General features: G+C 63.6%; 45 protein-coding genes and 5 pseudogenes (2 of these 50 cut by a window edge). 33 read left to right on the top strand and 17 right to left on the bottom strand.

What is annotated here, in order from left to right:
- A pseudogene (locus ASG77_RS03435) lies at window positions 1–1997 on the top strand (ABC transporter ATP-binding protein) (it extends 39 nt beyond the left edge of the window).
- A 35-nt stretch (window positions 1998–2032) separates the two neighbouring features.
- Here the strand turns inward: ASG77_RS03435 and ASG77_RS03430 are convergent.
- Entirely contained in the window at window positions 2033–2989 is a 957-nt protein-coding gene (locus ASG77_RS03430; RefSeq protein ID WP_056341071.1) for a toll/interleukin-1 receptor domain-containing protein, read from the bottom strand.
- Between the two features lie 257 nt (window positions 2990–3246).
- Between ASG77_RS03430 and ASG77_RS22395 the strand changes: the two are divergent.
- From ASG77_RS22395 to metH, 5 genes and pseudogenes are all read left to right on the top strand, one after another.
- Window positions 3247–3670, top strand: a pseudogene (locus tag ASG77_RS22395) (ATP-binding cassette domain-containing protein); the annotation flags it as partial.
- A 223-nt stretch (window positions 3671–3893) separates the two neighbouring features.
- Window positions 3894–5108 carry an SIR2 family NAD-dependent protein deacylase gene (locus ASG77_RS03420; protein WP_082575804.1) on the top strand — a complete coding sequence of 405 codons (1215 nt, stop codon included), beginning with the start codon at window positions 3894–3896 and terminating at the stop codon, window positions 5106–5108.
- 223 nt (window positions 5109–5331) lie between these two features.
- Window positions 5332–6447, top strand: a complete 1116-nt coding sequence (locus ASG77_RS21050) for an AAA family ATPase (RefSeq protein WP_162254913.1) — start codon at window positions 5332–5334, stop codon at window positions 6445–6447.
- A gap of 177 nt (window positions 6448–6624) precedes the next feature.
- Entirely contained in the window at window positions 6625–8826 is a 2202-nt protein-coding gene (locus ASG77_RS21045) for a S8 family serine peptidase (RefSeq protein WP_082575802.1), read from the top strand.
- Between the two features lie 686 nt (window positions 8827–9512).
- Entirely contained in the window at window positions 9513–13163 is a 3651-nt protein-coding gene (metH, locus tag ASG77_RS03405; protein ID WP_056341061.1) for a methionine synthase, read from the top strand.
- Between the two features lie 193 nt (window positions 13164–13356).
- Here the strand turns inward: metH and ASG77_RS03400 are convergent, their stop codons facing one another.
- The 3 genes from ASG77_RS03400 to ASG77_RS03390 form a co-directional block, all read right to left on the bottom strand.
- A complete protein-coding gene (locus tag ASG77_RS03400; RefSeq protein WP_156380161.1) occupies window positions 13357–13893 on the bottom strand; it encodes a gluconokinase in 537 nt (178 codons plus the stop codon).
- The gene (locus ASG77_RS03395; protein WP_056341060.1) at window positions 13893–14204 is read right to left on the bottom strand and encodes a putative quinol monooxygenase; all 312 of its coding nucleotides are present in this window, start codon (window positions 14202–14204) and stop codon (window positions 13893–13895) included. The genes ASG77_RS03400 and ASG77_RS03395 overlap by 1 nt, the downstream gene beginning before the upstream one ends.
- Before the next feature lie 125 nt (window positions 14205–14329).
- Window positions 14330–15688, bottom strand: a complete 1359-nt coding sequence (locus ASG77_RS03390; protein WP_056341057.1) for an NAD(P)H-dependent oxidoreductase — start codon at window positions 15686–15688, stop codon at window positions 14330–14332.
- Window positions 15689–15943: 255 nt separating this feature from the next.
- Here ASG77_RS03390 and ASG77_RS03385 point away from each other — a divergent pair, with 255 nt between their 5' ends.
- The 6 genes and pseudogenes from ASG77_RS03385 to ASG77_RS03365 all read left to right on the top strand — a co-directional run bounded on the left by ASG77_RS03385 (window position 15944) and on the right by ASG77_RS03365 (window position 21192).
- Window positions 15944–16972 (top strand): substrate-binding domain-containing protein, encoded by a 1029-nt coding sequence (locus ASG77_RS03385; protein WP_056341056.1) that lies wholly within the window; start codon window positions 15944–15946, stop codon window positions 16970–16972.
- An 85-nt stretch (window positions 16973–17057) separates the two neighbouring features.
- Window positions 17058–17174 (top strand): annotated as a pseudogene (locus ASG77_RS22970) (hypothetical protein); the annotation flags it as partial.
- Window positions 17175–17246: 72 nt separating this feature from the next.
- Window positions 17247–18275 carry a DctP family TRAP transporter solute-binding subunit gene (locus tag ASG77_RS03380; RefSeq protein ID WP_056341054.1) on the top strand — a complete coding sequence of 343 codons (1029 nt, stop codon included), beginning with the start codon at window positions 17247–17249 and terminating at the stop codon, window positions 18273–18275.
- A gap of 31 nt (window positions 18276–18306) precedes the next feature.
- A complete protein-coding gene (locus tag ASG77_RS03375; RefSeq protein WP_056341052.1) occupies window positions 18307–18888 on the top strand; it encodes a TRAP transporter small permease in 582 nt (193 codons plus the stop codon).
- A complete protein-coding gene (locus ASG77_RS03370; protein WP_056341050.1) occupies window positions 18885–20162 on the top strand; it encodes a TRAP transporter large permease in 1278 nt (425 codons plus the stop codon). Before ASG77_RS03375 ends, ASG77_RS03370 begins: the two co-directional genes overlap by 4 nt.
- 124 nt (window positions 20163–20286) lie before the next feature.
- Window positions 20287–21192: an NAD(P)-dependent oxidoreductase gene (locus ASG77_RS03365; RefSeq protein WP_056341048.1), complete on the top strand. Its 906-nt coding sequence runs from the start codon at window positions 20287–20289 to the stop codon at window positions 21190–21192.
- 47 nt (window positions 21193–21239) lie between these two features.
- Here the strand turns inward: ASG77_RS03365 and ASG77_RS03360 are convergent, their stop codons facing one another.
- From ASG77_RS03360 to ASG77_RS03350, 3 genes are all read right to left on the bottom strand, one after another.
- Window positions 21240–22064 (bottom strand): alpha/beta fold hydrolase, encoded by an 825-nt coding sequence (locus tag ASG77_RS03360; RefSeq protein WP_082575801.1) that lies wholly within the window; start codon window positions 22062–22064, stop codon window positions 21240–21242.
- Between the two features lie 219 nt (window positions 22065–22283).
- Window positions 22284–25184 (bottom strand): ATP-binding cassette domain-containing protein, encoded by a 2901-nt coding sequence (locus ASG77_RS03355; RefSeq protein ID WP_056341046.1) that lies wholly within the window; start codon window positions 25182–25184, stop codon window positions 22284–22286.
- Window positions 25181–25735, bottom strand: a complete 555-nt coding sequence (locus tag ASG77_RS03350; RefSeq protein ID WP_056341044.1) for a hypothetical protein — start codon at window positions 25733–25735, stop codon at window positions 25181–25183. Before ASG77_RS03350 ends, ASG77_RS03355 begins: the two co-directional genes overlap by 4 nt.
- 175 nt (window positions 25736–25910) lie before the next feature.
- On the opposite strand from ASG77_RS03350, the gene ASG77_RS03345 reads away from it, so the two are divergent.
- The 4 genes from ASG77_RS03345 to ASG77_RS03330 all read left to right on the top strand — a co-directional run bounded on the left by ASG77_RS03345 (window position 25911) and on the right by ASG77_RS03330 (window position 29531).
- Window positions 25911–26639, top strand: a complete 729-nt coding sequence (locus tag ASG77_RS03345) for a hypothetical protein (RefSeq protein WP_056341042.1) — start codon at window positions 25911–25913, stop codon at window positions 26637–26639.
- Between the two features lie 125 nt (window positions 26640–26764).
- Window positions 26765–27754, top strand: a complete 990-nt coding sequence (locus tag ASG77_RS03340; protein ID WP_056341626.1) for a helix-turn-helix transcriptional regulator — start codon at window positions 26765–26767, stop codon at window positions 27752–27754.
- Window positions 27747–28625: an SDR family oxidoreductase gene (locus tag ASG77_RS03335; protein WP_056341040.1), complete on the top strand. Its 879-nt coding sequence runs from the start codon at window positions 27747–27749 to the stop codon at window positions 28623–28625. Before ASG77_RS03340 ends, ASG77_RS03335 begins: the two co-directional genes overlap by 8 nt.
- A gap of 141 nt (window positions 28626–28766) precedes the next feature.
- Window positions 28767–29531, top strand: a complete 765-nt coding sequence (locus tag ASG77_RS03330; RefSeq protein ID WP_056341038.1) for an SDR family NAD(P)-dependent oxidoreductase — start codon at window positions 28767–28769, stop codon at window positions 29529–29531.
- Window positions 29532–29602: 71 nt separating this feature from the next.
- On the opposite strand, the gene ASG77_RS03325 is transcribed toward ASG77_RS03330, so the two are convergent.
- Genes ASG77_RS03325 through speB form a run of 4 tightly spaced genes read right to left on the bottom strand, consistent with a single transcriptional unit; the run spans window position 29603 to window position 34909 of the window.
- Window positions 29603–30898: a D-arabinono-1,4-lactone oxidase gene (locus ASG77_RS03325; protein ID WP_056341037.1), complete on the bottom strand. Its 1296-nt coding sequence runs from the start codon at window positions 30896–30898 to the stop codon at window positions 29603–29605.
- Between the two features lie 28 nt (window positions 30899–30926).
- Window positions 30927–32444, bottom strand: a complete 1518-nt coding sequence (locus ASG77_RS03320; protein ID WP_235564263.1) for an aminobutyraldehyde dehydrogenase — start codon at window positions 32442–32444, stop codon at window positions 30927–30929.
- A gap of 12 nt (window positions 32445–32456) precedes the next feature.
- Window positions 32457–33908 carry a purine-cytosine permease family protein gene (locus tag ASG77_RS03315; RefSeq protein ID WP_056341035.1) on the bottom strand — a complete coding sequence of 484 codons (1452 nt, stop codon included), beginning with the start codon at window positions 33906–33908 and terminating at the stop codon, window positions 32457–32459.
- Entirely contained in the window at window positions 33905–34909 is a 1005-nt protein-coding gene (gene speB / locus ASG77_RS03310) for an agmatinase (protein WP_056341033.1), read from the bottom strand. Before speB ends, ASG77_RS03315 begins: the two co-directional genes overlap by 4 nt.
- A gap of 235 nt (window positions 34910–35144) precedes the next feature.
- Between speB and ASG77_RS03305 the strand changes: the two genes are divergently transcribed.
- Window positions 35145–36638: a PucR family transcriptional regulator gene (locus tag ASG77_RS03305; protein WP_056341032.1), complete on the top strand. Its 1494-nt coding sequence runs from the start codon at window positions 35145–35147 to the stop codon at window positions 36636–36638.
- 40 nt (window positions 36639–36678) lie between these two features.
- On the opposite strand, the gene ASG77_RS03300 is transcribed toward ASG77_RS03305, so the two are convergent.
- Entirely contained in the window at window positions 36679–37935 is a 1257-nt protein-coding gene (locus tag ASG77_RS03300) for a D-arabinono-1,4-lactone oxidase (protein WP_056341030.1), read from the bottom strand.
- A 179-nt stretch (window positions 37936–38114) separates the two neighbouring features.
- Between ASG77_RS03300 and ASG77_RS03295 the strand changes: the two genes are divergently transcribed.
- From ASG77_RS03295 to arfA, 5 genes are all read left to right on the top strand, one after another.
- Complete coding sequence (locus ASG77_RS03295; RefSeq protein WP_056341027.1) at window positions 38115–39116, top strand: LacI family DNA-binding transcriptional regulator; 1002 nt, start codon at window positions 38115–38117, stop codon at window positions 39114–39116.
- A gap of 181 nt (window positions 39117–39297) precedes the next feature.
- On the top strand, window positions 39298–40629 hold the full coding sequence (locus ASG77_RS03290) for an extracellular solute-binding protein (protein ID WP_056341025.1): 1332 nt from the start codon (window positions 39298–39300) through the stop codon (window positions 40627–40629).
- 27 nt (window positions 40630–40656) lie between these two features.
- On the top strand, window positions 40657–41613 hold the full coding sequence (locus tag ASG77_RS03285; RefSeq protein WP_056341023.1) for a carbohydrate ABC transporter permease: 957 nt from the start codon (window positions 40657–40659) through the stop codon (window positions 41611–41613).
- Window positions 41614–41615: 2 nt separating this feature from the next.
- Window positions 41616–42512 carry a carbohydrate ABC transporter permease gene (locus tag ASG77_RS03280; RefSeq protein WP_056341021.1) on the top strand — a complete coding sequence of 299 codons (897 nt, stop codon included), beginning with the start codon at window positions 41616–41618 and terminating at the stop codon, window positions 42510–42512.
- A 58-nt stretch (window positions 42513–42570) separates the two neighbouring features.
- Window positions 42571–44109, top strand: coding sequence for an arabinosylfuranosidase ArfA (arfA, locus tag ASG77_RS03275; protein ID WP_056341019.1), 1539 nt, complete (start codon window positions 42571–42573; stop codon window positions 44107–44109).
- Between the two features lie 92 nt (window positions 44110–44201).
- Here arfA and ASG77_RS03270 read toward each other — a convergent pair whose 3' ends face one another.
- The 3 genes from ASG77_RS03270 to ASG77_RS03260 all read right to left on the bottom strand — a co-directional run bounded on the left by ASG77_RS03270 (window position 44202) and on the right by ASG77_RS03260 (window position 47126).
- Window positions 44202–45344, bottom strand: a complete 1143-nt coding sequence (locus ASG77_RS03270) for an amidohydrolase family protein (RefSeq protein WP_056341017.1) — start codon at window positions 45342–45344, stop codon at window positions 44202–44204.
- On the bottom strand, window positions 45344–46708 hold the full coding sequence (locus ASG77_RS03265; protein WP_056341014.1) for a glutamine synthetase family protein: 1365 nt from the start codon (window positions 46706–46708) through the stop codon (window positions 45344–45346). Before ASG77_RS03265 ends, ASG77_RS03270 begins: the two co-directional genes overlap by 1 nt.
- A gap of 94 nt (window positions 46709–46802) precedes the next feature.
- Window positions 46803–47126, bottom strand: coding sequence for a hypothetical protein (locus tag ASG77_RS03260; protein ID WP_056341620.1), 324 nt, complete (start codon window positions 47124–47126; stop codon window positions 46803–46805).
- On the opposite strand from ASG77_RS03260, the gene ASG77_RS22390 reads away from it, so the two are divergent.
- The 3 genes and pseudogenes from ASG77_RS22390 to ASG77_RS03255 all read left to right on the top strand — a co-directional run bounded on the left by ASG77_RS22390 (window position 47119) and on the right by ASG77_RS03255 (window position 47925).
- The gene (locus ASG77_RS22390) at window positions 47119–47259 is read left to right on the top strand and encodes a hypothetical protein (RefSeq protein ID WP_235564261.1); all 141 of its coding nucleotides are present in this window, start codon (window positions 47119–47121) and stop codon (window positions 47257–47259) included. The genes ASG77_RS03260 and ASG77_RS22390 overlap by 8 nt on opposite strands.
- A 120-nt stretch (window positions 47260–47379) precedes the next feature.
- Window positions 47380–47496, top strand: a pseudogene (locus ASG77_RS21040) (short-chain dehydrogenase); the annotation flags it as partial.
- Window positions 47497–47619: 123 nt separating this feature from the next.
- Window positions 47620–47925 carry a hypothetical protein gene (locus tag ASG77_RS03255; protein ID WP_056341012.1) on the top strand — a complete coding sequence of 102 codons (306 nt, stop codon included), beginning with the start codon at window positions 47620–47622 and terminating at the stop codon, window positions 47923–47925.
- 177 nt (window positions 47926–48102) lie between these two features.
- Here ASG77_RS03255 and ASG77_RS03250 read toward each other — a convergent pair whose 3' ends face one another.
- Window positions 48103–49026: a LysR family transcriptional regulator gene (locus tag ASG77_RS03250; protein WP_056341010.1), complete on the bottom strand. Its 924-nt coding sequence runs from the start codon at window positions 49024–49026 to the stop codon at window positions 48103–48105.
- Window positions 49027–49209: 183 nt separating this feature from the next.
- Here ASG77_RS03250 and ASG77_RS03245 point away from each other — a divergent pair, with 183 nt between their 5' ends.
- The 6 genes from ASG77_RS03245 to ASG77_RS03215 all read left to right on the top strand — a co-directional run bounded on the left by ASG77_RS03245 (window position 49210) and on the right by ASG77_RS03215 (window position 54971).
- The gene (locus ASG77_RS03245; protein WP_056341008.1) at window positions 49210–49650 is read left to right on the top strand and encodes a CBU_0592 family membrane protein; all 441 of its coding nucleotides are present in this window, start codon (window positions 49210–49212) and stop codon (window positions 49648–49650) included.
- Window positions 49651–50239: 589 nt separating this feature from the next.
- A complete protein-coding gene (locus ASG77_RS03235) occupies window positions 50240–51088 on the top strand; it encodes a phosphatidylinositol-specific phospholipase C/glycerophosphodiester phosphodiesterase family protein (protein ID WP_056341004.1) in 849 nt (282 codons plus the stop codon).
- 35 nt (window positions 51089–51123) lie between these two features.
- A complete protein-coding gene (locus tag ASG77_RS03230; protein ID WP_056341002.1) occupies window positions 51124–52164 on the top strand; it encodes a metallophosphoesterase in 1041 nt (346 codons plus the stop codon).
- A 382-nt stretch (window positions 52165–52546) separates the two neighbouring features.
- Window positions 52547–53911: an MFS transporter gene (locus tag ASG77_RS03225; RefSeq protein ID WP_056340999.1), complete on the top strand. Its 1365-nt coding sequence runs from the start codon at window positions 52547–52549 to the stop codon at window positions 53909–53911.
- Window positions 53908–54711 carry a putative hydro-lyase gene (locus tag ASG77_RS03220; protein WP_200950617.1) on the top strand — a complete coding sequence of 268 codons (804 nt, stop codon included), beginning with the start codon at window positions 53908–53910 and terminating at the stop codon, window positions 54709–54711. Before ASG77_RS03225 ends, ASG77_RS03220 begins: the two co-directional genes overlap by 4 nt.
- Window positions 54708–54971 carry a hypothetical protein gene (locus tag ASG77_RS03215; protein ID WP_156380159.1) on the top strand — a complete coding sequence of 88 codons (264 nt, stop codon included), beginning with the start codon at window positions 54708–54710 and terminating at the stop codon, window positions 54969–54971. Before ASG77_RS03220 ends, ASG77_RS03215 begins: the two co-directional genes overlap by 4 nt.
- A gap of 109 nt (window positions 54972–55080) precedes the next feature.
- On the opposite strand, the gene ASG77_RS21030 is transcribed toward ASG77_RS03215, so the two are convergent.
- Window positions 55081–56301 (bottom strand): CBM96 family carbohydrate-binding protein, encoded by a 1221-nt coding sequence (locus ASG77_RS21030; protein WP_082575837.1) that lies wholly within the window; start codon window positions 56299–56301, stop codon window positions 55081–55083.
- Window positions 56302–56912: 611 nt separating this feature from the next.
- Here ASG77_RS21030 and ASG77_RS03205 point away from each other — a divergent pair.
- Window positions 56913–57113 carry a hypothetical protein gene (locus tag ASG77_RS03205; protein ID WP_056340994.1) on the top strand — a complete coding sequence of 67 codons (201 nt, stop codon included), beginning with the start codon at window positions 56913–56915 and terminating at the stop codon, window positions 57111–57113.
- Window positions 57114–57267: 154 nt separating this feature from the next.
- Window positions 57268–57671 (top strand): annotated as a pseudogene (locus tag ASG77_RS03200) (IS21 family transposase); its annotated part runs 179 nt beyond the window's last position; the annotation flags it as partial.

Below are 57671 nucleotides of genomic sequence, written 5' to 3'. Positions count from 1 at the left end.
AGTGCTTCCACCAACAGCGCCGCCCCCGGCGGAACCGCAGCAGCCTCGAAAACCGGGACTGCCGACGTCGTACGTATTCCCCGTCCGGCGGGCGGACCGGGACGCGGCGGGCCGTTCGCGGGGATGAACGTCCCGGCGGAGAAGGCGATGAACTTCGGGCCGTCGGCCAAGCGGCTGCTGGGGACACTGCGGCCGGAGCGGGCGTGGCTGCTGCTGGTGCTGGTCATGGGCGTGGCCAGCGTGACGCTCTCGGTGATCGGGCCGCGGTTGCTGGGGGAGGGCACCAACCTGATTTTTGCCGGCGTGGTGTCTAAGCAGCTGCCCGCCGGGGTGAGCAAGGCGGAGCTGATCGCGCAGTTGCGCGCCGCGGGGGAGAACCAGAAGGCGGACATGCTCACGCCGATGGCGCTGACGCCGGGGCAGCGGATCGACTTCGCGGCGCTGTCCAACGTGCTGATGTGGGCGCTGGTGCTGTACGTGCTGGCGTCGGCGTTTATGTGGGTGCAGGCGTATGTGCTGAACGGGGTGGTGCAGCGGACGGTGTTCGGGCTGCGCGAGGAGATCGAGGCGAAGATCCACCGGCTGCCGCTGCGGTATTTCGATTCGATCCAGCGCGGCGAGCTGCTGAGCCGGGTGACCAACGATGTGGACAACATCTCGCAGAGCCTGCAGCAGTCCATCAGCCAGGCGGTTACGTCGGTGCTGACCGTGGTGGGTGTGCTGGTGATGATGTTCATCCTTTCGCCCACGCTGGCGCTGATCGCGCTGGTGACCATCCCTTTGACCCTGGGGATCACCGCGCTGATTGCCAAGCGCTCGCAGAAGCTGTTTGTGGCGCAGTGGAAGCACACGGGGGAGCTGAACGGCCAGATCGAGGAGACGTACACCGGGCATGCGCTGGTGAAGGTGTTCGGCCGGCAGCGCGAGGTGGAGGAGCGGTTCCGGCAGAAGAACGTGGAGCTGTACGACGCGAGTTTCGGGGCGCAGTTCATTTCCGGGCTGATCATGCCGGCCATGACGTTCATCGGGAACCTGGTGTACGTGGGGATCGCGGTGGTGGGCGGCCTGCAGTGCAGCTGGGCGACGTGCAGGCGTTCATCCAGTACTCGCGGCAGTTCACCATGCCGCTGGCGCAGCTGGGGTCCATGGCCAACCTGCTGCAGTCCGGGGTGGCGTCCGCGGAGCGCGTATTCTCGTTGCTGGACGAGCCGGAGGAGTCTGCTGAGCCTCCTGGTTCTGGTCCTGATTTTGGGCGGGGCCGGCTGGTGTTTGAGGACGTCTCGTTCTCTTACTCGCCGGACAAGCCGCTGATCTCTTCCCTTAGCCTGGTGGCAGAGCCGGGGCAGACCGTGGCGATTGTGGGGCCGACCGGCGCCGGCAAGACCACCCTGGTGAACCTGATGATGCGGTTCTACGAGCTGGATGCCGGGCGGATAACGCTCGACGGCGTGGACGTCACCTCAGTCTCCCGGCGCGAGCTGCGCTCGCGGCTGGGCATGGTGCTGCAGGATACGTGGCTGTTCGGCGGGACTATCCGGGACAACATTGCGTACGGCCGGCCTACCGCTACGGAGGACGAAATCCTGGAGGCGGCGCGGGCGACGTATGTTGACCGGTTCGTGCACTCGCTGCCGGAGGGGTACGACACGGTTTTGGAGGATGAGGGTGGGAACGTGTCCGCGGGGGAGAAGCAGCTGCTGACGATCGCGCGGGCGTTCCTGGCCCGGCCTTCTGTTTTGATTTTGGATGAGGCGACTTCTTCCGTAGACACCCGGACCGAGGTGCTGGTGCAGAAGGCGATGAGCGCGCTGCGGTCCGATCGGACGAGCTTCGTAATTGCCCACCGACTGTCCACGATCCGCGACGCCGACCTCATCCTGGTGATGGAGGCCGGGCAGATCGTGGAGCAGGGGACGCACGCTTCACTGCTGGCTGCCGGCGGTGCTTACGCGCGGCTGTATGAGGCGCAGTTCGCGGCTCCTGTGGCGGAGGTTTAAGGACGCCGGGCTGCCAGATACTTCGAATAGAAAATTTATGAGGCCGGTGTCACGAACGCCGGCGCAGGAACCGCGGGGATGATGTAACGAAACGCGATCTTGGGCTTACCCGTGGGACTGCTTTCTCTCGTGAGAACCTCATCCACAAAAACGGCGGCCCAATAGTTGTTTTGGTTGCGTAGGATCGCCGCGTCCCCGACTTGAATCGTGCGGATGCGGGAGGACCCGTCGTATGCAGATGCGTCGTTTACCTCTCCCGGGCTCTTGACCCCCGGAGCCAGGGCAACTGTCAAAATATCTGACGGGTCGGTGTACACATAAATGGCACCGTGTCCTGCGGTGGAAAACGCGATGGTAAATGATCGTTCCCCGGTCCCGATCACGAAGCGTCCGTCGTTGTTGCTGTAGTCGAACGAGACTTTCCCTTCGAAAGCGGGCGCTACGTAGCGGCTAGGGTCGTGCCGCAACGCGACGGGCACTTCGTCCTCGGCGAGCAGTCGAAATGGGTTCTTCCCGAGTGGAGGCTTTGGCGTCGGCTGGAGACCATGGAGTTCTTGGAGTAGCGCGTAGTATCCGTCCTCGTGCAGTTCATCGTCACGCAAATCGACGTACTTGGCCGCACCGAGGAAACGCGGGAGTTCCCCTTCCGGGTTGTCCCGAATCACGGGGACCACTCGGTGTCCATGAAGATCCTTCATGAGACTGGGTGTAATCATCTTTCGTTCGTAACCAACTCCACCTTCCGCGGCGTCGGCCTTCCTCACGTAGGCCGACGTCACCACAGCGAGGATGCGGTATTCGCTGTCGGCTGCTCTTTCCATGAAGAGGCTCAGGTCGCTCCCAAGGCGGGTGTCCCAGCGGTCAAGGATCACGTTGACTCCGTCACTTCGGAGGCGAGTGGCCAAGGCGAGCACCCAATCCGAGTGAGCGGCACTGTCCCAAGAGTAAGAGACGAAGACCCAAGGTGCTTGCGTCTGATCGGTATTCGTCACGGAAACTTCCTCATATGGCCCATCCTTACAGGTTCCACTGGACCGAGACGCATTGCCCCTTGGTTTTGCTCGTTTAATGGCAAGCCGTCGATGTGTGAAAGGTCTGGCCTTACCGTCCCGCGGGCCAGGAGCCGACTCCCAAATACTTCAACCCGGACAGCTCTGCTACCAAAATCCCGGAGGCGGTCTCCTCACCGGACGAAGCCCAACCGAGCCAACTACGTTGTCAAACGTCCCCGTGGGGACCGCGGTGGTGGGCGGCCTGCATGCAGCTGGGCGACGTGCAGGCGTTCATCCAGTACTCGCGGCAGTTCACCATGCCGCTGGCGCAGCTGGGGTCCATGGCCAACCTGCTGCAGTCCGGGCTGGCGTCCGCGGAGCGGGTGTTCTCGTTGTTGGACGAGGAGGAGGAATCTGTTGAGCCTGCAGCTTCTGGTCCGGTGTTTGGGCGGGGGCGGCTGGTGTTTGAATCTGTTTCGTTCTCTTATTCGCCGGATAAGCCGCTGATTTCCTCGCTTTCCCTCGTGGCGGAGCCGGGGCAGACGGTCGCAATTGTGGGCCCGACCGGGGCCGGCAAAAACCACGCTGGTGAACCTGATGATGCGGTTCTACGAGCTGGATGCGGGGCGGATAACGCTCGACGGCGTGGACGTCACCTCAGTCTCCAGCCGCGATCTGCGGCGCTTACGCGCGGCTGTACGAGGCGCAGTTCGCGGCTCCAGTGGCGGAGGTTTAGGTACACCGCCTCATTGGTGACAACACCTTTATGTGCTGACGACCATTCGCCCATCATTCGTCGCAACTGCGAGGAGTTCCCCGCTGTCGTCCGAAGCTTCGGATAGCGACACGGAATCACCCTGAGTGGTTTCACGGCTAGCCAGTGTGCCCGTGCCAAACTGGTTAGATGCCCGCCGCCATAATCCTTCCTGCAAACGCAGCCTCGGCCATGAGCCATGCCCTTGGGCGCCAACAACTAGTTATCATCTGCGGTACAGGCGTGACTGCGTCCGCCACCGGTGGCGTGAAGACATCTAGCTGGAAAGGCCTTATCGAGGATGGCATCCGACGGGCCGAGGCAGAAGGTCTACGGAACGCGGATTGGGTTGCTCGGGCGATGGGCGACGTCGACAGCAACATACTGACCGACATGATCGTCGCGGCGGAAAAGGTCACTGCCGCCCTCCAAGAACAACCCGGACTATTTGAAAAGTGGTTAGAGGAAAGCGTCGGTTCCTTGAAATGCAAGGATCCCGCCTTGCCCAACGAGTTGGCGCGGCTCGCCCGCGACGGCGCATTGCTTGTCACTACAAACTATGACGACATCCTTGCTGACGCTGGGGCCCTCAAAATCGTTACCGAGTCCGACGGAGGAGCGGAGCTCAGAAAAGCTGCGAAAAGACTTTCAGCGGCCATCGTTCATTTGCACGGACACTGGAAATTTCCTAACTCGGTTGTCTTTGGAACCAGTTCGTATACGCGGATTGCTTCGAGTGAATCCGCTAAAGCTTTCATGACAACCCTCCTCTACGCAGAAACTATTGTCTTCGTGGGCGTAGGAGAAGGCCTGTGCGATCCCAACTTTGAAGGACTACGCAAGTGGTGTGCAGCAATTTTGGGTAATACAGGCGATCCGCATTACCGCCTAGCTAGGGAAGGCGAACTGGCGGCCATAGCCGCTCAGCACGAAGCTGGTGAGAACATCAAGGTAGTTTCCTACGGGGCGGACTACAAGGATTTGCAGCCGTTCCTGGCATCTGTCTCGCCATCAGTCCCGACGCGATCAGCGGGTGTCGCAGGAGGCCAGGCTCTGCAGTCACGTGCGGCACCTACACCCACACCTCTATCCTTCGCGACACGTGCCAAAGAGACCGAGGACAGGGTGCGGCTGCGGGCTCATATCGAGGCTCTTGCGCCCGTGCTTACTTCGTTGAACGCTGCGTCGTCAGACGATCAAGAACGATTTTCAGATGCCGCTGTCTTTGAGGACGTATTGCGTCAACCACTGGAAGAAATCACCCGCGCTGATCCGAGTGAGCTCGCTGGCACGGATTTGTCCAGTGCAGTGGCCTTTGCTCAGCGACTTCGCAACCTCGTCAGCTTGGTAGACATCGGGACCTGACTTTCCTGGTAAAACTGCAAACCTTTGCTGTCGTTCTTACCAGCATGCTTGTCGCTGGCCAGTATCAGGCTAGGATTTGCATGTGCCAGACATGGAAAAAAGCCCTCGCCCAGATGCTCGTTCCCGTCCGGGTGGGACCAGCGCCGCTCGAAAATCTGCGGGTGATCCACTAGTGATATTTGGTGGAGCCTTGCGTTCAGGCATTGAGGGTAACGGAGCGGGGATGCTGCAACTCCTCCGCAAGCTTTTGCGAAATCCACCGGCAAGCTTATCGGAAAGCCCAGATCTGCTGGCTATCATCTCCGCTGTGACGAACGAGGCTGTGCCCCCTTCCATGCCGCTGCGAGCGGTCCGTGAAGCCGGTGTAGGGCGAGCACAAGCTAGGGAAGTCAATACGTCCCCCCTTGTTGCCCCTACGAAGCAGCTTATGCGGGAGTATGCCCGAGTTGATCGTCCACGTATCGATCTCCCTGACTCCCTTACCCGTGAAGACTTGGAGGACATTGAAAAGCCAATTCTTTCTGCTCCGGCAGATACCGTTGTGGACGACGTTATTCAAGAGCACGTCGGAAAATTACTTGCGGAAATGGGGGTCCCCCCAACGCGCACTCTATTGCTGACCGGGGAACCAGGTACGGGCAAAACAATGACCGCGAAGTGGATCGCGGCTTCACTCCAACGTGAGCTTTACACCATTGATCTTGGTGCCCTAATGAGTCACGAACTCGGCCAAAGCGCCGCAAACTTGCAGCTAGCTATGCGAACAGCTGCACGCCATTCTGCCGTTCTCTTCATCGATGAGCTTGACGCCGTTGCAAAGTCACGAGGCGACTCGTCGGATGTCGGTGAGGCGCGAAGATTGGTAAACGTATTTCTCCTAGAGTTGGATCAGTGGCCTGAGGGCCACTTACTAATAGGAGCCACCAATCATCCCGAGCTCTTAGACCGAGCAGTAGGCCGTAGATTCGAACGCAGAGTCAATCTTTCGCCACCAGATAATAAGGTTCGCGCTGAAATCATCATGCGTATGTTCCCGTATTGGGAGACGCATGATGCTGTACTTTTGGCGGAGCTTACGCCAAATGCTACAGGGAGTGATTTACGTTCGTTGGCTCTGGCTGCCCGACGACGTGCAGCGGCCAAAGGCTCGCGTGATGTGGGCCTAGCAGATGCAATTATTTGTCTTCATCCAAACCCCAGTGTTACAAAACGTCAGCGAGACCGGATGATTACGGTACTCCACGCGCAGGGAATGAGTGCTCGCGCGATAGCATCAATCATTGGGATAACGCATCCCACCGTCGCTGCAGTGCTCAAAAGCGATGAAGGCACCACTTAAGCATCTGCGGTTGTCATCGCATCGTATTTCTAGGGGAAAAACTTGACTCCACCTGACTCCAGGCCTATTTCTGCCCGCCCCCTACTAACTGGTGGCGAGAAGCTTAGGGAGGAACTTACCGTTCGCCCTTCAGGCGGTGGACCCAAAAACTATCCGGTCTCTTTGAAGGATAGCGTTGTGCAGTTACTGCCACAAGCAGTCAAGACCTACGAGGAAGCCCTTAACCTACCTGACCGACTGAAGGGTGAAAAACTTGTTTTTCGGGCTACTCTTCGCCCCGAGTTCCTAGCCAATAGCTATTTTCCTGTCGACCTACTGAAGGCCGTTTCGGCAACGGCGATTGGGAGTATTCCGGCCCGAGGTACACGGCAGGCAACGCAGACCCGCTTGGAAATCAGTGATGCGGATACGAAGACGGTATTGGCTTCAGGTGACGCTGAAAGTTTGGCCGCCTTGATCGAGGTTTTGGAGCATCCCGAAAGCAGCGCCGTGTCCGAGAGGGTGAGGCTCAACATCCAAGCGATAGAACGGATAGAACTGGCACACCCAAAGTACGCCGGTCCGCCAAATGAAGCCAGCACTGGGCAACTTGAGACTTGGGAGGCTGTACTCCACCCTCAGGCGGGGAAGAGCGGAGCGGCCGACTACGCGTCAGAGGTCACGCAGCAGCGTTGGTTTGAGCTCATCGCAAGCCTTGGAGGATCGCACGTCCAAGACTGGATCCGGCAAAGCGGCGGACTCACTTACGTTCCAGTACGCCTCGATCAAGAATCGGTAGAAGAGGCTCTGCAATTCAATGGCCTCAGGCAATTGTCGCCAATGCCTCGACCAAGACATGCTGAAACGGTCGTCGAATTGCCAGAAAGCATCCTGCTCCCGGTGCCAATGAGCCTAGTAGAAACTTCACGACCGCTGCGAGTAGCTGTATTTGATGGTGGGGTAGATGCTGCCTCACCATACTGGGCAGGCAGGGTGCGGGAAATTCCTCTGGGTCACATTCTTCCTGACTCAAGAGCTGATGATCACGGTTCGCTAGTTACAAGTGCGTTGCTGTACGGTCCCGATCCCAAAAACCCTTTGATGCCCGCTAATATGACCATTGATCATTACCGTGTATGGCCGCAAGTTAATCAAAATAGCTTTGAAATGTATTGGCTCCTCGACATGATCAAGGAGCGTGTCGCTGAGAACGACTACCAGGTTGTCGTTATATCAACTGCGCCCGAACGCTTCGCAGAGTCGGACATAGTGGATCGATGGACACATGAGTTGGATCAACTTTCCCATGAGCGAAATGTATTGTTTGTCTCCGCGGCAGGGAACAACGGAGAGCAGAGCTCCGAAACAGGCCAAGATGGAATTCTATTGCCAGGAGACATGGTTAATGGGATGGCGGTGGGGGCGAGTTCATCCAGATCTCCAAGGCCTCGACGAGCAATCTTTAGCGCCAAAGGCCCAGGCCGCGTCGGCGGGCGAGTTCGACCTGATGGAATCGCTTTCGGTGGGACGGACCAAGTTGGATTCAACTTCGTTCGCAACAATGGAACCGTTGCTTCGATGGCGGGTACTAGCGCTTCCGCCCCGCACGTCGTCCACGGCATGGCCGACTTGGCGCAGAGGTTGGGCCCCCGCCGTGTAAATCCCGTCAGTCTCAGGGCATTCAATGCGCACTTCGCTCTTCCTGTAGCGGCCAGACTGCCCGTCACCGAAGTTGGTCATGGCGCACTCCGTGAGGATTGGGAATTCATCAGCGATGACGAAGGCCAAATCGCACATGTGCTTTTTGAGGGCGTAATTTCTCGTGATGAGTTCATACCGCTTCTTTTGCCAGTGCCTGATGCCGCAACCAGTAGTTCTATATCGCTCCGTTATACTCTGGCAACAAGCACTGCTGTGGATCCTAAAGATCCCGTGGAATATACAAAAGCAGGTTTAACTATTCGCATACGCCCGGATGCGCGGAAGTTTGTATTTTCTAAAAAGAATGCCAAAACATATAATCTACATCTCGTTCGTGACAAAGCTTTGATTGCACAACTAACTGCAAATGGTTGGACTGCGGCGACAGATCCCGTATCGATGTCACTAGGCTACCGTGGCAACACCGAAACTGTGCTGAGGGAAGAAGGAAAGTGGGACACACTTCGGACCTTTTCGCGGAAATTCCAAACCGGCAACGTCTATAGGCCCAGAGTTGAATTGTCCCATCTCGCCAGGGAAGATGGGCGTCTCACGAATAATGCCCCGGACTTGTCATGGGCGCTGTTGGTGACCCTTGAAGGGCCAAAGGATGTAGCAATGCACGACCTAGTTCGGAGTCAATTCCCGATTCTTACGCCCCTGCCCGTGCCCGCAGCCAGGGTCACCACACAACCTTGAGGCCTGTCGTGACGGCGCACCCTTGCCATTTTCAACAAGGCTTGAGTTCCGATGTAGCGTGGAGGCGTGGCGCGACAGCGGGCTTTGAGTAGTATCCGTATCTCTTCCTTGGCGTTGCCTTTGGCCTGCGGTCTGTCGGTTGCGTCATCGGTTGTAAAGAGTTGGGCTGCGTTGTCCGCGAGGTCCAGTGCACCCGTGCCTTGCCGAGGCCACGTCCCCGATGGCCCTTGATTTGCTAGGACAGGTTCTGCTGGCCGCGGTCGCTGCCTGTGTCGCCAGTGAGGCCAAGTTGAAATGGTCAAAGCCAGAGGCGTTGGGCGGTAGCCGATCCGGCAGCGCCGTCGGGAGCCCTGCCGATGCGTCGATCGCAACGATCAGCATGCCGGAGCCATTAGGCGAGTCGCTGTCTGACGATTCAATCCTACGCCTTTGAAGTATGTGGGCTTTCGCCCCGAAGTACTTTATAGCAACCGCTTCGCCGTTCATCTTAATCTCCGCCGCTCCGGATACGGCTACGGGCCGGGTTGTCAGAACCCTCGGAAAGATATTCACGTTACGGAATGTCAACTGTCGGCCTCGCAGCCGTGACCAATCACTGGAGCGAGGTCGTAGGTAGCCCACCATCCACCCCCGTAGTACACGGACACACAGCGCAACGTTGCAGTCGCCAGACGTAACCTGTCTAAATGCCTCGTTTTGCGCTTGATATAGACTCCGTCCCCCGCCCCGTCCGCGCCCAGGAGCTCCTGGATGCAGTGAACCACCGGGTCGTTATTGCCGACGGGGCCATGGGCACCATGCTGCAGGGCAGGGAGCTGTCGCTCGAGGAGGACTTCCAGGGCCTGGAAGGCTGCAACGAGATCCTCAACGACACGCGCCCTGATGTCCTCGCAGACATCCATGACGCGTATTTCGCCACCGGCATCGACGCGGTCGAAACCAACACCTTCGGGGCCAACTGGTCCAACCTCTCTGATTACGGCATCGATGACCGGATCGAGGAACTCGCCCGGAAGGGCGCAGAGATCGCCCGCGAGCGAGCAGAAGCGGCAGAAAAAACAGACGGACGGATGCGGTGGGTCCTGGGCTCCATGGGGCCGGGCACCAAGCTCCCCAGCCTCGGGCACACCAGCTACGACTACCTCAAGCAGACCTTCGCCCTGCAGGCCGAGGGCCTCATCGACGGCGGAGCGGACGCCTTCCTCATCGAGACCAGCCAGGACCTCCTGCAGACCAAAGCCGCGGTCAACGGCTGCAAACAAGCCATCGTGACCCGCGGCATCCGGCTCCCCATCTTCGTTACGGTGACCGTCGAGACCACCGGCACCATGCTGATGGGCTCCGAGATCGGTGCGGCGCTCACCGCGCTCGAGCCGCTCGGCGTCGACGCCATCGGCCTGAACTGCGCCACCGGGCCGGACGAGATGAGCGAGCACCTGCGCCACCTCGCCAAACAGTCCTCCGTGGCCATCGCCTGCATGCCCAACGCCGGCCTCCCTGTCCTCGGCCCCAACGGCGCGCACTACCCCCTCTCGCCCAGTGAACTCGCCACCGCGCACGAGCAGTTCGTGCGCGAATTCGGCCTGGGCCTCGTGGGCGGCTGTTGCGGTACGACGCCGGAACACATGGCCGCCGTCGTCGAGCGTCTTGCGCCCTTCCGCACCAGCGCCGCTGTCACCAGCGGCGGTAGGGGCGCCGACGGCAGCCGCGTTCCCACGGAGCGTGAAGCAGGCATCGCTTCCCTTTACCACCACGTGAATTTCGACCAGGAGTCCGCGTACCTGGCCATTGGTGAGCGCACCAACGCGAACGGCTCGAAGGCGTTCCGCCAAGCAATGCTCGAAGAGCGCTGGGACGACTGCGTCGACATCGCCCGCGAGCAGGTCCGCGTCGGCGCGCACCTGCTCGACGTGTGCATCGACTACGTGGGGCGCGACGGCGTGGCCGACATGAAGGAGATCGTCTCGCGTTTCGCGTCGGCCTCCACACTCCCTCTGGTCATGGACTCCACCGAACCGGCCGTACTGCAGGCCGGGCTCGAACACATCGGCGGCCGCCCGGTGGTCAACTCCGTCAACTACGAGGACGGCGACGGCCCGGACAGCCGCTTCGCGCGCATCATGCCGCTCGTGAAGGAACACGGCACCGCCGTGATCGCCCTGACCATCGACGAACAGGGCCAGGCACGCACCACCGAGGGCAAGGTGGCCATCGCCTCCCGCCTCGTCGACGCCCTGGTGGGCGAATGGGGCATGCGCGTCGAGGACATCATCGTCGACGCCCTGACCTTCCCCATCGCCACCGGCCAGGAAGAAACCCGACGGGACGGCATCGAAACCATCGAGGCCATCCGCCAGATCACCGCGAAGTACCCCGGCATCCAAACCACCCTCGGCGTCTCGAACGTGTCCTTCGGCCTGAACCCGGCAGCGCGCATGGCCCTGAACTCGGTGTTCCTGCACGAGGCCGTGCAGGCGGGACTGACCAGCGGCATCATCGATGCGGCCAAGATCGTTCCGCTCGCTTCACTGCCCGAGGAGCAGCGCAAGGTGGCACTGGACCTCGTCTATGACCGACGCGAATACGACGCCGACGGCAACGTCACGTACGACCCGCTGAACATCATGCTGGACCTCTTCGCCGGCGTCGACACCGCAGCGCTCAAGGACCAGCGCGCCGCGGAACTCGCGGCGCTGCCCACCGGCGAACGCCTGCAGCGGCGCATCATCGACGGCGAAGGCAAGGGACTCGAAGCGGACCTCGACCTTGCACGCAGCGAAGGCATGGCCCCGCTGGCCATCATCAACGACCAGCTGCTTGAGGGCATGAAGGTGGTGGGTGAGCGCTTCGGCGCCGGCGAGATGCAGCTGCCGTTCGTGCTGCAGTCCGCCGAGGTGATGAAGAACGCCGTCGCCCTGCTCGAGCCGCACATGGAGAAGTCGGATTCCTCGGGCAAGGGCACCATGGTGATCGCCACCGTCCGCGGCGATGTGCACGACATCGGCAAGAACCTGGTGGACATCATCCTCACCAACAACGGCTACAAAGTCATCAACATCGGCATCAAGCAGGGGATCGCCGAGATCATGGCCGCAGCTGAGGAGCACAACGCCGACGTGATCGGCATGTCCGGCCTGCTGGTGAAGTCCACCGTGGTGATGAAGGAAAACCTCGCCGAACTCCAGTCCCGGGGCCTCGCGAAGAAGTGGCCCATCATCCTCGGCGGCGCAGCCCTGACCCGCGCCTACGTGGAGCAGGACCTGGCGGAGCAGTTTGAAGGAACCGTCCGGTACGCCAAGGACGCCTTTGAGGGGCTCGCGCTCATGGAACCGCTGGTGCAGGTGGCCCGCGGCGCCGACCCGGACGCCGTCGGCCTTCCGCCGCTGAAGAAGCGGATCCACAAGGGCGGCCCCAAGTTCACCGTGACCGAGCCCGAGGCCATGCCCGGCCGGTCCGACGTCGCCGCCGACAACCACGTGCCCGCGCCGCCGTTCTGGGGCACGCGCATCGTACGCGGCGTGGCACTGCACGACTACGCGGCCATGCTCGACGAGCGCGCCACGTTTATGGGGCAGTGGGGGCTCAAGCCCGGCCGCGGCGATGACGGCGCCTCCTACGAGGAACTGGTGGAACGTGAGGGCCGGCCGCGCCTGCGGTACTGGCTGGACCGGATCCTCGGCGAGGGAATGCTTGATGCGTCCGTCGCCTACGGCTATTTCCCGGTGGTCGCCGAAGGGGAACAGGTGGTGGTGCTGCACCATGGGGAGGATCACGACGGCGTCCTCGGCACCGCGGGACTCCTCGCCCCCGACGGTGGTTCCGGCGGTCCGATCGGCACCGAGCGCCTGCGTTTCGATTTCCCGCGCCAGCGCCGGGACCGGCACCTGTGCCTGGCAGACTTCGTGCGGTCCCGCGAATCGGGGCAGGTGGACGTGCTGCCGGTGCAGCTGGTCACAGCCGGTGCCAAGATCGAAGAGTTCACGTCCAAGATGTTCGCTGCCAACCAGTACCGCGACTACTACGAGCTCAACGGCCTGGTCATGCAGCTCACCGAGGCGCTGGCGGAATTCTGGCACGCGCGCATCCGCTCGGAGCTGGGTTTCGCCGCCGAGGAGCCGAAGGACAAGGCCGGCCTGTTCAAGCTCGAATACCGCGGTGCGCGGTTCTCGCTCGGGTACCCCGCGTGCCCTGACATGGAGGACCGCCGCAAGGTGACGGACCTGCTGAAACCCGAGCGGATGGGCGTGGTCCTCAGCGATGAGCTGATGCTGCACCCCGAACAGTCCACCGACGCGTTCGTGTTCCACCACCCGGAGGCCAAGTACTTCAAGGTGTGAGTTGAAGCCGGTCTTTGGCCTGGGCGGATGTAATGCATCCACGTAGCTGGTTGGAATCTGAGCTGTCCATCGGAAGGCAATTAGGAAACACGATTTGGACCCTATCGTGACAGTGTTTGTGGGGCTTCCTGACGTCAGGTTTGGGTGTACGTGAGTTGACGTACGATGGCGCCCGGGGCGTCGGATTGGAGTCTCATCTTTCGTTCTGATCGGTACCGACCGGTACTGCGAAATGTCCTTGGCACAGATTTGCAAGAATCTGATCAGTGAGCGCTTCAATGCCGCCTTCGGATGTCACGGTCATTCCGGCTTCCGCTGCTTCCAGGGCCTCGAGCGTCTCCAGCTGTGAGGTGAGAAGGGATACAGGCATGAAGTGTCCTGGACGCTGGACCAACCGCTCCTTCAATACCGAAGGGTCGACCTTTAAGAGGACGAACCTGGTGGAAGGAGCGGCTGCGCGGATAGCGTCACGGTAGTCGCGTTTGAGGGCCGAACAGGCAACCACGATCCCATGGGGGTGTTCGCCCGCGAGTTCTGCGCCGACCAGGCGAAGCCAGGGCCGTCTGTCTTCATCGGTGAGCGGTACGCCAGCTGTCATTTTTTCGACGTTCGCCAAGGGATGCAGGTCGTCTGCGTCCTTGAAGGTTGCTCCGAGCCGGGCTGCCAGGGCAGCGCCGACCTTAGTCTTGCCCGAGCCCGACACGCCCATGACGACAAGGGGGCCATGCACTACAGCGCTCCCTGTTGCGCTGTTCCTGCGGGCATCGGCACCAGCCGGGTCACGACGACGGGTTTTTCCAGCAGGCCTTCGAGGGAGGCGTTCAGGCGTTTGACCGGTTCACCTTGGCCGTGGGCGTCGAGCAGCGCAGCTGATTCCCATTTCTCGATCATGAGGATCTGGTTGTTTGGGGCTTCGTGTATCGCGTAGAGCAGGCAGCCGGGTTCCTGGTGGACTTCGCTGATTGCGGGGGAGAGGGCGGCGACGACCTGGTCGAAGGCGCCCTCCTTCGGGCTGAAAGCAGCGGTGACGACGATGGTCACGGTGAGGTTCTCCTTGCTTCATAGGGTGCCCTGGAGGGGCGTGGGAGGGTCCTTGAGGACGCGGCGCGGACCGACGGCTAAAGTGCGTCAGTCCGCGACGAACATCCGCTGAGTGTCCTTCAGACTTAGCTGCGGACAGCGAGGTTTTCCTCAAGGGCAAGGGCCTCGGTTTCGCGACGCAGTTCGAGGGCCTGGTCGAGCGAGTCGTCCATGATGACGTCTTCCCAGCGGACGATTCCGCCCTTGGCCACGTCATTGCGCAGTTCCACGTGGTGGGCCAGCGCGACTGGCAGTGCACCGGTAGTCACGGAGTGCTTCGCGGAAACGAGTTGGCCCCAGACGGTGTATCCGCCTTCGCCGTCGAGGAATTCACCGGCTTTAAGGTCTTTTTTGGCGGTGGCGACCACGTCGCCAAAGAACCCGATGGGTGAACCCGTGGGGATTCCGCGGAGGACGGCGTTGGCGATGGATACGTTCAGTTCCAGGCCGACGTAGTGGTAGGGGCGGTACAGGGCAGCGTACTGGCCGGTGGGGTCCGGGTGCCAGGGGTATTCGTTGAAGCAGCCGGAGACGTAGGCGTTGGTGGCCTTCACGACGACGAAAACGCCTTCCTGGGTGTTGTGGGGGATCCAGGTGCCGTCGCGGTTGACACTGGACATGACGTCGACGGTCCCTTCGTGTGCGAGGGCTCCTCCGACGTCGGCGGGCCGGCAGATTGAGGCGATTTCCTCCACGTCTCCCGGCGTGAACGTCAGCCCGGTGTCAGAGGGGACCAGTCCTGCCCCGTTGGCGACGGCGGCCATTTCGATGGCGGCCTTGGTGCCGTCCCGGAACGAGGTGTGCATGTTGGGGTTCAGCTGCCCGGAGTCGGTGAGTTCCTTGGAGAATTCCCAGTTTTCCCAGACGTTGTCGGGGTTCATCTCGTGGTAGTGCTCGAGGAATTTGGCGCCCTTGCCGGCGCAGACGACGTCGAATCCGCTGGTGCGGGCCCAGTCGACGAGTTCCATGATCAGGGCCGGCTGGTCGCCGTATGCCATTGAGTAGACAACGCCGGCTGCTTCTGCCCGCTTGGCCAGGGCGGGCCCTGCCAGGGCGTCGGCTTCAACCGTGACCATGATGATGTGCTTTTTCGTTTCGATGGCGCGCAGTGCATGCTTGACGCCAACGATGGGGTTGCCGGTGGCTTCCACGATGATGTCGATGTCGACGTCGAAAAGCTCATCAGCGTTGGCCACGATCGCGGTTGAGCGGTCCCTCAGGGCGGTTGCTATGTCGGGAGCGATCTGGTCTTTGGGCCATCCAACGAGTTCAAAAGCACCTTCAGCGCGCTTGACGTTGATGTCTGCGATGGCGACGACGTGGATGCCCGGAATGTTGTTTGCCTGGGCCAGGTACATCGTCCCGTAGCGTCCGGCGCCGATCAGGCCAACCCGGATGGGCTTTCCGTCGGCCTCGCGCTGGGTCAGGAGATGGTGCAGATTCATGGGTTGCCTTTCAAGGGATACGGCGCTGTTCCGGAAGGGATGCGGGCTGGTCTGGGATCAACCGCAGCTTTTGGGCTCCTACTTTTCACCTTGCGGCTCGCCGCCATTGGTGGTGAGGCTGCAGACCAACCGGGATCGAACTAAGGTAAAATAAGTGGAACCGGTACACTTTTATGTCACAGGGGCAGGGCCAAGGTCAAGCCCTAGGCTGAAAAAGGTTCCAGATGTCCAGGAAGTGCCACCTAAGGAGTAGGCGTGCAGAAACAACCGACCATCCGCGATGTTGCCCAGGTGGCCGGGGTGTCCGTTGCAGTCGTCTCCCGGGTGCTGAACCCGGGATCAGGTCCAGTCGCTGAAGCCACACGGGGCAGGGTTAACGACGTCATGAAGAACCTCGGTTACCATCCCCGCACGGCGGCCAGGGAGCTCAAGTTTGGCCCGCCTACTACGCTGGGGCTGCTGCTCGCCGATGTCTCGAACCCCTTTTTCGCCCGACTCGCCGACCGGGTGGTGCAGGAGGCGCACGCCCGCGGAATTCAGGTGCTGCTGATGACCACGCAGGAGGATGACCAGCTGGAGTCAGAGCGTCTGGCGACACTGATCGAACGCAGGGTCAGTGGGATTATCGCCACCCCGACCGGCAACAACCTGGCCATCTGGAAGCAGCTTCAGGACCTCGGGACTGATGTGGTTTTTGTCGACAGATCAATTCCTTCGCTTCCCGAAGTTGACGTGGTGAGCATCGACAACTTTGAATCCGCGCGGTCTGCTACTGCGCTCCTCGCCGCCCACGGCCACCGCCGCATCGGGATCATCTCCGGGCCCGCTGCCTCATCTACGGGAAGGGACCGGATCGCCGGCTATCGGCAAGCCCTGGAAACAGCCGGCCTGGAGCAGGATGAGCTCCTCATCCGGCACGCCGCGTTCCGCGGGTCGGCGGGAGGAGATGCCGCGTCGGCGCTGCTCAGCATCGAGGAGCCGCCCACCGCTTTGGTGGTGGCAAATACCGCCCAGGTAACCGAAGTTCTGCGGCGCCTCTCCCACGCCGGAATAGACATCCCTGGGACGCTGTCCGTCATCGTCTTCGAAGATTCACCTTGGACCGAACTCATGACCCCGGCCCTGACAATCGTCAGGCAACCCATAGATCTGCTCGCCCGGCACTCTGTGCAGCTCGCTTTGTCCAACACGCAGGGCAAGACGTCGGGAGAACCCAAAATCATACGCGTAGCCGCCGAACTGGTCGAACGGTCCAGCGTTGCCCGGGTGCACTTCACAAAGTAATCCAAGCTGGCATCCGCTCCCAACGGTTTACAGCCCCGCCGGCGTGTGGTAAAAAAGTGTACCGGTTCCACTTCGGGATGATTCACGGCGGGAAGGCAGCCTGCGCGAGCACCGCCGCGTCTACAAAACACTGGGCAAGCGGGACGAGAAAGCAGCAAGAGCAGCCCTTCTCGACCATATCCGCACAGCCCAGGACGCTTAATCACCGCCATCAAAGCATCAGTACCCCTGTCCGTGTAGGCCAGGAACCAGCAAGTATTCAAAGGAGAATCAGATGCCCAAGCGCATCCTCGCCACCGTAGCTGTGGCCGTTGCACTCACCGTTACTACTGTCCTCACCGGTTGCGGCGGGGGCGGGGCGCCCGGCGCCGGCGCGCCCAGCACCACCATCCGCCTCGGCCTCGGCGACCCCGCAACCTCTTCCGTGGGCGTCACTGGAAAGCACTTCGCCGACAAGGTTGCCGAGCTGAGCGACGGCAAGGTCAAGGTCGAGACATTCCCCGACGGCACCCTTTTTGGCGGAGACCAGAACGCCGCCGTCAACCTGCTTGGAAACGGCACGCTGGACTCGACCATCATGTCCACCTCGGTATACGCGTCCTTCGAACCAAGAATGAATGCCATCAGCCTTCCCTACCTCTTCAAGGACACGGATGAGGTCACCAAGTACCTCCAAGGCGAACCGGGCAAGGAACTGCTGGGCTCACTGGACAAGCTGGGCATCAAGGGCGTGTCCATGCTGACCCGTACTCCACGGCACACCACCAACTCGATGCGTCCCATCACCCAGCCCGAGGACTTCAAGGACCTGAAGCTCCGCGTACCGCAGAATGACCTCTGGGTTAAGTTCTTTGGCTCACTGGGCGCCAACCCGACGCCGATGGACTTCAAAGAGGTTTACACCGCCCTGCAGCTCGGCACTATCCACGGCCAGGAAAACCCTCTGGAAGTTCCAGTCAACAACAAGTTCTTCGAAGTCCAGGACTACCTCTCCCTGACGGGCCACATCTCCGACGGCTTCGTCCTTGGGTTCAGCAAGAAGAAGTGGGACTCCTTCGATGAGGACACCCGGAAGGTCCTGCAGGAAGCAGCGGACGAGACCGCTGACTTCAAGACAAAGTACGACAACGACGAAGCCACCAAAACCCTCGACAAGCTCAAGGGCGAAGGCGTGAAGATCAACGAGCTGACGCCCGAAGCCAGGGAAAAGTTCCAGGCGGCAGCGCAGAAGGTCTACCCCGAGCTTGAGGGCAAGGTAGGCAAGGAATTCGTCCAGTCAAGCCTTGAATTCCTTGGACGTTGAGGTGACGGGTCCAGTGCAGGAGACGAGTTCAGTGCATGATGATGGAAGCACCCCAACCCGGGGGGCCGAACACCAGGCGGCCGAACATAGCATCAAGGTGGTTCCGGTAGGCGAAGTCTCGGAACCTCATGGTCTGATCTGGAAGGCCGTGGATGCTCTCCTCTTCGTCGGAATCTGCGCGATGCTGCTCAGCCTTGCTGCCCAGATGGTCAGCCGGCAGATGGGAGCCTCGCTGCCATGGACCGAGGAACTGACCCGTTTCCTGTTCATGGACACCACCTTCCTGGGGATGGCAGCAGGCTTCCGGGCCGCCGTGCACCCGCGTGTGAACTTCGCTGTGGCGTGGGGACCAGCCTGGCTCAAGCAAGTCAGCATGCATCTCTACGCCATCTGCGGGACCGTGTTCTTCAGTGTCCTGCTCTACAAGACGTGGGAATTGATGCTGCAGCAGTACGCCGCCGGAGAGTCCAGTCCTGCCCTGGGACTGAAGATGTTCCTGGTAACCCTGCCCCTGGTGATCAGCGCGGCACTGGCCATCGTCGCCCATATCACAACCGTCTACTTCTCCCCGTATATGCGTAAGAGAATCCTCGAAGGAGAGATGATCGCATGAGCCTGACCCTGCTGGGCATATTCCTCCTCCTGCTGCTGCTGGGCGTTCCGCTCTCAGTCTCACTCGGCATTGGCGTCATCGCCACGCTGCTGATCTTCGACATCCCCCTCGAACTATTACCGCAGTCCATGATGAGCTCCATGAACAGCTTCCTGCTGGTTGCTGTCCCCTTGTTCGTCCTGGCCGGCAACCTCATGGCCGGAGGGGGTATCTCGGACCGGATCTTCCGTGGCGCCGAAGTCATCTTCGGCCGCTTCCGCGGCGGCCTTGGCCAAGTGAACATCGCATCGAGCGCAATCTTCGGCGGCATCTCCGGTTCCTCCGTTGCCGACATTGTCAGCCTCGGCAAGATCGAGATCAAGGCCATGACTGACCATAAGTACCCGCGGCCCTACGCGGCAGCAATGACCATGGTCACCGCTACCCTGTCCTCACTGATACCGCCGAGCATCCTCATGATCATCGCCGCCTCGACCGCGAACGTCTCGGTAGGCGCTGCACTCGCGGGAGGATTTGGACCGTCCATTGTCCTGATCATCGTCCTGATGCTTGTGAATTTCTTCCTGTCGGCACGCCATGGTTACGGCGAGGTCTCAAGGACGCCTTTCAAGAAGGGCCTTCGGATCGTCCTCGGGGGAATCCCGGCCATGGGCGGCCCGGTGATCATCCTGGTGGGCATGTTCAGCGGGCTCGTCACGCCCACGGAGGCGGCCGCCGTTGCCGTCTTCTACAGCCTGCTGGTCGGCATCTACGTCTACCGGGACATGAAGTGGCGCCAGATGCCCAAGATGATCGTGGACGCCGGCCTCACCACCGGCACCATCCTGCTCATCGCCATGATCGCCGGCGTCGCCTCTTACATCTTCACCATTGACGGGCTGCCGGCAAAGGTCAGCAGCTGGCTGCTGAGCGTCAGCACTAACCCCACCATCGTCATGCTACTGATCGGCCTGATCCTGATCGTCATCGGAACCGTGATGGACAAAGTCGCAGCCATCCTGCTTTGCACACCGGTGCTCATGCCCGCGGCCGTGTCTTCCGGTGTGGATCCCATCCACTTCGTCGTCTTCCTCGTTGCTGCCCTTGCCGTTGGCCTGGTCACGCCGCCTGTCGGCGTCTGCCTGTTCGCGGCATCCTATGTCAGCGGGCTGCCGATGGAGAAGATCGTGAAGGCCGCGGTGCCGCTGTACGTGGTCATGGTGATTGCCATCGTCATGCTGGCCATCTTCCCGCAACTCATCCTGTGGCCGTCTGATCTCCTGACCAAGCAGTAACGCCGCCCCCAATTCGCTATCCCATACAGTCACAGAAACAGGACAACTATGCCTTCCCCCATCCGGAAAACCGTCAGCGGCTACATTGCCGGTCCTGCACGCCCTAATCGCTAAAGGATCCCCAATGCCTGAACATGACCACCCAGCGCTTGCCCTGATGGGATTAGGGCCGATGGGGGAACCCATGGCGCGCCGGCTGCTGAAGGGCTACGGCGAACTGACAGTCTGGAACCGGACTACTTCGAAGGCCGAAGCATTGGTGGGCCTGGGCGCCCGCGTTGCGACCTCACCCTTTGAGGCGGCCGCCGACATCGTTCTCACCGTGTTGCCAGACCTAAGCCACGTCGAAGCGTTGCTTCCGGGAGAAGAGGGCCTGATAGCCGGATGGACAGCCAAGGGCATTGCCCGACCGATACTCGTCGTGCACGGAACCGTCTCGCCGGGGGCAGTGGCGGCCTTTGGCGAACGGATGCTTCGCGAACACGGCGTCCGAGTCCTGGATGCCCCCGTCAGTGGCGGCACCGTGGGCGCCGAAAACGGCACCCTGAGCATCATGGTGGGCGGGGACGAAGACACGTTTAGCTCGGTCACCCCGGCGTTCGGGTTCATGGGCAGCACCATCCGGCACATGGGTTCGGGAGGTTCGGGCGCGCTGGCCAAGGCCTGCAACCAGATCGTGGTCGCCGGCACGGTCACGGCAGTTTCCGAAGCCATGCTTCTCGCGCGCGGCGGGGGACTGGATCCATCAGTGATGCTTGAACTGCTTCGGGGTGGGCTGGCCGACTCCGAGGTGCTGCGCCAAAAAGGGCACAGATGGATAGACGGCGATTTCACTGGTGGCGGCAGCGCCCAAAACCAGCTGAAGGACCTCAACTTCGTGCTGGGGGCGGCTAGGAGAGCACTCCTGGAGCTGCCCCTGAGCACGGTAATCCGGGATCTTTTCGAGGATATGGTCGCGCGGGGCGACGGCGCCCTTGACCACACAGGAATCCTCCGGACCCTTGCACAGCGCACCAGCGCAGCCCTGTGAACATCTGTTATCAGGCACCCGCAGGGTGCTTGATAACAGAAGGCCTGTCACGAGCGGGTGTCGAGGTAGTGCAGAATCGCCCGGGCCGTTTCCTCCGGAGCGCTGACGTGGGGGCAGTGCCCGGTGGCCTGGAGCTGCACCAGGGTGCTGTGATCCAGATTCTTGTGCAGGTAGGCGCCCACTTCCGGCGGGGCAAGCCGATCGTCGGAGCACTGCAGAATCAGGCAGCTGGTGCGCAACTTTTTCAGTTCAGGGCGGGTGTCGGAGAAAAAGGTTACCCCGGCGAAGTGCCGTGCGATGGTCGGATTTGTCCGGCAGAAGCTGCCACGCAGATCCTCCGCTAATTCCGGCTCTTGCGGGTTGCCCATAACCATGGGCGCCAAGGCCGCGGCCCAGGCGAAATAGTTGCTGTCCAGAGATGCCAGCAGGCCCTCGATGTCTTCCCGCGAAAACCCGCCCACGTAGCCGTCGTACGGGTCATCCGTATGACGGGGTGAAGGAGCAAGCAGGACCAGGTGGGAGAAACGGTTGGGGTCCTGCACTGCGGCGATCACGGCGATCATCGTGCTGACACTGTGGCCTACCAGGATGACGTCCTCAAGTTCAAGGGCGGCGCAAATCTCCAGCAGGTCCGACGCGTACCCATCCAGGGACCCGTACTTCTCCCAGTCATAGGCACTGATGTCGGAGTTTCCTGCACCAACATGATCAAAAAGCACCAGCCGGTAATCGTCTACGAAATAGGGCAGCAGCTTCCGCCACATAGCCTGATCGCAGCCAAAACCGTGGGCAAACATCATCACAGGCCCATCATCCCGGCCAAATATGGTGACATTGTTCCGGCCGATTACCGCAGCAACTGCTTCGATCACATCCTCACTGACCCTCCGTAGGGTGGCGTCCTGTCCCAGACTATCCACAGGAAATAGCGAATCCTAGGATCCTCCGTGTCCTTGGCCTACGCAGTCAGGCTGCTGCACAGCCGCCAGGAGAACGCCCTAGCCATCCCGACGTCGACCCTGACCGCTTCGGCCGCGAGACAGCCGCAATGTGGGACCGGCTCCAAGCCCAAACGCACCATGGAACTGTCCTCAAGCCCCGATTTGTAGCCGGTCCTTGGCCTGCGCGGGCTGTGCCTGCGCGCCCTGCCCGCCTGGTCCAGGAACCTGGCTGAAGACCGGCTTCACCCGCCGGAGTGCCGCAAGGATGGCCCGCCCCACCACAGCGATTCCGATCACCGTGGTGACCGCGCGCAGGGTGTCCCAGCCCGCCGTCGACGTCACCAGGGAATAGAGCAGGAAGCTGCTGAGGTTGGTGCCCAGCGGCGCGCCGGCCACGTAGGAGATGCCGGTTCCGGCGCCGACGGCGAAGGGCCAGAACCACAGGTTGGTCAGCAGGCCGAACAGGTAGGACGCGACGATGCCGTAGGCGGACAGCATCCACAGTTCGGCCCATCCGCGCACCCGGCGGGGGAGCAGGCCTGCGCCCGCGCCCACCCACGCACACGCGAAGATCTGGAACGGTGTCCAGGGACCGATCCCGCCCCACAAGGCGCTTGAGACGGCGATGGTGGCGGCGCCCAGGAGCATGCCGAAACGGGCACCGAAGGCCCGGCCGGCCAGGATCAGCAGGATAAAGACTGCCTCCACGCCCCCGACGCCGGTGCTCGCCACCCGCACTGCCGAGCCCACTGCGGCCAGGACACCGAGCAATGCGACCGTGTGCGCGGAGCTGACCGAGCCGTCCATGGACACCACGATGGCAACGACGGCGAGCGGCGCAATGGCCAGCGCCGCGTACGGCAGGGCAGCGGCGGCATCCTCCGGGAAGGCCGCGGCGAGCAGCGGCCAGCAGAAGGCACCGAGCGCCAGAAGGTTTGCCGCCGCGAGGACGGCGAGCTCGACTCCCCGCGGCATGCGGATGCGGCGCCGTCTTGCCGGACCTGGGGAGTCTGGTTCGATGACCCGCGGTTTTAGTCTGGCCCCCGCTGGCCGGGGGAGTGGGAGGGGCGCTTCGGGGACCTCGGCCGCCTTGGAAGAGGGCGCGATGCCGTCACGCATCGGGAGGATGCGGGCGCCGAGGCCGTGGGCAAAGGCGAGGTCGTGCGTGGCGATCAGGACCGCCGTGCCGGAGTCCGCAGCGGCCCGCAGCGCCGCCGACACTGCCGTGCGCGCCGCAGGATCGAGTCCGCGGGTGGGCTCATCGATCAGGAGCACCTGGGGATCGTCCATGGTCTGCAACGCGATGGCAAGGATCCTGCGCTCTCCCGCAGAGAGGTCCCGGGGGTGCTCCTGTCCGATAGGCATCCGAACATCTCCCCGCAAGCGGGCCAGGCGTGACTCCGCGGGCACAGCGGCAAGCCGGTCACTGGCCGGGCGCCGGTCCGGGTGACGCCGGTCTGCGCGGCGGGCGCGCGCCTGGCGCCGGTCGGCCGCACGGAGCTCTGCTGCGACGGTATCCCTGGTGAAGAGGTCGTCCGAGGCGTCCGGCACGAGGGCGACGCGGCCGCCGTCGAGCGTTCCTTCACCACCCCTGCCTTCACTGCCGGTGCCTTGACCAGCCGTCCCTTCACCGAGGGCGAGCGCCACCAGGAGGGACGACTTCCCGGCCCCGTTCGGCCCCACGAGAGCCACCACTTCACCGCGGTGCAGGGTCAGGGATGCCTCGCGCACCAGCGGCTTGCCCTTGCGGTGCACCGCGAGGTTCGTGGCAGTCAGGACGGGCGCGTGCACTACTGGCTGTGCCGGCGTCGGACGGGCAACGGCAGGGGGCGACGTCGGGGAGGGCGCAGCACCCGACACCAGGGCGCCGTCGTCGATGGTCCACCATGAGTCTGCAACGGGGACCAGCGGTTCTGCCCGATGCTCCGCCACGATGACGCAGGCGCCGTCGCCGGCGAGGGCGTTGAGTACGGCGATGACGTGTCTGCGGGCCGCGGTGTCGAGGTCGGCCAGGGGTTCATCCACCAGGAGCAGTGCGGGCCGCTCCACCACCGCGGCGGCGATGGCCACGAGTGTTGCCTCGCCGGCCGAGAGGGTGCTGATGTTGCGGTCCAGCAGCGCCGTCACTCCGATCCGCTCCGCGACGTCCAGCACCCGGGCTTTGGCGGTCGCGGAGGCCAGGCCGCGCAGCTCAAGGGCGAGGGAGATTTCGTCCCGGACCCGGGTAGAGGCGAAGGCGGCGCGGGGATTCTGCAGGACGACGCCGATGAGGCGGGCGGTGTCGCGCGGCGGCGTGGTGGCACGGTCTGTTCCGGCGATGCGCACCGTGCCGGAGATTTCGCCACCGTCAACGTGGGAGAGGAGGCCGGCGATGCCCCGCAGGATGGTGGACTTGCCGGAGCCCGTCGGCCCGGTGATGACCGTAATGGAACCGCTGGGCGGCGTGAACGCTGCGACGCGCACCTGGGCGTCACCAATACGGAATTGTGCGTCCCGGACGAGAACCGGCGCTTCGGTGGCTGGGCCGGGTTGCTGTGCTTCCCGGCTCCCGAAGCCGCGCAACTCCAGAGCCGCGGCAACCCGGCTTGCGTGCTCCAGGGTGCGCTCGAGCACGGGCACCAGGGCGCGCGCTCCGAACCGTTCGCCCCGCAACCGGAACGCCAGACGGACGGAGGTCACGGCGTCGGCGAGTGCGGGGAGCGCCGCCCACGCCACCACGAGGGTCCGGGCAACGCCCTGCATGGGGCCGCGGCGGGCCAGGTGGACAAAGCCGCGCGCCACGTCCACAAACGCATTGATCACGCCGAAACCGAGGAGCATCCCGGCGATCGGCAGGGCGGACAGGACCGCCGCCCATAGTCCAGGTCCGGTGACCGGGCCGAGGAGGACCACATGTGCGTACGGGGCAGCCAGTCGAACCGCCGGCAGGTCGAGCAGGACGGGGTCACCAATGCCCGCCCCGTTGAAAAGGACGCGGTAGATGACCCGCGCCGCGATGAAGACGACGGCGAGAGCCGCCCCTGCACGTAACGGCGCGGGTCGAAAGGTCATGCTGCGGGGGCTGCCGGTTCGCCGTCGACCGCGTAGAGCAGTTCAAGGCTCTCGCCCGGGCTGACCTGCAGGGTAGCGAGGCCTTCCTGGGCGTAGGCCCAGTCACCGGTGGCCGGCTTCACCCAGAGGGACCAGTAGGCAAATGCGGCGGGCATGCCACTGCATTCTTCCTTGTACGTGCCGCCCTTGTGGGTGATGGCGAGGTCTGCAGCGGGCACGCCGTTCACACGGCATACGAGTTCGGTGGGGTACTGGGTGGTGCCTACGGTTTTTACGTCTGCCTCTTCGAGCACCTTGGAGGCGGGAGTCGCCGCGTCCACGGGGACGCAGACGGACGTGTCAGCGGCATCCTGCTTCAGGGCGCCCGAATCGACGATCACCTTCACGCCGGCGCAGGGCCCGGAGGCTGCGCTGGGTGATGCCGTTGCCTGCGACGTCGCGGAGGAGGCGGGCTGGGTGGCGGCCGGCGTGGAACAGGCGGCAAGGGTAAACAGGAGACCGGCGGCGGCGAGGGAGCTCGCGGCGGCGGTGCGGATCTTAGTCAAAGTCACGTGTCAAGGGTAGGACGTTGCCTGCCCGGAGCGGGATGCCGTCGCGTTGTGTGACGTTAGTTCTCCACTGAATCCAGGAATGACGCCTTGAGCAGCAGGCGTCATTCCCTTTGGGCGGTGGAGCGACCACACTTCAACCACGCATCCGACAACAGTGCCCAGGCGGAGGCTTTTTATGAGCCAATTTCGCAACCTTGTGTCTGCCGACGTCGAGGTTTACCTTAATCCCATGGCTCGGCGAATTCGCGGAGATGCGACAGCGGCGGCGGCCGTCATGGTGGCGGGATCGGCGACGTTCCTGACCGGGGCCTTTATGCCAGTCTCGCGGGTGTATGTCGAAGGAGACCCGCAGCGCAAACTGGCCATTCTGCTGGCGGACCCGGGGCAGTGGAGTGCCCAGCAAATACTCTTGGCCGCAGGCACAGCTGCGTTGCCCGTTGGGGTGGTGCTGCTCGCCCGTCACTGGGATGCGGGAAGCGATCGGGGCAGCCCGGAACCTTTGGCGGGGCAGCGGCTTGCCCAAGGCGCCGCGCTTGCATGGGTCGCGGGAGCTGGTCTGTTCCTGGGTCATCTGAAGGCGCGATACACGGATCCGGAGGCCTTCGCATTGGGGAATATGCCGGGCTGGCCCTTTCAGGGGTACATGGGGCTGAGCCTTGCCGGCATGGCTGCCCTGGGTGGCGGGCTGCTGGCACGGGCGCGTGCTCACACCGATTCCGGCGCCATGCCAAGGGACCCGCGCTGGCCGGGCTGGCTCAATGTGGGCGGGGCCGGAGTCTTCGCCGCCGTCCTGGTGGGTACCGGTGACTTGCCGCCCCTGCTGGTCTACGTCGTGGAGTTGGCGACCGGGGCTGCGCTGATACGGCAAGTCCGCCGGGGCGCCAATCTGGGGAGGCCAGCCTAAGTCCTCACGGAGGAGCTTCCGCCGTCGTCCGTTTCCTTCCCTTCTGACTGCTTCTGATTCCGGCAGAGCTGGGGGTGTCCAGCAGACACTGCCGCAGGCAAAACAGCCTGCGTACCGTGGAACTTGTGGATAGAAAAGAAGAGATTCGTGAGTTCCTGATTTCGCGTCGTGCGAAGGTCAGCCCGGAGCAGGCCGGGATCCCCAGTTACGGGGACTTGCGGCGTGTGCCGGGTCTGCGCCGTGAGGAAGTGGCGCAGCTCGCCGGGGTGAGCACGGACTACTACACGCGGCTGGAACGCGGCAGCCTCCGCGGCGTCTCAGAGTCAGTCCTCGAGGCCGTGGCCTCGGCCCTTCAGTTGGACGAGGCCGAACGGGCACACCTGATGGACCTGGCGCGGACGGCCAACGCGCCGTCGAGACGGACTCCCCGCCGTCCGGCGCAGCAACGGGTCCGTCCCGGAGTGCTGCGCCTGCTGGACGGGATGACCGGAGTGGCCGCCATGGTGCAGAACGGCCGAGGTGACGTGCTCGCCGGCAACATGCTGGGCCGGGCCCTGTACTCCGAGGTATTTAACTCAGCTGTGTCGTTTGGTCGGGACGTTCCGGGCCGGCTGCCGAACCAGGCACGCTACATCTTCCTCGATCCGCGCGCAGCCGACTTCTACCCCGACTGGAATGCCATCGCGGCAATCATGGTCGCGATGCTGCGCCTGGAATCCGGCCGGAATCCGCACGACCGGGCGCTGAACGAGCTGGTCGGCGAGCTCACCACACGCAGCGGACTGTTCGCCTCGCTGTGGGCCGGTCACGACGTGCGGATCCACACCACGGGAACCAAGCGCTTCCACCACCCGGTGGCCGGCGACCTGTCCCTGCAGTACGAAACGCTGGACCTTCCCGGCGACGAAGGGCAGGTTGTGTTCACCTTCACCGCCGAGCCCGGCTCCGCCTCCGAAAACGCGCTGGCCTTCCTTGCCAGCTGGGCGGCATCGCCACCCGAAGAAGTCACTCAAACAGCCACCGCCGGCGATCCTGCCGGCGGATCCACCGCCCCCGTGCGCTCCCACGCGCAGCCAGGGCTCACCACAGGAAAGACGGAACCCTCCCATGACTGAACAAAACACCCCCACCGAGCAGGCCAACACCACGGGCAAGAAGGTCTGGTTCATCACCGGAGCCGGCCGCGGCATGGGCACCGACATCGCGAAGGCAGCCCTCGCCGCCGGCCACGCCGTGGTCGCCACCGGCCGCAGCCCCGAAAAGGTCACGCAGGCCGTCGGCGACAACGCGAACCTCCTCGCAGTGAAGCTCGACGTCACAGACCCTGCCGACGCGGCCGCCGCCATCCAGGCAGCCGTGGACCGGTTCGGCCGGATCGACGTCCTGGTCAACAACGCCGGCAACTTCTACGCCGGGTTCTTCGAGGAAATCACCCCGGCGGACTTCCGGGCACAGATTGAAACCACCATGTTCGGGCCCATCAACGTCACCCGCGCGGCCCTGCCGGTCCTGCGCGCCCAGCGCTCCGGCCTGGTGGTCACCATCTCCTCCACCGCGGGCCTGGCAGGCGGCGAGTTCCTGTCCGCCTACGCCGCGTCGAAGTTCGGCGTGGAAGGCTGGGCGGAGTCCCTGGCCCCTGAGGTCGCACCGTTCGGCATCCGCTCCATGATCGTGGAGCCGGGGTTCTTCCGCACCGAGCTGCTCACCCCGGAATCCACCAGCTACGCCGAATCCACCATCGAAGACTACGCCGAGCGCACCGCCCAGACCGTCGCCGGATGGAAGAGCATGAACGGCCTGCAGGGCGGGGACCCGGCCAAACTCGCCGACGCCCTGATCCAGCTCGCAGAACTGGACGAGCCGCCGCTGCGGTTCGCCGCCGGAGCCGACGCCGTGGGCGTCTTCGAGACCCGGGGCAAGGCTCTCCAAGAGCAGGCCGACGCGCACCGCGAACTCTCCAGCAATCTCGCACTAAGCGACGCCTGACAAAACGGAAACGGACGACGGCGGGAGGTCCCGCCGTCGTCCATCACCCACCACCGCAACGCCCCACCACCACAGTCCAGCCGGACGCCAGCAGCTTCTTGCTGCCCAAAAACCGGCACCAACCCCGTAGGAGAACCTCCCATGACATCGAAACTGACCGGAACCACCGCCCTCGTCACCGGCGCCAGCAGTGGCATCGGAGCCGCGACCGCACGGCAGCTCGCAGCCCTCGGCGCCTCCGTGGCACTCGTCGCCCGACGCCGTGACCAGCTGGAAGCCCTGGCCGCCGAAATCGAACAAGCCGGCGGCACAGCCCTGGTCATCGAGGCAGACATCACCAGCCGCGCCCAGGCCCAGGCCGCCGTCGACCAGACCGTGGAGCGCTTCGGGCAACTGGACATCCTGGTCAACAACGCCGGCCTGATGCTCCTCGGCCCGGTAGTCGGCGCCGACCCCGAGGACTGGGAGCGCATGATCGCCGTCAACGTCCAGGGCCTGCTCCACACCACCCACGCCGCCCTCCCGCACCTGCTCAAAGCCGCCGAGGACAGTGCCCGCCGGGTCGCGGACATCGTCAACATCAGCTCGATCGCCGGCCGCGTCGCCTGGAACGGGTACGGCGTCTACAACCTCACCAAATTCGGCGTCAACGGCTTCACCGAGTCCCTCCGCCAGGAAGTCACGCAGCGCCACGTACGCGTCGGAGTCCTGGAACCCGGCGGCGTCGACACCGAACTGGGCTCGCACAACACCGCCGAGGTCCGCGGCGAAATGATCGACCCCTTCTTCGAGCAGACAGAGGTCCTGGCCCCGGAGGACATTGCCGACGGCGTTGCCTACATGGTCACCCGGCCCCGGCACGCCTCCATCGGAGAGCTCTGGATCATGCCCACCGACCAGGCCTGAACGGAGGCGCGGGAGCAATCACGACGTATGCCCCGGAGCAAGGCTCCAGGGCATACTCCGGGATTGCTGATTTAGCCTACAAGGGCGCGGGTGTGGTCGTTGAGGAACATTCCACGAGGATCGAACTCGCGGCGTACTTGGATGAAAGTGTCCAGCTCCGGGTAGAGGCGTTCCAAGCGGCTCCTGGTCATGAAGTGGATTTTCCCCCAGTGCGCACGTGGCTCGAATTCCTGCAGTGCCGCATCGGCATCCCGGAAGAACTGCCAGTAGTCTGTCCCGGGCTCGGTGGTCAGAGTAATAACGGTGCTGTCGCGCCCCTGGAACTGGGACATGTAGCCTTCATCGGCTTTCACCCAGCGGACCTCCACCGGGTATTTCTGCCCGGGATGCTTAGTGCGGATCAGGTCCTGGATGACCTCCACGGCGGCCAGGCCGTCCTCGCTGCGAACGAAGTACTCGAGTTCGTGGAACTGCGTGGTGAAGCCGCCCGGATAAATGCGGTACGAGCGGTCCAGCCGGGCACCTTCAGTACGTGAGATTTCGCTCTCATCCTGGATCTGCGCAACGTTGTACCGCTTGGTGTAGCTGCGGTCCGCCATGCTCTGGCCCGGCGAACCCGGAAGGTCCAGGAGTTCGCAGGAATCGTCGTCCGGGCACCAGAGGAAGGAGTAGTGCCTGTTCGCATCGATGTCGGACTGCCACGTAGCTGCAGTCTCGGCCCACGTGGGATACGTGATCTGTTCCTGCAGGTAGTAGCTGTCCTCGACGGCCAACTCGACCTCCAGGAAGATCCCGAGGGTACCCAGGGCGACCTGGGCAGCCCGGAGTTCGCGGAGTTGCCCCTCGCCGATTTCCACGATCTCGCCGTAGCCGTTGATCAGCTTCACCCAGCGCAGCTTGGACGAGAAACTGCCCAGGTCCTTTCCGGAGCCATGCGTGCTGGTCGCCAGCGCACCGGCGATCTGCTGCTTGTCAATGTCGCCTTGGTTGCTGAGTGCCAGTCCCCGTTCCCAGAGAGCGTCCCCAAAGGCATTGATGGTGGTGCCAGCAAGGGCCCGGGCGCGACGCCGGACCTTGTCAGTCCCGGTGATCGCCGAGAGGCCGGACATGTCCATCAGGACGCCGCCTGTCTGAACCAGCGGCGAGGACGAGTGGCCTGAGCCGACCGCCCGCACAGGCAGGCCTTCCCGGATGGCGAACCGGACGGCGTCGAGCGCTTCTTGTTCGGTCCGCGGCCGGACGGTGAAGGCGGGCGTAGCGCTCTGGTTACCGCCCCAGTTGGTCCACGTGACGTCCGTCCCGAAGGGAGCGGATGGGGTTGCCGCCCGGGCCGGGGACCCGGTCCGGGGAACGTTGGTGGTGGTCATTGCTAAGCTCCGTTGCTTGTTTGAACGCTCACGCGCCGTGGTTGATCATGACGTGCTTGGTGCGGGAGTAATCATCCAGCGCGTAGAGCGAGAGGTCGCGGCCGTAGCCGGATCCCTTGAACCCGCCCCACGGTACCTCGCAGGCCAGCACGAGGTGGGCATTGACCCAGACCGTGCCGAAATCGAGCTGCTTCGGAACCCGCAGGGAGAGGCTGGAATCCTTGGTCCAGACCGAGGCGGACAGGCCGTAGGGGCTCTCGTTGGCACGGGTGATGGCCTCTTCGGTAGTGCTGAAGGTTTCCACGGTGACGACGGGGCCGAAGATCTCGTGGGTCGCGATGTGGGCCCCGGCGGGAACGCTGCTGATGACCGTGGGCTCGATGAAGTAGCCGGGGCCCTCCAGTGCGGAACCGCCGATCGCGATGTTGAGGCCCGCAGCGCGTGCCTCGGCCAGCGATTCCTTGACGCGTTCGAAGTGCGGGCGCGAGATCATGGGGCCGATTTCGACGTCGTCCCCTGCCTCGGGGGCGCCGACCACCAGGGTCCCGACCTCGCGGACCAGGTGCTGCGTGAACTCCTCTGCCACCGACTCGTGCACCAGCACGCGGCAGGCGGCGCCGCAGTCCTGGCCGGCGTTCCAGTAGCCGGCGTTGCGTACCCCGGCCGCGGCAGCCTGGAGGTCGGCGTCGGGGAAGACCACAACCGGGGCCTTGCCGCCGAGTTCCAGGTGGACGCGCTTGACGGACTTGGCCGCGGTTTCCGCGACGGCCTGTCCGCTGACGACGCTGCCGGTCAGGGCGACGAGGGCAACGCCGGGATGCTCGGACAGCCGCTGGCCGACCGTGCGGCCCTGTCCGGTCACCACGTTGAGGATGCCATCCGGAATGTGCCCGGCCACGAGTTCTGCCAGCTTCAGCGTGGACAGCGGGGTCTGCTCGGACGGCTTGATGACGATGCTGTTTCCGGCAGCCAGGATGGGGGCGATCTTCCAGGCGGCCATGAGCAGCGGGTAGTTCCAGGGCGTGATGACGCCGACGACGCCCACGGGCTCGCGGAGGATCACCGAGGTGTGGCCGGTGGCGTAGTCCCCGCCGGCCATGGACGTCAGGGTGCGGGAAGCTCCGGCCATGAACCGGAACGTGTCGATGGTGCTGGTGACGTCATCTTCGGCCACTGCACGCGGCTTGCCGGTGTTGGCGGACTCGATGACTTCGAAGGCTTCGCGGTTGGCTTCGATGATGTTGGCGATCAGGTTCAGGACATCGGCGCGTTCCTTCGGGGTGGTGGCACCCCAGCTCTTCTGGGCCGCGACGGCGGCTGCAACGGCGACGTCGACGTCGGCTGCGGTGCCGGCCTGCACGGAGGCGATGACCTGTTCAGTGGTGGGATCCACGACGTCGAGGAGCTGGTTGGAGGAACCCTGGACGAACGCTCCGTTGATGAAGTGCCCGGCGGGCGGCAGGATGCCGGCGGGCGTGCCCTCAAAGGGGCTGTGGCCTTCGCTGACGCGTCGGACCGTGAACTGCTGGGTGCTTGTGGGTGTCATGGTGTTTCGCTTTCAGATGAGGTCGGTTGCAAGTACGGGGGACTGAAAGGGGGCGGCTTCAGTGGTCTTCCGGAACACTCGTGCCGCGAAGTAGTAGAGCGGGGCAACAACCACCAGGCCGACGATCCAGGAGATGTCCACGCCGCCCATCGCGGCGGCCAGCGGGCCGGTGTAGATCGCCGTGGCGGAGAAGGGGACCTGGATCAGGGCGCCGGCCACGTAGGAGCCGATGGCGACCCAGTTGAACCGCCCGTACACCCCGCCGTCGCGCTTGAAGAAGTCTTCAACCCTGTAATCGCCGTGCCGGAGAAGGTAGTAGTCCACCAGGTTGATGGCCGTCCAGGGAACCAGCACGTACATCAGGAAGGAGAGGAAGTTCGTGTAGAAAAGGATGAAATTGTCGCGGGCGAACAGGGCGATCAGCAGCGCCAGGGCGAAGAGGACCACTGCCGCGATGCTGCGGGTCTTGGCGTGCGGCAACCAGCTGGGCCGGAATGTCTGGCCGATGGTGAGGGTGCAGAGGACGCCGCAGTAGAGGTTCATGGCGTTCGATGCCGCGACGCCCAGGCAGAAGATGCCCACGATGATCAGGGTCCATGGCTGGAGCAACGCACCCAGGCTGCCGACGATTTCGACGTTGCCGGCTTCGGCGCTCATGGTCACGGCGAGGGTTCCCACCAGTGCGCCCAGGATCATCGGGAACAGGGTTCCCAGGACGCAGCCCGAGTAGGAGGCCCAGAAGGCCGGGGCCGAGCCCGTGCCCTGGGGCATGTAGCGGGAGTAGTCCGAGACGTAGGGGGCGTACGCGAGCTGCCACAGCGCGGAGACGGAGATGGTGCCCATGAAGCCCACCCAGTTGAAGTCGCCCTGCTCCAGGAATCCGGCAGGCAAGCCGTTGACGAACAGGATCCAGACGAAGGCCAGCAGCAGTGCCAGGCCCGCCGCGACGCTCAGGATGCGGGCATAGGCGTGGATGAGGCGGTAGCCGAAAATCGTGGCGATGACGCTGACCACGCCGATGATGATGATGCCGGCGTCGACGCTGATGCCCGGGCTGACCGCTGCCATCGCTTCGCCGCCGAAGACCAGGTTCGCGGCGAAGAAGCCGATGTACATGACCACCACGATCACCACGATCAGCAGCGCCCCGAAGGAACCGAACTGGCCGCGGGTCTGGATCATCTGTGCCACGCCCAGTTGCGGGCCCTGAGCGGAATGCAGCGCCATGAAGATGCCGCCGACAACGTTTCCGATGATGATGCCCACGAGCGCGGGCACGAAGCCGAGGCCGAACACCGTGGTGGCGAGTCCGCCGGTCACGATGGTCATGATCATGATGTTGGAACCGAACCAGATGGTGAACAGGTCGCGGGCTTTTCCGTGCCGTTCGTTGGCCGGGATGGGCTGGATGGTCTTGTCCTCGAGGCGGGGAACTTCGGTGGTGGGAGGGGTGCGGGTGCTCATGATGCGTTCCAGGAGGCTGCTTGCAGTTCACGGACGGTATTCGTTTCGGCCTTGCTGCGGTTCACCATGAGCGCGAGCAGGTCGAAAACGAGAGTGGCCGCCGCGACCGTGGTGATGTCTGCGTGGTCGTAGGCCGGAGCGACCTCGACGACGTCGGCGCCCACAATGTTGATGCCGTTCAGCCCGCGGAGCAGTGCCAAAAGTTCGCGGGAGTGGAGCCCGCCCATTTCAGGGGTGCCGGTGCCCGGCGCGTAGGCCGGGTCCAGGACGTCGATGTCGATGGAGACGTAGACCGGGGTGTCGCCGAGCCGCTCCTTGACCTGCGCGATGGCTGCCGGGACGCCGATGACGTCCAGGTCCGAGCAGCGGATGATCTGGAAGCCGAATTCGTGGTCGCGGAGGAAGTCGTTGCGGTCATAGACCGGCCCGCGGATGCCGACGTGCATGGACTTGTCTTCCACCAGGAGGCCTTCCTCGAATGCCCGCCGGAAGATGGTTCCGTGGGTGACCGGCTGGTCGAAGTAGGTGTCCCACGTGTCCAGGTGCGCGTCGAAGTGCAGCAGGGCCACGGGTCCGTGGACCGTGTTCAAAGCCCGCAGCATCGGGAGGGCGATGGTGTGGTCGCCGCCGATCGCGATGAGCCTCTTGTCCTCACTGATCAGGGGCAGGGCCTGCTCTTCGATTTCGCGGACTGCCCGTGTGATGTCGTAAGGCGTGCAGGCGATGTCGCCGGCGTCCACAACCTGGGCTTCGTAGACCGGCTCGACGTCCAGTTCGGGGTGGTAGCCGGGGCGCAGGAGTCGGGAGGCCTCGCGGACTGCGGCAGGACCGAAACGGGCGCCGGGCCGGAAGGAGGTCCCGCCGTCGAACGGGACGCCGACGATCGCAATGTCGTAGTCCGGAACGCGGTCGATTTGGGGCAGCCTGGCGAAGGTGCCAAGGCCGGCATACCGGGGGACTTTGGTTGCGTCGACGGGGCCGATGGGCTTGTGCGTTGTCATGCCGGGATCCTTCAGTTGCTGTGCTGCCGAGCGGTGACGCCGGCGGCTTTCGGTGGGGAGGTGTGGGACGCTCGCCGTTGAGCGGGACTGTTGAGCGGGAAGTAAGTAATCCAATTCTTGGTGACGCGCATCACGGCGTATAGCGGTAGATTGACTACAAATGGCCGAGGCTCTTGTACATATGTCTAAGAGTCTCTCGACGGTCCGGAAACCAAAGAGCTGGGAGTGCAATTCCATGGCGATTACAGTGGCCGAGCTCGTGGCGGAACCCCAGCTGGGACTCACGCTGCTGGCCGGATCCGCAGGGAGTGGCAACCGGATCACGTGGGCCCACACATCTGACTTGCCGAGGCTGTGGGAATGGGTCACCGGCGGCGAACTGATGATGACCAACGGCCTCTCCATCCCGGCCGATGCTGCCGGGCAGGTTGCGCTCGCCGAAGCGCTGGTGGATGCGGGCGCCAGTGCGCTGGCCATCGGAGAGAAGATGCACGCGCCGGAGCTGATGCCGGAATTCCTGGCTGCTTGTGAGAAGCTGCCGCTGCCGCTGATCAACGTGCCCTATCCGCTGCCCTTCATCGCCATCGCGCGCACCGTGGCCGAGTCCTCCCTGTTGGAGGAATCACGGCGCCTGCGACAGACCGCCCGGATTTACGACCTGCTCCGCACTGCCGGAGCATCCGAAGACCACATTCAAAGCCTCCTTGTGGGCCTCGCGGCTGAGCTCGATGCAGAACTGTTCGTCGTGGACCGGCGATGCCTTCATCCATGGCATCCGGACGGCCGGCCGCTGCCGGATTTCCTGCAGGCGGAATTAGCTCAGCTGACCGGGCGAATATCCTTGGCCGGGAAGAAGTTCCAGTGGCATCGGCTTCGGGACAGGCATGTGTTGATGATGGATATCCCCACGCACACCAATGCGCTCCTGGTGGTGCTGCCCAACAGCGAACCGCACCCGGATGCCGTCGTGCTTCTGCATGCGGCAACGGTGCTGGGCCTGGAACTTTCACGAAAAGTCCTGTCCCTGGAAAGCCAGCACCGCCTGGCGGGCGAATTCCTGTCGCAAGCGGCCGACGGTCGCCTGGGAACGGCGGAACTGGAGAGCCGGCTCACGGCTTTTGATGTTCCGGCGCAGGATTTCGTGGTGGCTTCGATATCGGCCGACGACGGCGAGCGGCTGGCGGACGTCCACGTCGAACTGTGGCGCCACGGCTTTCCGGCCGCTTGCCTGCGGCGCTTCAACACACTTCATGTGGCCGTGTCCGCGGCGGTGACCGACGATATTTTGATCCACAGCGCGGGTCCCGAGGTCCGGATCGGCATCAGCTCGCCGACGTCCGCCACCGGCATCCAGCGCGCCCTGCAGGAATCGCTGTGGGCGCTCGGCTCGGCCAAGGGCAACGCCATGAATCTGGCCCGGTACGCCGAGGGTCCCTCGTGGCTGGGGCTCACGAGCTTCGAGGAAGGGACCGCGTTGGTAGAGCGGCTGCTGGGGCCGGTCTTCGCGTACGAACAGAGCCAGGAGGGGGACCTCATCGTGACTCTGCGGACCTACCTGGACACCCAAAGGTCATGGCAGAAGACAGCGGCGGCGTTGTTCGCGCACCGGCAAACCGTCATCTACCGCATCCGAAAAATCAGCGAATTGACGGGTCTTGACATGACCGAAACATCCACGTTGGCTCAGCTTTGGTTTGCGCTTCAAATCCATGAGGCCATGCATAAGTAGGCCGCTAAGCCTGCCGTGCAGCACCCTCACCGGCCGTCTCCTAGCGTGAGCTCACCGCCGGGACGCCGAGGATGCTGTCCAACAGTCCGTTGCGGAATTTTCCGTCCGGATCGTGCGCGGATGCCAGCGAGCGGAAGTCTTCTAAGCGGGGGTAGAGGGACTCCCAGTCGTGACCGCCGGGCGTGAAAAGCTTTCCCCAGTGCGGTCTGGCCCCGAACGGCCGAAGCAGGTCCTCGAGCTGCGGAAGCACGGCTTCCACTTGCGGCTGCAGCGGCTTCCAGGTGAAGTGCAGCGCAACGCTCCGCTGCCGGTAGAAGGGGCTGAGCCAGAATTCGTCCGCGGCGCCGGTCCTGATTTCGGAGACAAACAGCAGCGGCGAAAGTTTGTCCGCCAGGCTCCGCACTGCCTGGATCGCAGCAGGCGCCTGCTCCAGCGGGAGGATGAATTCGCTCTGCAGTTCCTCCCCGTTGCTGGGCGTGAACTCGTGGCGGAAGTGCGGGAGCCGGTCCAGCCATGGCCCGGGCTCATCCATCTGGACCGTGCAGTTCTCGGCCGACATCCCCGGCAACGGGTGCCGCGGGCCGGTGGCTGCTGTGGCGCCGAACAGTTCACCGAGGGGAGGCTCCGAGTCCAGCGCCTTGAGCCAGACCTGGCTGATGGAATCGCCCACGTAATCGGTGAATAGACTCACGCTGTAGGCGCTGGACACCAGCTGCGTGAAATCCGCCAGCGCCCGGTCCCACGGCAGGTTTTCCAGAACACGCTGGCGCATGCTGAAGCTCGGCCGGACGGCAAGCCGGAGGCCGGTGACGATGCCCAGAGTGCCCAGGCCCACCACGCTGCCCAGGAACTCCTCGCCGTCCGCGCGGGACAGCGATACCTGCTCGCCGGAGGGCCGGACCAGATCAATGGCCTCCACCGCTCCGGCCAGGGAGGGATTGTTCACGCCGGATCCATGGGTGCCCGTCTGGACCGCCCCGGCCACGGAAATATGGGGGAGCGACGCCAGATTGTGGATGGCCAGGCCGGCCTGCTGCAGCGTACGGCACAGGGCGCCGTAGCTCACTCCGCCGCTGACGCGGACGCTCTGCCGTTCCGCGTCCAGTTCGATCTGCTGCGGCAGTGCATCCAGCAGCACATGCACGCCGTCGGTGTCCCCGATGCGGTTGAAGGAGTGCCGCGATCCCAGGGCCTTGACCCGGCTGGAGCGCGCCACCACCTGGGCGAGCTCAGCCACAGACTCCGGGCGCAAGACGTCCGCTGATGAGTAGTTGAGGTTTCCTGCCCAGTTCTTCATGTGCTCGGCTTTCGGTGTGAAGGTACGTTTCGCTCCACCAACTGTGAGCGCTAACAATTTTCCTGTCAAGACGCTTCGGCCGCCGCCCGCCGGGGAGGGCGGTAACATCGTCAGCAGGTCATCCGGAGCGGCACTCACTGGCTGCCGGCTTTGGCTCAGAAGGCTTTGAAAGGGGAGCAGTGCGCGCAACAGTCAAGGACGTCGCGCGTCGTGCCGGCGTTTCACCCAAGACTGTCTCGAACGTCATGAACGGCATCATTCCGGTCAGCGGAGCCACCCGGACCAGGGTGGAACAGGCCATTCTCGAACTGGATTATGTCCCCAACCTCTCCGCCCGCGGGCTGCGCAACGGGAGGTCCGGTGTCATTGCGCTGGCCCTGCCCGATCTTGGCACGCCGTACTCGGCAGAAATTGCCCACCATATTGTGGAAGTGGCGCATGAGCAGGGCTGGATCGTGCAGATCGAGGAAACCGGCTCCGATCCCCAGCGCGAGCATGAACTTATGGTGCGCGCCCGCTCCAACCTGATCGACGGGCTGATCCTCAACCCTGTGGTGCTGGACGAGAGCGCCGTCCGGGTGGGCGTTGCCCTTCCGCCCGTGGTCCTGCTTGGGGAGGTTACGCAAAGCCTTGCTGACCGCGTCTTCGTGGACAGCGCCGCTGCCGCCCGCGACATGACTCTCGCCCTGGCGACGCCCGGCCGCCGGCGGATCGCCGTCCTGGGAACCACCCAAGGCAGGGGGTCGGCTGCGGCGATACAGAGAACCCAGGGCTATGAAGAGGCGCTGGAGATCCTTGGCATCGAACGGGACGATTCACTGCTGATTCCCTGCGAAAAATGGACGCCACAGACAGCTGCCGACGCGCTCACTGCCTACCTGGACTCCCACCCCCTTCCCGAGGCGCTGTTCTGCTTCACGGATTCCATGGCCATCGGCGCCCTGAGCGTGCTGTGGAAGAGGGGCCTGCGCATCCCGGAGGACATTGCGGTGGCGGGCTTTGATGACATCGCCGACGGCCGCTACGCGGTTCCGTCGCTGACCACGGTCTCCTTCGACAAGCGCGCCATTGCCAGCGAAGCCCTGCGCCTGCTCACGGAGCGGATGGGGGACAGGGGCCACGAGCAGCGCGTGGCTTCCATCGACTACTCCATCGTGGAGCGGGACAGCAGCCGCGCCTGAAACGAGAGCGGCCCACCATTTGTGTGCGCTAACAATTTTCTCTTGCCCCGTCTATTACATCGATGTAATGTGAGGCGTGCGTCACCCCCTGAAGGCATCGGCCCGGGACGGGACGCGCCGGAACCGGAGTTTTGAGCAACAAGAAGTGGCCTTTCCGCGGACCCATCCAAAGGAGTGACGGGTGAAGCAGTTTGAATTTTTCGGGAAGCAAGTGTCCCGACGGCAGTTATTGACAGGAACGGCAGCCTTAGGCAGCGTCCTGGTAGCAGGCGGCCTGACGGGCTGCGGCGGAAACGCCCAGGCTTCCAACATTCGGGACATCGGGTTCTGGCACCTGCTGTCCGGCGGTGACGGCATCAAGATGCAGGCAATGATCAACAGCGCCAACCAGGCCAACCCCGGCTTCAAGGTGCACCCCACGGTCCTGGCCTGGGGCCCGCCGTACTACACCAAACTGGCTATGGCATCGGCCGGCGGGCGGCCACCGGAAGTGGCCATCATGCATGCCAGCCGGGTTCCCGGATACGCCCCCGGCGGGCTCATTGACCCCTGGGACCTGGACCTGCTGGCCGAGCACGGCGTCACCGCGGAAAACTTTGCGCCGCGCATCTGGGAGAAGAGCCAGCAGAACGGCAAAGTCTTCTCCATCGCCCTGGATTCGCACCCGTTCGTTATGTTCTACAACACGGACATCGCCAGCAAAGCCGGCGTCCTGGGCGCCAACGGGCAACTGCAGGAAGTAACGTCCCCGCAGGAGTTCATGGCCATGGCCAGGGAAATGCAGAAGGTCACCCAGGCCCATGGTCTGTCCTTCGGTTACCTCGGCAGCGGCTCCCAGATGTGGCGGCTCTTCTACACGCTCTACAAGCAGCATGGCGCGGACATGGAACTGATCCCGGGCCAGCCGATGAAAGTGGACCGCGACGCCGCGATCGAGTCCCTGGAATTCATGGCATCGCTCTTTGATGACACCATCGCCGCCAAGGCCGGCGACATCAGCACGGGCATCGCGGAGTTCGCCCGCGGCGACTCGGGAATGCTGTTCAGCGGGGTGTGGGAACTGCCCACGCTCAAGAAAGCCGGACTTCCGGTGGACGCAGCCACCATTCCCACGCTGTACGGAACGCCGGCATCCTACGCGGACTCGCACTCGTTCGTCCTGCCGCGGCAGCTGAATGTGGATGACGCGAAGCGGCGGGACGTCTACAAGTTCGTGAGCGATGTCCTCAAAGGATCAATCTCCTGGGCGGAAGCCGGCCACATTCCGGCCTACCAGCCCGTGGTCCAGTCGCAGGCCTACCGCGACCTCACACCCCAGATCCACTACGCCAACGCCGCGGACATCATCGCCTACGATCCCGAAGCCTGGTTCAGCGGCTCGGGCTCTGACTGGCAGACCTACTTTGCGGAGAACGTCCAGAACGTGTTCCTGGGCCGCGACAAGGCGGCCGCAGGCTGGGACGCCTTCGAGCGCCGCACCAACACCCTTCTTTCCCGGCCCAACCCGGTCTAACCGCACCGAGCGACAAAGGAGTCCTTCATGAGTTCTTCACTAGCGTCCCGGCGCGGCACCGGTCAGCCGGACACCGCCCCAGGGATCCAACCCCAGCCAACGCGCCGCCCCTCCCAGAGCCGTACCAGGAGCAACCTGAGCGGCTGGGGATTCGCCGCCCCGTTCTTGGTCTTCTTCCTCGTCTTCCTGGTGTGGCCCATTCTCTACGGCTTCTATATGAGCCTGACGGGCAAGTCCCTCACCGGCGCCAATGACAGCCTGATCGGCTTCGCGAACTACGCCGAGGCCCTGGCCGATTCTGACATGTGGCGGTCCCTGGGAAACACGCTCTACTTCACCGTCATCAGCACCGTCCCCCTGGTCCTGGTGGCCCTGGTGATGGCGGCCCTGCTGAACGTGGGGCTGCCGGCCCAGTGGCTGTGGCGGCTTTCCTACTTTGCCCCGTACCTGCTGGCCTCCACCGTGGTGTCGCTGTTCTTCACCTGGATGTACAACCCGCAGCTGGGCCTGTTCAATGATTTCCTCTCCAAGCTGGGCCTCGGCAAAGTCGCCTGGCTCAACGATCCCAACGTGGCCATGTGGGCGATCGTCATCGCCACGCTGTGGTGGACCGTGGGGTTCAACTTCCTGCTGTACCTGGCCGCGATGCAGAACATCCCCGCACAGCACTACGAAGCAGCGTCCCTGGACGGCGCCGGAGCCTGGCGGCAGTTCTTCTCGATCACCCTGCCGCAGCTGACCCCCACCACGGTGATGATCGTGCTCCTCCAGATCCTCGCATCCCTGAAGATCTTCGATCAGGTGTACCAGATGACCGCCGGCGGGCCCGAAGGATCAACCCGCCCGGTGGTGCAGTACATCTTTGAAACCGGCTTCACCGGCTACCGGCTGGGGTACTCCGCAGCCATCTCCTACATTTTCTTCGGACTGATCGTGCTCATTTCGGTCATGCAGTTCGTCACCACCCGCCGCAGGAGTGCATAACCATGGCAACCCCTACCCTCACCCGTCCCACCCCACGCACCAGCACCAGCCACGAGGCCCGAAAACCGCGCAAGAAGATGACCGCCGGCAAGATCGCCGCGCTCGTTGTCGTGGCGTTCATCGCCGTGCTGTGGCTCATCCCGTTCGCCTGGGCCACGGCCACCGCTTTCAAAACCGAGACGGATGCCGCCTCTCCCAAGGTCAGCTGGATGCCGCCGTCGGGCTTTACCGCCGAAGCGTTCGTCAAGGTGTTCCAGGACGGCAACATCCCGCTCTGGACCTGGAACTCGTTCTACACCTCGGCGGCCATCACGGCGATCACGCTGGTGATCTCGGCGCTGGTGGCCTACGCCCTGTCCCGGATCGACTTCAAGGGCAAGAAGGTGCTGATGACGGTGATCATTGCCTCGATCATCATCCCGCCGCCGGTCCTCATCATCCCGCTCTTCTACCAAATGCTGGCGCTGCACCTGATCGATACCTCGTGGGCCATCATCCTGCCGCAGGTCATCCACCCGGCCATGGTGTTCGTGCTCAAGAAGTTCTTCGACCAGATTCCCCGCGAACTCGAGGAGGCGGCGGTGATGGACGGTGCCAGCCGCCTGCGGATCTTCACCCAGATCATCCTGCCGTTGTCCCGGCCCATCCTGGCCGCCGTCGCGATCTTTGTGTTCATTGGCGCCTGGAACAACTTCCTGTGGCCGTTCATTGCCACGAACGACGGCGCGCTCCTCACCCTGCCGGTGGGGCTGCAGACCATCAAGAGCGCGTACGGCATCCAGTACGCGCAGAACATGGCCTCCGCGCTCCTCGCGGCGCTGCCCCTGATCCTCGTCTTCCTGTTCTTCCAGCGCCAGATCATCAAGGGCGTCGCGACGACGGGACTCGCCGGAACCTGATCCGGCACCTTTCTTACGAATCACCAGACCTGAACCACAACCAAGGAGATACCCGCACATGTCCCGCGCACGGATCACCCTCGACCGCGACTTCACCATCGGCGAAGTCCCCCGCCGCCTGTTCGGCTCCTTCGTGGAGCACATGGGCCGCTGCGTCTACACCGGCATCTACGAGCCCGGCCACCCGGAGGCTGACGAGAACGGCTTCCGCCAGGACGTGCTCAAGCTCGTCAAGGAACTCGGTGCCACCGTCATCCGCTACCCCGGCGGCAACTTCGTCTCCGGCTACAACTGGGAAGACGGCATCGGCCCGCGGGAGAACCGTCCGCGCCGGCTGGACGGCGCCTGGCACACCGTGGAAACCAACGCGTTCGGCCTGCACGAATTCGTGGACTGGTCCCGCCAGGCCGGCACGGAAATCATGGAAGCCATCAACCTGGGCACCAGGGGAGTGGACGCAGCCCGCGAGATCGTGGAATACGCCAACCACCCCGGCGGCACCTACTGGTCCGACCTCCGCGCCAAGAACGGCCACAAGGATCCGTTCAACATCAAGCTCTGGTGCCTGGGCAACGAGATGGACGGGCCCTGGCAGATCGGCCACAAAACCGCTGAGGAATACGGCCGCCTGGCGCAGGAAGCCGCCAAGGCCATGCGCTTCGTGGACCCGGACATCGAGCTGGTGGCCTGCGGAAGCTCCAGCTCCGCCATGCCGACGTTCGGCGACTGGGAGCAGACGGTCCTGACGCACACCTACGACGAGGTGGACTACGTCTCCCTCCACGCCTACTACCAGGAAAACGAGGGCGACGTCGGCAGCTTCCTCGCCAGCGCAGTGGACACTGACTACTTCATCGAGTCCGTGATCGCCACCGCCGACGCCGTGCGTGCCAAGGGCAAACACAAAAAGCACATCAACCTGTCCTTCGACGAGTGGAACGTCTGGTACCAGCGCGGCCTGGACACCGAGGACCAGCCGCACAATGTCGCCAAGGCGGGCTGGCGCGAGCACCCCCGGGTCATCGAGGACAAGTACAACGTGACGGACGCCGTGGTGGTGGGGACCCTGCTGAACTCGCTGCTCCGCCACGGCGACCGCGTCAAGATCGCCAACCAGGCGCAGCTGGTCAACGTCATTGCCCCGATCCTTTCGGAGGAGAACGGGCCGGCCTGGAAGCAGACCATCTTCCACCCGTTCGCCCGCATGGCGGAGCTGGCCAAGGGACAGATCCTGCGCCTGTCCGTGGACTCGGACAAGTACGAAAATGCCCGCTTCGGCGGCACCGACCTCGTGGACGTCAGCGCAACGTGGAACGAGGAAACGGGGCGCGTGGCACTGTTCTTCGCGAACCGCGGCCTGGAGGAGGCGGCCGACGTCGAGGTCGCCCTGCGCGGGTTCGACGCCCGCCGGGTGGTCCGCGCCGAGGTCCTGGAAATTCCGGAAGGCGGGGACCGTTTCACTGCCAACACCCAAAACAGCCAGAACCAGGTGGGGCTCAAACCGCTGGCAGGCGCGAAGGTGGGCGGCTCCGAACTCCGGCTGACGCTGCCGGCGCTGTCCTGGGCTGTCATTGAGCTGGAGGTCGTTAAGAACTGACTCAATAGCCGCACAACTCTGAGCGGACGACGGCGGGAGGTCCCGCCGTCGTCCGCTCAACCAGGTTCCGGGACTGGGGACGCCGCTCGCGCTCAGGGGAGCGTGTACACGCGGCGGGCGTTGTGGTGTGCGACGAGTTGCACGATCTTGCGGGCGTCCGCCTCGGAACAGTCGTCGTCGTCGATCCATCCGCCCACTACCTTGGTGATTGCATTGCGCCACAGTCTCGCGCCGAGGTAGTGAAGTTCGGCCGGGCCCAACGCGTCGGAGGAGTACAGGATTTTCGTGAAGGGAGCCAGTTCGAATGAGCGGGCCACCAGATCCCGGCTCCGTGACCCGGTGAAGTTCACGGCAAGGCCCACATCGATGTAGACGTTTTCAAAGGCGTGGGCCAAATAGCCGGCTTCGCGCTCGAATGGATAGCAGTGGAGCAGCATGATTGGTGTGTCCCGGACTTCGGGGGACCGCAGAAAATCCAAGAGGTACAGGGGATTGGTTTTGTGGAGGTCCAGGTCGCGGTCACCGAATCCCACATGGAATTGCAGCGGAAGCATCATGGACACCGCCGTGTGGATCCCGTGGGCAATGAGTGTCACGTCGGTGAGCTTCGCGTTGGTGCCGGCGCGCGCGTTCTCCTGCCAGCGGCGGGCTGCTTCAACAACCGCAGCCGGTGCCGGCCGGCTGAGATCCTGGTCGAATCCGGCGCGGTAGGCGAGAACTGTTTTGACGCCCACGGCCCTGCGGGTGAGGTCTCGAAGCCGCTGACCGAACTCGTCGACGTAATCCGCCGGATTGGCGATCTCCCGGATCACCGACTCGGCGACCCGTTCCAGCCGAACGATCTCGTGGGTCCGCCCACCGGAGACGTCGGCCATGCCCGCCGTGCCGAGGTAGTCAGCGCCATCCAATCCTGTATCGATCAGCCAGTCGCTCACGCCGGCGGCGCGGGTCATGCGCCGGGTGACCTCAAGTTCTCCAAGCTCGGAGCGCCGGGTCCAGTAGTCCGCCGGTGAGGCGTGCCGTGGCAAGTCAAGAATGCCGCTGCACCAGCGCCGGATGGCGAGCCCGATTTGGGTGTTGTAGGTGTCCTCGGGACTGGCCAGTGGTTCGGTGTTTCCTTCGTTGAGTGAGTTCTGAAAGCGTGCCTCATCACCGTCAGCGTGATACGCGCCATGCACGTGGTGATCAATAAGCCTGACTTGTTCGACGAAGTCCGGGAAAGAACCGCCCGCCATTAGATCGACCAGGCAAGTCGAAAGCGTTCAGCAAGCTCGCCCGGCGAGAGGTCCGCCGAGATCCGCTGTTCGTAGCGCCGGACGGCCACCGTTGCATCGACGATGGCGTCTCCGAGAAGCCCGCGTGCAAGGCGTGACTCGTCCAGCGTGTCGATGATGGCGGTGGGGGAGCCTGAGAGTAGCCGGACGTTGGCCCGATGCCGCTCGTCTTCCGAAAGCCGTCCGGGGTCACCCGGGATCTCTCCCGGAAGCCTGCGCCCGCCGCGGATGCCGTCAAGGGCGAGCGCGAGTATGGATGCGGAGGCCAGATATACGTTTGCCGACGGGTCGACGATTTTCACCTCGACGTTGGCTCCGTGCGGATTGCTGTAGCCCTCGTTCAGAAAACGCACTGAGGCCTCCCGGTTTTCCAGGCCCCAGCATAAGTAGGCACCCGACCACGTGCCGGGTGCCAACCGGCTTCCGGACAAAATTGATCCCGTGAGGAAACCCTGGATATCGGGGAGCCCTGCGATGATTCCGCCAATGGCCGCGCCTCCCTCGGGGCGGATGCCGTGCGGTCCGCTGCCGCCGGAGAACAGCGGCAGGCCGTTCTTGTGGAGCGAAAAGTGCTGGTGGGCGCCGTTTCCGACGGTGCCGGGAAAGGGCAGCGGGGAGAACGAGGCCTGCATGCCGTGGGCCCGGGCGACGATGCCAACGATGATCTTGGCAACGACCACGGTGTCTGCTGCCTGGACCGGCGAAGCAGGGGGAAGCGAAAACTCGAACTGGTTCCTGCCGTACTCGGCATGGATCTGCTCCATCGGAATGCCGGCATGGTTCAGTGCCGACAGCAGATCATCGAGGAATTCCGATCGGTCCAGAAGGCCGGTTGCCCCGTACGGAACCCAGGGTGCGGTTTCCAGCGCTGAACCGTCTGGGGCGACGAGGAAGAATTCAAGCTCGTGGCCCACGAGTGCCTGGTATCCGGCCTCGTCGAGGCTGCCGGCGACGTCGGCCAGAAGGCTGCGGGCACAGGCCGGCGACGCGGCCCCGTCCTGTTCGAAAAGGCTGCCCGGCGCCCATGCCCGGCCAGCCTGCAGGACACGGAGTCCCCCGATATCGATCTTGAGGCGCATATCGCCAACGGGGGTGATGCTGTCCGTGAACGCTATCCCGCCGTCGATGGTGAAGACATGCCAGACGGGGGCAGCGCCCATCCCGGATTGGTGGAAGGCTTTGAGCCGGGCTAACGGAACGCTCTTGGCAAGCGTGATGCCCGAAGCATTAACCACCGTGCCGATCACGGTGCGGACGCCGGCCGCTTCGAGCTCGCGCTGAGCCTTGGCAACAGCGGATTCGTCGGCTGATGCGATTTCAGTCATGCGCCTATCATGCGGCCCCTCCCCGTCCAATGAAAGGTTCGGAAGGTCTGCCGACTTTTGGCGTCCGCCGCTGCATCCGCGGCCAGGTTCTGGCCTAGGTGCTGAGGTTCCAGTGGACCCGGATGGCCTCGGCCATGGGGCCGGCGCTGACGTCGACCCGGAAAGCAACGGGCGCGGTCCCCGTCTCCTCGATGACCGAGTCACGGTACACGCGGCCGCATGACGGACACAGCGTGTAGAGCTCCCCATCTGCCGGCCATTCCGCGAGTTCCGCGGGGACCGGGGTGTTCTCCCCGTTGTGGACGGGGACGCCTTCTGAGTTGGCCTGAATCAACCCGTCTTGGCTGACGGTGTTGCCGCACACGCAGGTGATGGTGGTGACATCATGACCGATAACATCGGCGGTTTCAGTGTCCATGATGACCTCCCGGCGCTGGAAGAGAAATGCTGATATCAGCTTATGCCTGCTGATCCGCGCGGGCGCCCCGGAATTGGATAACGTCACTCCGACGGTGGGCATGGCTGTCGGCATGGCTGTCATCGGCGCGTGACCAGGAGCGAAGGACTGTCCTGCTGCCCTCGGAAATCGAATGCGACGAGAGCTGTCCTTTCTGTTCGTGCCCTTGGTGGCCCCTGCCGTCAGCCCGTCTCGTCCTCGAATGGCCACCCTCCCGACTCACGCCACCTCGGCGCAGCTCGCCGCCTCCATCATGTTCCTGCTCAGCGCCGACAGCACCAACGTCAACGGTGCTATCCTCGCCTCCGACGGCGGCTGGTCGGCACTGTAGGGGCCCGGGCACCCGCGCGAGGAGGGCAACGCATCACCGGTTTAAGGCGTGCCCTCAGGCCCTGTCGGAATGACGATGGACGGCCTATCTTGGTCAGATACAGACCCAAGGAAAGGAACAAAGATGTTCACCTTGCAGATCAGCTATCCAGTCCGGGACTACGAGGCTTTCAAGAAAGTATTCGATAGTGATCCTGCAGGCCGCGCCGCCTCGGGCGCCAGGTCTGTCCGGCTGCTCCGGGATACGGATGACCAGAACAGCGTGGCCGTGCTCCTTGACTTCGACACGAAGGATGCTGCGACTGTCTTTCTGGAACGGCTCCGCAGCGACGTATGGGACAAGCCCGAGGTGATAGGGCAGCTGATGACGGCAGCGCCCACTGCAAGGATCCTGGAGGAAGTGGCCCGCGAGGGTGAGGGCGCGGGCTGACCGCTCAGTATCCGGGGTTGCGCCGGACGAGTTGGCCCCAACTTCAAACCCATCCGGCGGCTGGTCGGTGCTAGGAGCGCGGCACCCAAGGCAAGCCGACGACGGGCGGGAAGTTCCGCCGTCGTCCGCTGACTCCCGAACGGCCCTGTTCGGCGGGACTGCCCCGAACAGGGCCGGTCAGGATGTCGACCGCGTGTCGAACGCCGCCGCCGATTCCCGTAGAAGGCGCGCGACTGTGTCCACGGGCATGCTGGCTGCCCGCCGCCCGTCGAACCGTCGCAGGACGATGCGTCGCGTGCCCAGTCCGGGGACGTCCAGGACGTCCACCCCGTCATGGCTGACGCCGCTCAGTGCCAAGGTGGGCACGATGGCGACACCCTCGCCGGCCGCGACGAGTGCCAGTGCGGTGAGCGTCTCCTGATACTGATGTATCGTCTCCATCGGGGTGCCCGTTGACTGACGGAGCCGGCCGAGCACCGCAGCGTTGGCGGCTGTTGGGTCGACGCCGAGCCACGGAAGGGGCAGCCGGGCCAGGTCGATGTTCCCGGTGGTGAGCAGGGCACCCGCGGGAACCACCAGTTTCCAGGGCTCGTCCAGTAGGGGCTCCTCGATCATTCCGGCGGAAAGTGAACGTTGGACGGCCGTCGTCGAATCGAGCTCGACCACCACGGCGTCGAGCTGGCGCTGGCGGAGCAGCCGCATCAGGTCCGGAAAGTCATCCTCGATGATCCGGATCTGCAATTGCGGGTACTGCGTGCGCCACTCGGGCAGGCGCGGGATCACCACCGTCCGGACAAAGCTGGTGAATCCGCCCACGCGCACAACGCCAGCCACCGTGGCCCCGCCCTCAATCCGGGCGCGGGCAACGTTGAGAGCCCGTTCAATCTCCTCGCCGGCTTCCGCTACTGCCAGGCCGGCGGGTGTCAAAACTGAGCCTTTGGGCGTGCGCACCACCAAGGCATGACCGGTTTCGTCTTCCAATTTGGTGAGCTGCTGTGAGACGGCCGAGGGGCTGATTCCCAGTTCGTCAGCCGCGGCCAGCACCCCGCCCGTGCGGGCAACAGCAAGAAGCACGCGCAGCCTGCGCGGATCGATGTTCATGTTAAGTAGTTCTAAACCATGTCTTCAGCGGAATGCAATTGCCCTAAAGGTGTGCCTTGTTCATAATTGCTCTAAAAGCAGAGGCCTAGGGGAGCCATCCGGGCCTTCCAAAACACACGCATAGCCGGCCATTTACACTCCGCCCAACAAATGGCAGCCGGGCAACCCCTCTGAAAGGACATCATGGAACTGCTGTGGGAAATTGCAGGTTGGTCAGGGGCAGCTCTGATCCTGTCGGCATACCTGTCTGTCTCCATGGGTTGGTTGAAGGCCGGCAAGCGCTTCCAAGTGGCCAACCTCATCGGTGCATGTGCCTTCATCATCAATGGTGCGGTCCACGAAGCGTGGCCCTCAGTGGTCACGAACGTTGCCTGGTGCCTTATTTCCGCCATCGCGATTCTTCGCATGCGGTCAAGGCAAGAGTCGCCGGTGGCCGTAGTTGAGGCGCCGCAGGTGCAATTTCCCGGTGTCCCCGACACAACCGGCCAAATCGCTGTTGTCGAGGCAATTACTTTCGCCGTTCATGGCGACGTCGCCGCACGCGCGGCAGAGTGCCAGGCCAGCCTGCGCGACGGGCGGGCAGCGGATTCAGCGATCCACAGCAGCGCCGCGGTGAAGTGCTAGCGGCAGAGAGTCACGAGACTCAAACGGTCGACGGCGGGAGGTCCCGCCGTCGTCCGCTCTGGCCTAGGTGCTGAGGTTCCAGTGGACCCGGATGGCCTCGGCATGGGGCCGGCGGTGACGGTGTTGCCGCACACGCAGACGATTGTGGTGACATCATGACCGATCACATCGGCGGTTTCAGTGTCCATGATGGCCTCCCGGCGCTGGAAGAGACTTTGATTTCGACGCTGACGAAAGCCAGATGCGGGTAGCGCTGCAGAACCTGATCCAGAACGCGGTGGCCTACCGCCGTCCGGACGTTCCCCCGGTCATCAGCGTCAGCGGGCAGGAAGCCGGAGCCGGCGTTGTGGTGCGGGTGGAGGACAGGGACCGGCGCCGGGTGAGACCACCGTCAGCGTTTACCTGGGGGCGCCGTAACGCAGGCTGGCCGTGCTGGCACGGCACGGGCATTGGTCCCTCCCAGTTCACCCTCCAGCAACCGGGAGGTCCTCCACCGTTTTCCCGCGACCAGCAGTCTTTTTACGCCCCCTTTTGCCCGGCACCCCCAACCGGCCGGGCGGAGAATCCCCTGTATGCGTAGGAGTACTCCGTGTTCGTGAAAAGCACCATTGCCGTCCTAGCCTCCCTGGCCGGGACAGCCGCCGCCCCGGCCCCAACGGAGGCACCAAAGCCCGCGCCCGTCGTCGTCGGCCAGCCGCTCGCCCAGGCCCATGCCCACAACGACTATGAGCACAACCGCCCACTGTTCGATGCGCTCGAGCATGGATTCACCAGCGTTGAGGCAGACGTTTGGCTGGTGGACGGCGAACTTCTGGTGGCCCACGACCTCAAGGACGCCAAGCCCGGAGTAACGCTCGAGAGCCTCTACCTCGATCCCCTGGACGAGCTGGTGCGGAACCAGGGCCACAGCGTTTACCCCCACTGGGACGGCAGCCTGCAGCTCCTGATCGACATCAAGAGTGAAGGCGAGGCCACCTACGCCGCCATCGAGCAGGAACTGGCCGAGCACCGGGACATCATGAGCCGCTACAGCAACGGCACCACCAAAACCGGGCCCGTCACCGCCGTCATCAGCGGAAACCGCCCTTTGGCCACCATGCAGGCGCAGGAAAAGCGGTTCGGTTTCTATGACGGACGCTCCGCCAACCTCACCTCCGGCATGCCTGCCGGGCTGATGCCGCTGATCAGCGACAACTGGACCAAGCTCTTCACCTGGCAGGGCGTGGGCCCCATGCCCGAGGCCGAACGCACCAAGCTCCAGGCATACGTAACTGACGCCCACGCCAAGGGCTACCGGGTCCGCTTCTGGGCCACCCCTGACCAGCCCGGCGCCGCACGCGAAGCTGTCTGGAACGAACTCTTCGACGCCGGCGTGGACCACATCAACACCGACGACCTTGAGGCGCTGGAACAGTTCCTCACCGCCCGCACGCTCTAAAGCCGCCCCCACTCAGCAGTCACAGGAACACCACCATGCCTTCAACGACCATGAAAACGACGACGGCGGCGGCCGTCCTGGCGCTCGGCCTCCTTGCATCCCAGCCCGCCATCGCAGCCAATAACACCTCTGACAGCCAGGCGTTCACCTTTGGCGTCATCGGCGACATCCCTTACGGCGACGCCGAAATCGCCAAATTCCCGTCCCGCATCCAGGACATCAACGCCGACAGCGCACTGAAGTTCGTCACCCATGTGGGCGACATCAAGAACGGCTCCTCGGTGTGCTCAGACGAGTACTTTGCCAACATCCGCTCCCAGTTCGACACCTTCGAGCACCCGCTGGTCTTCACCCCGGGCGACAACGAGTGGGTGGACTGCCACCGCACCAACAACGGCGCCTACAACCCGCTGGAACGGCTGGACAAGCTGCGGGAGGTCTTCTTCGACGAGCCCGGCAAGACCCTGGGCGCAACCATGCCGGTCAAGACGCAGGAGAACCTCGGGCTTCCGGAAAATGTCCGCTTCACCCAGAACCGCGTGGCCTTCTCCGTAGTGAACGTCCAGGGCAGCAACAACTCGCTGCTGCCGTGGAGCGGCCTGGGCGAAACCACACCCACGCCCGAGCAGCTGGCCGAAGTTGAGCACCGGACGGATGCGGTCCTGGACCAGATCCGCGACACTTTCAGTGACGCCGAGCGCCGCAACGACCGCGCCGTGGTGCTCATGACGCAGGCCGACATGTTTGATCCCTCGCTGCTCGCCGCGGCCACTGCCAACCCGGAAAGGGTCTCCGGGTTCCGGGAGATCGTTGCGGCCATCATTGAGGAGACCAACAGCTACGACGGCCCGGTCTATCTCATCAACGGCGACAGCCACGTCTTCGCCGAGAACCAGCCGCTGGCGGAAGGCTCGCCGTGGTTGGAGGTCTACGGCCAGCCCGCCGCGGATGGCCTGCAGCGCATCACCGTGGACGGATCGGCCAACGCCACCAACTACGTCAGGTTCACGGTTGTCGGCAACAGCAGCGACGGCGATGATGTCCTGAGCTGGGAGAAGGTCCCCTTCAGCCAGTAGGCACCAAACGGAAGCGGACGACGGCGGGAGGTTCCCGCCGTCGTCCGCTTACTTGTCGTGACGCCCTGTCCGTCCGAGAACGAAACTCAAGGAAGAGGCTCTTCCTCGGTGCCTTGGTGCCACTGGCGACGGTGACCACCGCTGCCGGCGGCGTCTGAATCCCATGAACCCCTTGACGGTGTGATCTGCGTCGCGTAAATTGTTCAACAAGCGGATTGTTCAACAATCCAACGATCGCCGCAGTTCCGACTTCCGCAGCCATCCTGACGGCAAGCCGCCCAAATGTTCCCACCCTGCAACGCCGCAGGCGAGGACAGAAGCGGGCACCAGCACCATCCATCCCGCACTCGGATGACATCAACTCTCTTCATGGAGGATTAACATGGCCACTCCCCAAGCAATGGCCCCCGTTGACTCGAAGCCCCCGGTGGGGCGCAAGGACATGTACAAGGCATTCGCGGCCAGCCTGACCGGAACCGCGCTGGAGTTCTACGACTTCGCCGTCTACTCCGCAGCGGCTGCGATCGTTTTCCCGCTCATCTTCTTCCCGGCCTCGGACCCGGTCACGGGTACCCTGCTGGCTTTCTCCACCTACGCCGTCGGCTACATCTCCCGTCCCGTTGGCGGCATCATCTTCGGCCGGCTCGGGGACGAGATCGGCCGCAAGAAGATCCTGGTCATCACGCTGATGCTGATCGGCGTGGCCACGTTCCTCATCGGCCTGCTGCCCACATATGACAACATCGGCGTCATCGCCCCCGCCATCCTCGTGTTCCTCCGCTTCGCCCAGGGCGTTGGCGTTGGCGGCGAATGGGGTGGCGCGGTCCTGCTCTCCAGTGAATTCGGCGACCCGAACAAGCGCGGATTCTGGGCCTCTGCCGCACAGATCGGCCCGCCCGCCGGCAACCTCATGGCCAACGGTGCACTCGCCGTCCTCACCCTGACCCTCTCCGAAGAAGACTTCCTGAGCTTCGGCTGGCGCATCGCCTTCCTGATCTCCGCGCTGCTGGTGGCATTCGGCCTCTGGATCCGGCTCAAGCTCGAGGACACCCCCATCTTCAAGGCCATGGAAGCCCGGGGCGACAAGCCCAAGGCCCCCATCCGCGAAGTGCTGGCCACCCAGCGCCGGCCCCTCATCGCCGCCATGCTCAGCCGCATCGGCCCGGACGTTCTCTACGCCATGTGCACCGTCTTCACGCTCACCTACGGCATCCAGGAGCTCGGCTTCGACCGCGGCCAGGTGCTCGTCGCCGTCCTGATCGGGTCAGCCCTCCAGATCTTCACCATGCCGCTCGCCGGCGCCATCTCCGACCGCATCAACCGCCGCCTGGTCTACGCAATCGCCGCAGTTGGCGCCGCCGTCTGGGCCTACCTGTTCTTCATCGTCCTCGAGGGACGGTCCCCGGTCATGCTGGTCGTGGGCATCGTGCTGGGCCTGCTCTGCCACTCGTTTATGTACGGACCCCAGGCAGCGTTCGTCGTCGAGCAGTTCTCGCCGCGGCTCCGCTCCACCGGCAGCTCACTGGCCTACACGTTCGCCGGAATCATCGGCGGCGCCATCGCACCGTTTATGTTCACCCTCCTGCTGAGCACGTATGACAGCTGGGTCCCGGTGGCCGTCTACCTCAGCGTCGCCTGCCTCCTGACCCTCGTGGGCCTGGCCCTGGGCCGCGACTCCAACGTTGCCGAGGATGAGGAATACCTGCAGGCCGGGCAGGCGGCGGCTGAACTTGTGGAGTCCAAGTGAGCCAGCCTCACGCCCTCCTGGCCCCCGCCGACGCACGCCTGAAGTTCCGCAACGGCCTGGTCACCTCTACCTCCGGCTGGAGCGACGGCTACACTCAGGCGAACCTGATAGCGGTGACGGCCGATTACGCCGATGAATTCATCGAATTCTGCCGGCTGAACCCCAAAGCCTGCCCCGTCATCGACATCATTCCTGCGGGACAGTATGAAAGCGCCCTGGCGCCCGGCTCCGATATCCGCACCGATATCCCCGCCTACCGCGTCTGGGTGGACGGCGAACTGGCCGAGGAGGTCACCGACGTCGCGTCTGTTTGGCGCGACGACATGGTGGGCGTCCTCATCGGCTGCAGCTTCACCTTCGAAGCCGCGCTGGCCAGTGCGGGGATCCCGCTGCGGCACACCGAAACCGGCCGCAACGTCCCCATGTACCGCACGAACGTCGAGTGCACCCCTGCCGGACGGATCCACGGCCCCATGGTGGTCTCCATGCGTCCGATGCTGCCCGAGCTGGTTGAAACCGCCATCAGGGTCACGTCGGAAGTGCCGAAGGTCCACGGCAGCCCGGTCCACGTCGGGTCACCGGAGGATCTGGGCATTGCCGACATCAACCGCCCCGACTTCGGGGATGCGGTGGAGATCCGGCCAGGGGAGGTGCCGGTTTTCTGGGCCTGCGGCGTGACACCGCAGAGCGCGGTGATGGCATCCAGGCCCTCCTTCGCCATCAGCCACGCTCCCGGGCACATGTTCATCACTGATGTTCCGGAAAGCACCTACCGGGAACCGGCGGGAGAGCCATCGTGAAGCGGAGACTGCCTGTGGCCGAGAAGCGGGCCCGCCGCGTCATCAACCTGTCGGTGCCACGCCAGCAGGCCACCGGCACACACTGCGAGCTGACCGGCGTCTGGCGGAGCCCCGCCGGAGCGAGCATTCAGCTCTACGAGGGCCAGCTCATTCCGAGCGATTCCGGCCGGCCCTGCGTCTGGACGTACGCAGGCCTCCCGGCAAGCAAGACCGATTCGCGCGAGGCCCGCGTGGCCACTGCCGAACACCATAGACAGTAAATGCCGCAAACGCAGACGGACGACGGCGGGACCTCCCGCCGTCGTCCGCCTGCGTTTAATGGGGTCTGCGTAACCGGTTCCCACCCGGCAGTTGGGTCAGGGTGTAGGTCTAGGCCGTTCCAGCCGCCGCATACACGCGAACCCAATCCACTCGCATCTCGCCAGCGCCATTAGCAGTGCTGTCTGGGAACCAGTCCAGTTGTAGCGTCTGGTGCATCGAACCGGGAGGCTGGTGCGCGGAGTTGTTGTCCTCAAACCACTTCACCCCATCGACGTAGCCGACGATCCCATTCGGAGACCAGTCAACCGCGTAGTTGTGGAACTGAGTAACGTCCAGAGCCTTGGACGCCGACGTCTGCGAGTTCGAACATCCATAGTGGTGGAAGAACTGGATGACGTTCCAGTCACCAGTCGTCTCCGCGTAGTCAACTTCGCCGTCACAGGGCCAATTCTCACTATCCGGCCACAGGATGGACACCATATGGTACTCATTATCACCGGACCCGGCCGCACGGACTTCCCACCGCCCGTACTTCTGGTTTGCGAACTTCGCGCCCATTCCAGCGGTCGTGCCATCCGGAGTTCCAGTCATGACCATTTTGGAACCGTCCACCGTAACCTGCTGTGGACTCCGGATACCCTGACCCGCGTGCCCGGCGCTGTTGTAAACAATCCACTTCGTGGCATCCGGCGCACCTGCGTAATTGAACTCGTCGCCAGTTACCCGGGTGCCCCAACCATGGACTACCGCCGCTTCGGTAGGTGTTACCGTGTCAGTCGCGGTCGTCACGACCAGCCTTGGACGCAGGGCGGACGAAGATTCCTTCGACTTGAACCCGATCCACTTCTGCGCGTTGCTTTCCAGCTTGAAGTTCTGCTCGCCACCCTTTGCGCTAACGCCCTTAGTAACATCCCATTCAACCCAAGAGCCGGTAGCGAACCCGCCAGCCTTCCCCAGCCACGTCCCGCGTGCTGGTGCGTTATTCCAGGTAACTCCCCTCTCGGTCCAGCCGCCAGACGTAGTGAAAACATCCACGAACTCAGTGGAAGTTGTGGATGCCTCCGAATATGCCCGCAGTTTAGCCGAAACAACATGTTCGCCAGCGGGAACTGGAACATTGAACCGTAGGAGTGTGTTCCGCCAGATATTCGCACGTCCCTCTGTAGACAAACGGACGCTAGCCCCAAAGTTGGTAGTCGCCTTGTCCGCCTGTACGTATGTGTCTATGGTCGGCGAGATCGTCGTTGCGGCGCTTGCCGTTGTCGGAGTAATGATTGCGAACCCAACCAGAATGGATGATGCAACCGCTACGCATTTACGCCAGAGCATCAGCCGGCCCCCTATCAAGAACAATCGGGAAGTTCGTGCCGGTCCATCCATGTCTCCGGGCTGCGGCCCAGCCGGTAGATGTGCCACCCGCTGCCGGACTTCCACATGTCGGCCCACCAGGACCCGTCATTCCACCACAGCTTGCTCTGCGACTTATCCGACCTCGGCGGAATTGCAACGCCTGAATGGCTGATGCTCTGATAGCCGTAATTGCCGGCGGCCCAAGCACCGCTGGAATTACCGAGCAGACTTGTAGCGAGGACGAGGGCTTTACTAAGTCAGCGGACGTAGCTTTCATATTCATCGCTGTTTCTACTGGGGATTTAAAGTATCCGATTTGGTTAAGCAAGCGTCGACCCAGAAACAACGACGGCTAAATGTAAATGCCGGATATGCCAAAGCGTAGACCAGAAGCGAAAGAATGCGCAACGGATCCCCTATACGTATGTCCAAGGAATGTGCGAATACCCCTATACCTAAGTAGTGAACTGAACGATAACCCCTATGCCTAATTAGTGAACGGCACCACCCAATGATTCGCCCCCGACATCGCCACCGAACAGCAAGCCATCCTCGATGCCATCCACTAACCAAATGAGCCAAGTCAGGTCGTGGCCAACTGGGGATCCCAGCTGGCGGCCGAACGCCTCGGCCCGCTGATGCAGGCCACCGTCCCCACGCCCGCCACCGCCGTGCAGCTCGCGGCGTCCATCACTTTCCTGCTCAGCGACAACGGCACCAACGTCAACGGCGCCATCCTCGCGTCCGACGGCGAGCTGGTCGGCGCTGTAGGGGAGTGGCACCCAACGTGAATATTGGCCTTCAGGGGGTCCAGAGGTGGTGCGGGTGAGCGTCGTGGCCGGAATCCCGATTGGCGTGGGTGGGCGCCGGTGTCGGTGTGGGTGAGCGCCATCTGTAAGGCTCCTTCCACCACGTGAGGGCCACGTGGCGGAAGGATTACCGGCAATGGTACGGAAGATCAAGGCGAAACTGGTTTTGCAGTTTCGCAATCAAGGCCTATCGAGCAGGGCTCGGCTGGGATGACGTTGCTGATTTGTCTGATGGTGCGGTTTATCTGGCGCTATTTCCCGGCCGCGGGGTGCGCGAGAGCGTGTTTATGCAGCCGGACTGGGGCCAGGTGCACCGGGAGTTGGCCAGGGTTGGGGTGACGGTGAAGCTGCTGCACCAGGAGTATGTCGACGCATCCGGTCGGGCGGGGCAAGCGGCGATGAGTTATGGCCGGTTCTGCAGGCTTTATGGCGATCACGCGATGGTCACTGGCGCCTCGTCCAGGGTCGGCCACAAGGCCGGCCGCAGCATCGAGGTCGACTGGTCTGGGCCGACGATGCAGCTGGTCGATCCGGCAACGG

The organism is Arthrobacter sp. Soil762 (assembly GCF_001428335.1).
In the GTDB taxonomy this organism is placed as follows: domain Bacteria; phylum Actinomycetota; class Actinomycetes; order Actinomycetales; family Micrococcaceae; genus Arthrobacter.
The sequence above is the reverse complement of the archived record's forward strand: the minus strand, read 5'-3'. Positions and strand labels throughout refer to the sequence as shown.

Coding starts and splice junctions, on each gene's coding strand:
- ASG77_RS03420 (WP_082575804.1), top strand. CDS start 3,894: ATGCCCGCCGCCATAATCCTTCCTGCAAACGCAGCCTCGGCCATGAGC.
- ASG77_RS21050 (WP_162254913.1), top strand. CDS start 5,332: ATGCTGCAACTCCTCCGCAAGCTTTTGCGAAATCCACCGGCAAGCTTA.
- metH (WP_056341061.1), top strand. CDS start 9,513: ATGCCTCGTTTTGCGCTTGATATAGACTCCGTCCCCCGCCCCGTCCGC.
- ASG77_RS03390 (WP_056341057.1), bottom strand. CDS start 15,688: ATGAATCTGCACCATCTCCTGACCCAGCGCGAGGCCGACGGAAAGCCC.
- ASG77_RS03380 (WP_056341054.1), top strand. CDS start 17,247: ATGCCCAAGCGCATCCTCGCCACCGTAGCTGTGGCCGTTGCACTCACC.
- ASG77_RS03370 (WP_056341050.1), top strand. CDS start 18,885: ATGAGCCTGACCCTGCTGGGCATATTCCTCCTCCTGCTGCTGCTGGGC.
- ASG77_RS03365 (WP_056341048.1), top strand. CDS start 20,287: ATGCCTGAACATGACCACCCAGCGCTTGCCCTGATGGGATTAGGGCCG.
- ASG77_RS03355 (WP_056341046.1), bottom strand. CDS start 25,184: ATGACCTTTCGACCCGCGCCGTTACGTGCAGGGGCGGCTCTCGCCGTC.
- ASG77_RS03345 (WP_056341042.1), top strand. CDS start 25,911: ATGAGCCAATTTCGCAACCTTGTGTCTGCCGACGTCGAGGTTTACCTT.
- ASG77_RS03335 (WP_056341040.1), top strand. CDS start 27,747: ATGACTGAACAAAACACCCCCACCGAGCAGGCCAACACCACGGGCAAG.
- ASG77_RS03330 (WP_056341038.1), top strand. CDS start 28,767: ATGACATCGAAACTGACCGGAACCACCGCCCTCGTCACCGGCGCCAGC.
- ASG77_RS03325 (WP_056341037.1), bottom strand. CDS start 30,898: ATGACCACCACCAACGTTCCCCGGACCGGGTCCCCGGCCCGGGCGGCA.
- ASG77_RS03320 (WP_235564263.1), bottom strand. CDS start 32,444: ATGACACCCACAAGCACCCAGCAGTTCACGGTCCGACGCGTCAGCGAA.
- ASG77_RS03315 (WP_056341035.1), bottom strand. CDS start 33,908: ATGAGCACCCGCACCCCTCCCACCACCGAAGTTCCCCGCCTCGAGGAC.
- speB (WP_056341033.1), bottom strand. CDS start 34,909: ATGACAACGCACAAGCCCATCGGCCCCGTCGACGCAACCAAAGTCCCC.
- ASG77_RS03305 (WP_056341032.1), top strand. CDS start 35,145: ATGGCGATTACAGTGGCCGAGCTCGTGGCGGAACCCCAGCTGGGACTC.
- ASG77_RS03300 (WP_056341030.1), bottom strand. CDS start 37,935: ATGAAGAACTGGGCAGGAAACCTCAACTACTCATCAGCGGACGTCTTG.
- ASG77_RS03285 (WP_056341023.1), top strand. CDS start 40,657: ATGAGTTCTTCACTAGCGTCCCGGCGCGGCACCGGTCAGCCGGACACC.
- ASG77_RS03280 (WP_056341021.1), top strand. CDS start 41,616: ATGGCAACCCCTACCCTCACCCGTCCCACCCCACGCACCAGCACCAGC.
- arfA (WP_056341019.1), top strand. CDS start 42,571: ATGTCCCGCGCACGGATCACCCTCGACCGCGACTTCACCATCGGCGAA.
- ASG77_RS03270 (WP_056341017.1), bottom strand. CDS start 45,344: ATGGCGGGCGGTTCTTTCCCGGACTTCGTCGAACAAGTCAGGCTTATT.
- ASG77_RS03265 (WP_056341014.1), bottom strand. CDS start 46,708: ATGACTGAAATCGCATCAGCCGACGAATCCGCTGTTGCCAAGGCTCAG.
- ASG77_RS03260 (WP_056341620.1), bottom strand. CDS start 47,126: ATGGACACTGAAACCGCCGATGTTATCGGTCATGATGTCACCACCATC.
- ASG77_RS03255 (WP_056341012.1), top strand. CDS start 47,620: ATGTTCACCTTGCAGATCAGCTATCCAGTCCGGGACTACGAGGCTTTC.
- ASG77_RS03250 (WP_056341010.1), bottom strand. CDS start 49,026: ATGAACATCGATCCGCGCAGGCTGCGCGTGCTTCTTGCTGTTGCCCGC.
- ASG77_RS03245 (WP_056341008.1), top strand. CDS start 49,210: ATGGAACTGCTGTGGGAAATTGCAGGTTGGTCAGGGGCAGCTCTGATC.
- ASG77_RS03230 (WP_056341002.1), top strand. CDS start 51,124: ATGCCTTCAACGACCATGAAAACGACGACGGCGGCGGCCGTCCTGGCG.
- ASG77_RS03225 (WP_056340999.1), top strand. CDS start 52,547: ATGGCCACTCCCCAAGCAATGGCCCCCGTTGACTCGAAGCCCCCGGTG.
- ASG77_RS21030 (WP_082575837.1), bottom strand. CDS start 56,301: ATGCTCTGGCGTAAATGCGTAGCGGTTGCATCATCCATTCTGGTTGGG.